Here is a 54,258-nt window from a genome sequence, read left to right as displayed (position 1 = left end):
CAGACGGCCTTCTGAGTAAGGGCGATCATATGCCCCCGGAATCCTGACAGAATTTTCATCACACTGCCTCTCGCCGACCTGTTAGGCAAGATTCATGCCTCTGATCCTTGCCGCCGCTGCGATCGCCTGTGTTGCTTCCGTCCACGACGGAGACACCGTTCGCCTCTGCGACGGTGAGCGGGTGCGCCTGGTCAACATCGATGCGCCGGAGGTGGTGGGATCGTCGCGCTGCACGGCCCAGAGCCGCGCAAAGCTGGCGGCGTCACGCAATCCGCCGTGGTGCGACTACGAGGCCGGGCTTGCCAGCCGCGACCAGCTCCGGGCATTTCTGTCCTCGGGCTCACCGCAGATCCAGCGCACTGGCACCGATCGCTATGGCCGGACCCTGGCGCGCCTTTCCGTCAACGGGCGGGATGCGGGCAACTATCTCATTTCGGCGGGTCTGGCACGGCCGTGGCAATGAATTGGCGCATCAAGATCGTGCTCTGGGTTCTGCTCGGCTTTGCCCTCGGTGTCGCCCAGACACTTTGGGAGCGCAGAACTGAGACGGGCGCCTCGCGGCCAATCCATTACATCCCGCCAGGCGCAACGCTTGTCTGAGAAGCCCGATTAACGCGATTGCCGTTCAGAGCCATTCGACAGCAATATCCTTTTTATAGAGTAGAATGCAGGATGGGAAAGCTTGCTCTTCGACCTTCCATAGGGCCGTAGTCCGCCAAATCATGATGTGAACATATAGCGAACATGCTAGGGCGGGTCATTCGATTCGTGAGAGGGCCACTCCATGGCAAACGACCAATTGACGCTTCCCCTGACCGATGAGGACCTGCTCAGGCTGGCCCGGCACCGCTACGTGCAGGCCGACAGGGAAGGGGCGACGATTGACGATTACGTCCAGCTCGTGGACATTTTCCCCGCCGTGCTGCGGCGGCTCGACGAGAAGATCGAGGTAACCCGCGACCTGGTCTGCGTCGAAGAGATCGACTTGAACGATCCGGCCACCTTGTGGCGTTTGGCCGCCGAGTCGGCCGAGTAGGAGGGGCCGCTATGAGCGAAGCACAACGGAGCAGCACCGACGATCTAATGCGGGAGATCACGCGCATTCTCGGCGAAGATGGCGCGTTGAGCGACTTCGGCCGCGTCACCGCGTACGGAGCTTTCATGTCCACAGCGCTGGAGAGCCGGCCGCGCCCAGCGGGCCAGACGGCTACACCTGCCGAACGCGGGCCTTTCGGGCGCTGGCTCCTCATGCAGGTCGAGCGCGGCGGGCTTGTCGGCGATCTGGCGAAAGGCGCACTGGTCGATCGTGGCTTTCCGCGCGATGGCGATCCCGAGGCGGTACGCAAGCGCCTGAGCATGCTTCAGGCGGATGGCGATATGTTCGAGGCCCTGGATGAAGCGGAACTCGACTGGGCGAGCTATTGAGGGTGCAAGGCATGACATACGGCGAACTGATCGAACACGCCGGTCGGCTCCACGCGTTGGCAAGTTCGCGTACAGGCACGCGGGCGGATCTGGTCCAGCTCCGCGATCTGGTGCCGCAGCTTATCGACGCGGTGAGGGCGCTCGCCCGAGATGACGTGGAGATGGTGCCACTCCCTGGCATCGATTTGACGCAGTGCGAGCTGGTCGAGGAGCGCAGGACGGGATCTGTGCTGCCTTCGGCCGGCGGCGCCTGAAGCATTTGCTTGAGCTGAAAAGCCGAAGAGGCCGCCCCTGTAAGCCGGGCGACATCTAATCGGTACCGTCGGGGGTGGATCTGTCACCGCGTGCCGCAGCGTGGGCAGCGCCGGTTACCTAACGTGAAAGAAGCAGTTCTTCCGGCCGGCTCTGCCGATGACTCTTCTTTGCGGTTGCACCGAGAGGGCGACGAAGTGGGTTTGGCCCAGCCAATTTAGCCCCACGGCTGCAGTTCCTGTAGGTTCTGGGATGCGATGTTGCAGGCGCCGACCGCGGCGCATTGTACGCCGCGGTCGGTCAGTTTGCTGAGATTCGCTGTCAGTGAAGCGGTTTGAAAGGGCCTGTCGGGATTTCCAAGGCTCTCGCGACTCCGGCTTGATGAGCGATTTCAACAATCTCGCACTCCCACTTGAGGAACCACGCCGCTTTCTCCTCCTCCAGCTCGTATCCATCGTAGATACGCTCGAGGCCCACCTTGAGATGGTTCAGCATGGCCTCCGCAGTCTCATAGTCGACCTTGAGTCGCTTGGTGTTGCTCCTCGCCGTCCGGCGAAAATCATGCGGTACGAAATGATCGACCTCACGGCCGGCAAACTGCGACATCGCTGCAAGGACACGCTTCTTGGCCGGATACCAGCCGTTGGTTCGCGGCCCGGCAATCCTCGGTGACGGGAAGACCCAATCCGCGTTTGAAACCATGAGATGGCGGCCCCATGGACCGAGCTGAATGGTGTGGGCGTGATTGTTCTTCGAGCGGGCTGAGGGGATCGTCCAGATACCGTTCTCGATCTCGGCGGAGTTCGCGCGAATCACTTCCGCGAATCGGGCGGCGGTCAGAAGCCAGAGCAACATGCCGCGTCGCAAATCTCGCTCCTCCTCGAGGGCAACGGCCTTAAGGAACCACCCGATTTCCTCGAGGCTGAGCTTGCGGCTACGCGGCGCCTCCGGAAAGCGGAGATCGGCAAGCCTGCGCGAGGGATCGACCTCGAGGCCGACGATGAGGCCTCTCAGGCTGGCGGCCCACCCGAAGAAAACCTTCAATTCTGCCGCCAGGCGATTCGCGCGTACTCTCGCGGTTCGCCCCTTCGCTGCCACAAGGTTGATGAGGTCCTTCTCGGTGACATCGTAAATGGACTTCCGCGCCAGTTTGGGAGCGATGTCCCGCTTGTAGATCTCCAGCTTGTCCTTGATCGTGCGAGGCTTGTTTATCCGCTTGGCGCGCGATCCGCGGCCCTCGCGCGCGGCTTCCATGTAGTGCTCGTGGGCCCGGGCAACTGTCATCGATGACCGCGCATCCGCTATTCGCCGTGCCTCACGCGGATCGACGCCGACCTCGACATCGTCGTTGAGGGATTTTGCCCAGCACCGGGCATCGGCGATCGAATGGGCGGGATAGTAGCCCAGCCGCATGCGCACCAGCTGACCGTCGCCGGACAGGCGGCGGGCGTATTTCCAGACCTTCTTTCCGCTGGGGAGAACTTCCAGCCCTAAACCGGGATACAAAGGGTCCCGGATTGAACCTGTGTTCAGTGCGTCCAGGGATGCAGGTGAAAAGGCGATTTTCCGTGGCATTTACCGACTCCTTGGCCGGCCCCGAATCGCAGAAAATCATGATACAAATCGTGATACAAACGCCGTCCAAACGGGGCTAACCGTGGCTAGCCGGGTCCAGGTGGTGGGCCGAAGCCCTATCTCGATTTTTGAAGGATTTTCAGTGATATCTGGCCGAATCTCGAGGGTTCGGCTGGCTGGGGCGGCAGGATTCGAACCTGCGAATGCCGGTACCAAAAACCGGTGCCTTACCACTTGGCGACGCCCCAGCAGGGAGTGCGCGCTTAGCGGCTAATGCCGGTGCTGAAAAGCCCTTATCGAAGAGTTTTCCAGAACCGGCATTCATATGGTCTCTCAGACCTTGAGCACGACGTCGATATCCGCAGCGGTATGGCGTTCCTGGACGAATCCTTCACCGTTGCGGTTGACGATACGTCCACGCTGGACAGGTTCGCGGGCGCCCAGTTCCTCGCCCCAGCGCATCAGGTTTCCGTAGCTCTGCACATCGAGGAACGTCGCGGCGTCGCCATAGGCATCGCCGCGCACAAAGCCGCCGAACCAGCCATAGGCAGCAATGTCGGCGATCGTGTATTCCTCGCCCGCGACATAGCGGGTCTCGCCAAGGCGCCTGTCGGCCACGTCGAGAATGCGCTTGGTTTCCATCGCATAGCGATTGATCGGGTATTCGTACTTTTCCGGCGCATAGGCATAGAAATGTCCGAAGCCGCCGCCAATCAGAGGCGCGGTGGACATCTGCCACATGAGCCAGGACAGGCATTCTGCGCGTTCGGGGTAATCGGCCGGAACGAACTTTCCGAATTTATCCGCAAGATAGAGCAGGATCGCGCCCGATTCGAAGATGCGAACGGGCTTGTCTCCGGAATAGTCGAGCAATGCCGGAATCTTGGAGTTCGGATTGACCGAGACGAAGCCCGAGCCGAACTGGTCGCCTTCGCCGATGTTGATCAGCCAGGCGTCATATTCGGCTTCCTTCACGCCGGCTGCCAGGAGTTCCTCCAGCATGATGGTGACCTTCTGCCCATTGGGCGTACCCAGCGAGTAGAGTTGCAGGGGATGTACGCCCCGCGGCAGTTCCTTGTCCTGTCTGGCACCGGCGGTGGGACGGTTGATGCTGGCCCATTCGCCGCCGTTACCCTTGTCCCAGGTCCAGACTTTCGGCGGTGTGTAAGTGGGATCGGCCATGAGCAACTCCTTGATGTGTCGGAGGCAAATCTAGGGAGCTGGGCAGGGAGCGACAAGGCCGGGGGACCGTCTTCGCCGCTTGCTAATGGGCCGTAGGCGACATAATCCGCTCCTTGCCCTCGACTTTTTATGAATCTCATTTTAAATCAATCGTCTAGCGGATTCTTGCGACCTGATCCGGCCGCGCCGCACAGACAGGCAGTAGTCCAATGACAAAGACGATCGACGCGCCGATAGCGCCAGCGGGCCGCAGGCAACCCTCGCGTCGCCGTAACAAGGGGTTCCAGGAAACCCATGCCCTGCTGATCGATACCGCGGTGCGGCTCATGTCGGAGAAGGGCACGGAAGCGCTGTCGCTTTCCGAAGTCGCGCGGGAGGCCGGGGTCAATCGCACCACGGTCTACTATCATTTCGACAGCCGTGAGGCCTTGCTGGCAGCGGTGCGGGAATGGTCTGCCAATCAGTTCGCAGCCGCCTTCGCACCTTCGGATACGCCGGAAAACCGCACGCGCTTCATCACCCACTTCGTGATCGAGAAGCCCGAGGTGGTCGCGTTGTGGACGGAGGAATTCCTGACTCCCGGTCGCGTGGCCGAGCGTTACCCGCATTGGGATACGCTTGTCGAAGGCCTGCGGTCGCAATTCGCTGAAGGCGTCGAAACGGCGGATATCGATGCCGAAGCTTTCGCCGCGCTACTGTTGACCTGGGCGATGATCGGTCCTCGCGTCTATCGCAACAGCGTGCGTCCGGATTTGTCGCTGGAGGAAACCGTGGACCGTCTGGCGCGCTCGCAGACTGCAATGCTGCGCCTGATCGGCGTGACGCCGGGGCGGTAATTCGCAGCAAGGCGTAGCAAGGGCGCAAAGGGGTCCTGGGAGATGCTCCCCCAGGACCCTGCTTTTTCTTACGAGACCTTGCGGATCCAGCCGTGGGTATCTGCCGCTTCGCCGCGCTGGATCGAGACCAGGCGGTTCTTGAGCTTGGCGGTGAGCTGGCCGGGGCCGCCCGAGCCGATCACGAACTCACCGTCGCGGCCGGAGACCTTGCCCACCGAGGTGACGACCGCGGCGGTGCCGCAGGCGAAGGTTTCGATGAGCTTGCCCGAGGTCGCATCCTCGCGCCACTGGTCCAGGCTGTACTTGCCTTCCTCGACCTTGAGGCCTTCCTCGCGCGCGAGCTGGAGCAGGCTGTCGCGGGTGATGCCGGGCAGGATCGTGCCCGTGAGGGCGGGGGTCAGCAGGGTGCCGTCCTCGAACACGAAGTAGAGGTTCATGCCGCCCAGTTCCTCGATCCACTTGTGCTCGGCAGCATCGAGGAAGACGACCTGGTCATGGCCGCGCGCGATCGCCTCGGCCTGGGGCACGAGGCTGGCAGCGTAGTTGCCGCCGCACTTGGCCGCGCCGGTGCCGCCGGGAGCGGCACGGGTATAGTCGGAAACCCAGATCGAGACCGCCGGTGCGCCCGACTTGAAGTAGTTGCCCGCCGGGCTGGCGATGACGATGAACTTGTACTGCTTGGCCGGACGCACGCCGAGGAAGGCCTCGGTCGCGATCATGAAGGGGCGCAAGTAGAGCGAGGCGCCTTCAGCAGCCGGGATCCATTCCCGGTCGATCTTGACGAGGCGCTCGATCGCCTCGACGAAAAGCGATTCGGGCAGTTCGGGCATGGCCAGGCGCTGGGCGGACTGGTTGAAGCGCGCGGCGTTCGCTTCGGGGCGGAACAGCGAGATCGAGCCGTCGGCCTGCTTGTAGGCCTTGAGGCCTTCGAAGATTTCCTGCGCGTAATGCAGCACCGAGGCGGCGGGATCGAGCGCGATCGGCTGGCGCGGGCCGACGACGGCATCGTGCCAGCCCTGGCCCTCGGTCCACTCGATCGTCACCATGTGATCGGAGAAGTTCGTGCCGAAGCCGGGGTTGGCAAGTACGGCCTCACGCTGCTCCGTGCTGGCGGGCGAGGGGTGGGGCTGGGTGGTGAAAGTCAGGCCGGCATCGGCGAGAGTCGCCATCGAACTAGTCCTCTTGTGTGCGTTTCCGGCGGGCGTTGAATGAAAATTACATTCTTGGCAACCGAAAAGTAATTTTGATACGCGTTTTTATAGCATAACCACGCTGCAAGGGGGAGGCAAACACGAATGCCTGGCTCCCGGCAGGAAGCGATCCTGTGCACGGTCGCCTTTGCGTTGGGAAGTGGTGGAGAGCCAGTGCGAATTTCGCCTTTTGCCATGCGCCAGACGATGTTTTGGGGACGATGCTTTGGGGAAGAAATCCCGGCTCTGAAATGAGGGCGGCCAAATGAGAAGGGCCGCCCCGGTTGCCCGGTGCGGCCCTTCGCATGGTCAGCGGCCGGGAAGTGCCGCCAGCGAAAGCCTTTATCGCTTCATCAGGATTTAGCGATAATGCCTCGCGACGGAAATTGCCGACCTCTCTGCTGAACCATGAGACATCGGATCACCTCCTTTCGCGCTGTTTAGCCAAGGTTGCCGCCCTGGATGTTGCACCGGAGCGGCTGGACTTCGGAATGTCTTGGGCGCGTTTCCCGAGACCCGTCGTCCTGTGAAATTTGTGTCCGATTCCGCAGCGCACAACAAGCCTTGCAATCATCTTTTTTGCGGTCATTATCGAGGCTTCGGGCTAGTTTTCCCCAGCCTGCAAACCCTGCCTGAGGGTGGTTTCTGGGGGGTAGAAGCTGCGGCCTGAAACCCCCTGGAATTGCCGGATTTTAGCTGCGAATCGTGCCGTGGTTGGCCGATCTGGACCGGACGAGTCCCGTTCACTTCTGGCCATAGCGTTGGAAAGGCGGAGACTCAGGCTCGGGAAGGCCTGCTCCATACTCTTTCGAAAATGGAGCAGGGATGTCCGCGCGACTTTAGCGGCAATCTTCGATCACGCGCGAGATTTCCGCCCAGCTCGGAACATAGAGCGTCGGCATGCCCTGAGCCTGCACGGCGAAACGGCCCCGGCTGAAGGCCATCGAATCGAGCAGGCGATCGCGGGCGGGCAGATCGACCTGCACGCCGCCGCTGACCGGATTCGCAGCGAGGGCGCGAGTCGTGTCGGAGGTCGTGATCGACAGCGAGACCGGCCCGGTGCTCTGGCCGCTGCGGAACAGCGAAACCGTGGAGGCGGCGCGGTTGCAGCGGATGCCGAACGCGCCGTTCGCGAAGCTGGCGATGCCGGGGCTGGTGATCCGCCAGTCGCCCGGCGTCTGCGGCGCATCGCGCCAATCGGTGGGCGGCGGCGGAGCGGGCTGCGGTGGCGGGGTCGGAGTCGTCGGAACGGGACGCGGCGCCTGGACCGGCGGCTTGGCCGCCGGGACGCAGGCGGCAACGAGAGCCAATGCGGTCAGGGGAGCGGTCGCCAGCAGCTTGCGGGACAACGAATGGGCGTCGGTGCGCCGGCGCGGATTTGCCTTCATCCCCTTGGTATGGAATGAGGCGCCGCTCATCTCAAGTATGCAAAGCCATGACTGACCCGATCGAACCCCGTCCCGTCGAAAAGAAATCAGGCCCCGAGCCCAAGGCCGCGAAGACGCGCGTCGATCAGGCGCTGGTCGATCGCGGTCTTGTCGAAAGCCGTACCCGCGCGCAGGCGATGGTGCTGGCGGGGCTGGTCTTTTCGGGCGAGACCAAGATCGCCAAGCCCGGCCAGAGCATCAAGGCCGATGCCCCGCTGGACGTGCGCGGGCGCGATCATCCCTGGGTGTCGCGCGGGGGAATCAAGCTGGCCCATGCCATCGAGCATTTCGAACTCGATCCCACCGGCGCCGTCGCGATGGACATCGGCAGTTCGACCGGCGGCTTCACCGACGTTCTGCTGACGAACGGCGCCGAGCGCGTCTTCGCGGTGGATTCGGGCACGAACCAGCTCGCGTGGAAACTCCGGCAGGACCCGCGCGTCACCGTGCTGGAGCAGACCAGCGCCCGCATTCTGACGGCCCAGCAGATCGATGCGCCGTGCAACTGGGTCGTCTGCGACGCCAGCTTCATCGGCCTGGCCAAAGTTCTGGAAGTGCCGCTGGGCCTTGCCGCGCCGGAATGCCGGTTGGTGGCGCTCATCAAGCCGCAATTCGAAGTCGGCCGCAATGAGGTGGGCAAGGGCGGGGTCGTGCGCGATCCGGTGTTGCACGAGCGGGTCTGCAACGAAGTGCGCGACTGGCTGGAAGCGGACGGCTGGGTCATTCAGGGCATCGTCGAGAGTCCGATCAAGGGGCCGGAAGGCAACATCGAGTTCCTCGTTTCGGCGCGGCGCGGGTGATTTTCCCGGCCTGTTGCGATTGCGCGCAAGGCAGGCTCGTTACACAACCCGCGTATCAACGCCGTTTTTCCCTGATTCGGGAGTTGCCAAGGGAATGAACCTGATCGCCTCGTCCGGCCAATTGCGCGCCAGTCTGCTGCGCTGGGCCCTCGTGCTCGTTCCCCTTGTGGTGCTCCTCGGCTTCGTATCCGGCCGCATGGCGCAGAGCGGGCCGGGCAACCCCTGGTTCGATGCCTTGGTGAAGCCCGGCATCTATCCGCCGCCGGTGACTTTCGGGATCGTCTGGACCGTTCTCTACGTGCTGATGGGCGTAGCGCTGGCGATGGTCTGCGCGGCGCGCGGTGCGCCGGGGCGTGTCTTGGCGGTCATCGCCTTCGCCGTGCAGTTCGCGCTGAATCTCGCCTGGAGCCCTGTATTCTTCGGCGCCCACCGGATCACCGGCGGCCTGATCGTGATCGGCCTGCTGGACGTGGCGGTGCTGGTGACGATCGCGCTGTTCGCGCGCGTCCGTCCGGTTGCGGCGCTGCTGCTGGTGCCCTATCTCGCGTGGGTCTGCTTCGCGACGTACCTCAATTACGCCTTCCTCCAGGCCAATCCCGCGCTGGACGGCGTGGAAGGTCCGCGCGCCGTGGAGCGTTTCGAGATCTGAGGGGCCTTTGCAGGAGATTCGCGCAAAGGCCTCTTGCGCGGTTTCGCGCAAGATACCAAATAGGCCCCATGCAAAGCGAAAACCCCTTCGTCGCCGATTTCGTCAAGATGATGAACAGTGCTGCCGGCACGCTCGCCGGCGTGGGCCGTGAAGCGCGCGACAATGCGCGCGAGCGCTTCAAGGAACTTCTGGGCGACATGGACTATGTCACCCGCGAGGAGTTCGAGGCCGTGAAGGAACTCGCCGCCACCGCCCGCGGCGAGGTCGAGGCGCTGAAGGCACGCATCGACGCGCTCGAAGGCAAGTCGGGCCAGTAAGGCCGCTCTTCGCTCCGACATTCGGAATCACAAAGGCGCGGGGGAATTTCCTCCGCGTTTTGCGTTTCCGGTGCTGGAACCTTGTCTTGCCGATGCCCGAGCGTCATTAACCGCACCACATGCAGCTTCGCGCGCCCGCCATAGTCTGTGCCGCCCGCCCGCACGGCGAGGCGGCGGTGATCGCCCGGCTGCTCACGGCCGAGACGGGGGTGGTCGCCGCCTATGTGGCCGGGGGCAGGGGACGCGAACTGCGCCCGGTGCTGATTCCGGGCAATGCCGTGGAGGCAGAGGTTCGCTCCAAGAGCGATAGTCAGCTTCCTTTCGCGCGGATCGAACTCGTCACCAGCCGAGGCCCCTGGCTGACCGAGCCGCTGCCCGCCGCCGCGATTTCCTGGGTCACGGCGCTCACCGCCATCGCCTTGCCGGAACGCCAGCCGTTCCCCGCGCTCTACGATGCGCTCTGCGCGCTGCTGGACGCGATCTGCGTCGCGCCCTCGGCGCGTGGCTGGGCCTTGCCGCTGCTTTCCTACGAAGTCCTGCTGCTACGCGAACTGGGCTACGGGGTGCCGGTTGGCCGTCCCGAGGACGATGATTGGGGCGCGATACTCACCACTTTCGACCGGCTCGGCCGAGAGCTTGCGCGCTATCCGCTTGCCGATCGGCGTGGAGACGCTATGGGGTCGCGCGTCCTGCTGCGTGAGCGGCTGGCACGGATTCATGGCTGAGAAGCAAGCGGAGAACGACATGCGTATCGCGGTTTTTGCAGGAGACGGGATCGGTCCCGAGGTCACCGAGCAGGCGGTGCGCGTCCTCGAAAAGCTTGAGCTTCCGGGGCTTGAGCTGGTCGAAGGCGATGTCGGCGGCGCGGCCTACTACAAGCACGGCCACCCGCTTCCCGCCGAAACCCTGGACATTGCGCGCTCGGCGCAGGCGATCCTGTTCGGTGCCGTGGGCGATTTCTCCTGCGACCACCTGGAGCGCCATCTGCGCCCGGAACAGGCGATTCTCGGCCTTCGCAAGGAACTCGGCCTCTTCGCGAACCTGCGCCCGGCGCAAGTCTTCGCGGGTCTTGAGGACCTGACCACGCTGCGCCCCGAAGTCGCCAGCAAGATCGACCTGCTGATCGTGCGCGAGCTGAACGGCGACGTCTACTTCGGTGAAAAGGGCATGCGCACGTTGGAAGACGGCCGCCGTCAGGGCTGGGACATGATGTCCTATGCCGAGGACGAAGTGCGCCGCATTGCGCATGTCGGCTTCAAGGCGGCGATGGGTCGCGGCAAGAAGCTCTGCTCGGTCGACAAGGCCAATGTGCTCGAAACCTCGCAGCTCTGGCGCGACGTGGTGATCGAGGTTGCCAAGGAATATCCCGAGGTCGAACTCACCCACATGTACGTCGACAATGCGGCGATGCAGCTGGTGAAGAACCCCGGCCAGTTCGACGTGATCGTCACCGGCAATCTCTTCGGCGACATTCTTTCGGACCAGGCCTCGATGTGCGTGGGCTCGATCGGCCTGCTCGCTTCGGCCAGCCTTGCCGAGGGCACTTACGGTCTCTATGAGCCGATCCACGGTTCGGCGCCGGACATCGCGGGCAAGGGCCTTGCCAATCCGATGGCGACGGTCCTTTCGGCGGCCATGCTGCTGCGCCATTCGCTCGGTCTCGAAGCCGAGGCGGCGCGGATCGAGGCAGCGGTTGCCAGGACATTGGCCGACGGGATCAAGGGCGGCGATCTCGGCGGCACCGCGGGCACGCGGGAAATCGGTGACGCGGTCCTCGAACGCCTGTAAGGCGTTCGCGGGCCTTCACTGGCGGCAAGATTTATTCAGATTTACCACCTACCACGGGGCGCATGAACATACCTGGTTCGGATATTGCTGGGACGATCGAAGCTGCGGCAAGGCCGCTGGAGCTGGCGATCGTCCTGCCCACCTATAACGAGCGCAAGAACATCGCGACGATGATCGAGCGTCTCGACGCCGCGCTGCAAGGCGTGGCGTGGGAAGCCGTCTTCGTCGACGACAACAGCCCGGACGGCACCTCGGATGAGGCCCGCCGTCTGTCGCTCGTCGATCCGCGCGTGCGCTGCATCCAGCGTATCGGGCGGCGCGGCCTTGCTAGTGCGGCGATCGAGGGCATGTGCTCCACCGCCGCACCGGTCGTGGCGGTGATGGACGCCGACCACCAGCATGATCCGGCCCTGCTGCCGCAGATGCTCAAGGCGGTGACCTCGGGCGAATATGATCTCGCCTATGCCTCGCGCTTCGCCGAAGGCGCCAGCACCGAGGCCTGGGGCCGTCCCGACCGCGTCAAGGCTTCGGGCCTCGCCAACCGGATCGCCAACAAGGTGACCGGCGTGGAACTGACCGACCCGATGAGCGGGTTCTTCATGCTCCGCGCCGAAACCCTGCGTGCCGATGCCCACCGTCTTTCGGGTGTGGGCTTCAAGATTCTTCTCGATATCCTCGCAACCGTCGACCGTCCGCTTCGCGTCAAGGAGTTCCCGCTCCATTTCGCGGCACGTGCGGAAGGCGAAAGCAAATTGGACCAGACCGTCGTGTTCGAATTCCTTGTGGGTCTTTACGACAAGTGGCTGGGGCGGATCATTCCGACCCGTTTCGCGCTGTTCGGCACCGTTGGTGCGCTGGGCGTGGTGGTGCAGCTGAGCGTGCTGTGGGTGATGCTTCACCTCGTGTTCGCCGAGCGCTTCGTCTACGGAAACTGGTCCGAGAGCGCGACGTTCAACATCTCGAACACCATTGCGGCCGTCGTCGCGATGACTTTCAATTTCGTGCTGAACAACGAACTGACCTATTCGGACAAGCGCCTGCGCGGTTTCGGCCCGTTGATGCGCGGTTGGGCGCAGTTCGCGCTGACCTGCTCGCTGGGCCTGCTCACCAATATCGGTTCGGCTGCGGTGCTCAAGACGATCGGCATCCATGACGTGCTGGCGGTGATCACCGGCGTGCTCCTGGCCTCGGTGTTCAACTTCGCGCTGTCGTCGAAGTTCGTCTGGGGCAAGTACTGAGTACCATGACGACGCGGCACCGCGTGCCGCGCGGTCAGATCCTGTTGCTCGTGGTGACGGGCATGGCGGCGTTGTTCAGCTTGCTGGACACGCCGTTTCCGCGGCTGGCGCCGATGCAGAACCTGCCGACCCTGGCGATCCTTGCCGGTATCGGCGCCTCGCTGCGACGCTGGCCCATGCCGACGAGCGCAGTGGCCTGCGTCTGCCTGTTCCTGGTGCTCCACACCATCGGCGGCCGCTACATCTATTCCTTCGTTCCCTACGAGGATTGGGCGCGGGCGCTGGGGCTGCCATCTCCCGCCGCGACGCTGGGGTTGGAGCGCAACTCCTGGGATCGACTCGTCCATTTCGGCTTCGGCGCGCTCTGGGTTCATCCGATCTCGTGCTGGCTGGCCCGGCACAAGGCGCTGTCGCCGGCGCTCGCGACTTACATCGCGGTCGAATTCGTATTGGCCGGCAGCGCGCTCTACGAGATCTTCGAATGGCTGCTCACCGTGTTCATGGCGGGGCCGGACGCGCTGGCCTACAATGGACAGCAGGGCGATCCCTGGGACCCGCAGAAGGACATGGCGATGGCAGGGCTGGGCGCGGTGCTTGCGGCGGTCTTCCTGCGGACCAAAGCGCGCTTCTCCTGAAAATACCTTCGACGGTGCCGGTAAGGCATTCGCCGGATTCCCATTGTGCGGTAAGCTGCGATCCTGTCTTCGCGGAAAACCGACGGGGGATAGGGCAAACCATGATACTGCGCGTTTCCATGAAGGTTCGCGATCCACGTCATGTCGCGGCCGTGCTTGCCGAAATCGTCGATCGCCCGGCGGTCCCTGCCGGGGCGGGCTGGGTCATCGCCTCGACGCAGGGACCCGATCTCGCAATCCTGGAGCGGCCGGAAGGGGCTCCTTCATCGAGCGACAGTGGTATTTCGCTTGCCACGCCGCTGACCATCGCCGAAGTTTTTGCCATCGCCGGTCGAGAGGGATGGCCGGCGCGCCATCGCAGGCCGCCGGGAACGTCAGGTGTAATCGAACTGCTTCTGGAAGGCGATAGCCGGATCGATGTGCTGACGGCCGAGATGCAGGGCGCCTGAAGGCTCAGCGCCAGTTCGGGAACCACATCCAGAAATTGTAGAATTCCTTGGTCGGCAACGGCGCGCCCGAGATGATCGGGTAGAACAGCACGAACAGACCGACCGAGCCGACGAACGTGCCCGTGGCGAGGTGACGCCAGCGGTCCTTCCGCTGCCACAGCACATCCAGCGCGAAGGCCAGCACGGCCATCAGGAAGGCGCCGGGCAGGAGGTAGTGGTAGTAGAACTGGATCGGCTTGCCGTTGACGATCCAGATGCCGAGCGTGCTCGCGTAGAGCAGGATCACCGTCAGCACGTCGCGCCGCGCCCGCAGCAGCGCGGCCCAGATACCCCAACCCAGCGCGAAGAGACCCGCGATCATCGAGACGGGGTTGCCCAGCATGACGATGCCGTGCTGGTGGCCGTCGATATTCTCGAATTGATACCAGATCGGCCGCCAGTCGACCATCCACTGGTACCAGTAGCTGCGGTAGGGATGCGGCTTCTTCACGCTGTCCTGAAGCGCGATCATGTGGCGGTGCTGCTCGATGAAGCCCCAGGGCGAAGTCGGCCGGATGCTGTAGAACATCGCGGGCGCGTAAGTCGCCCAATAGACAAGGAGCGGCAGCAGTCCGAGCCAGAACGCCGCTTCCACCAGCGAGATTCCGGGGATCGGACCGGCTCCCCGGCGGCCGACGAGCCTCCAGCCGTTCTCGCGGATGCGCAGCGCCAGGAACCACAGGCCGGGTATCATGAGCGCCGGGGCGCTGCTCCATTTCGCGCCGAGCGAAAGCCCGAGGGCAATGCCTGCCGCTGCCAGATGGCCGCGGGCAATGCATCTCGTCCGCGCGCGGAGCGCAGCGGCGAATTGCCACAGACCGACCATGCAGAGCGAGGCCTCGATCATGTCGAGCATCGAGATGCGGCTCTGGACGAACCACATGAAGTTCGTCGCGAGCAGCACCGTTGCCGTGATCGTCGCGCGGCGGCGGCCCGACAAGTGCCAGATGAAGCGCGCGAAGGCGAACAGGCCGAAGGCGCCGAACAGCAGCGGGCCGATGCGCCAGGCCACCGGGCGGTCGCCGATCAGGGCGATGAAACCGGCGATCACTTCCTTGGCGAACATCGGGTGCTCGCGGTTGGCCGGGATCAGTTCCAGCAGCTTCAGCGCCGCCGGAACGTAGTGGACCTCGTCGAAGTAATAGCGGCCCGGCTCCGCGAGTCGGAACAGGGCGAGGGCCAGGAACAGGCCCGCCACGATCAGGCTCCAGCCGATCGGATCTCGGTCATTGCGCGAAGCGTTCGGCATCGGAGCGGCGGAATAAGGGCGAAGCGGGGGGACTGCAAGACTGGCGGAAACTTGCTCCACCGAAGCGATACGGGAGGGAAGGTTGCAGAGGCGCTTGCACTGGCGCTGTCGCGATCCTAGAGGCTTGGGCCATGAAACGCACCACCGGACAGGACCGCTCGAAGACCCGCAACTGGCGCACCGCCACCCGCGCGATCCGCGGGGGAACCTGGCGCTCGGAAATGGGGGAAACCAGCGAAGCGCTGTTCCTCACCTCCGGCTACAGCTACGACGATGCCGCCACCGTCACTGCCCGCTTCATGGGCGAGGACGACGGCATGACCTATTCGCGCCTCCAGAACCCCACCGTGCAGATGCTGGAAGAGCGCATCGCCTTGCTCGAAGGCGCGGAAGCCTGCCGCACCCAGGCCTCGGGCATGGCGGCGATGACCACGGCGCTGCTCTGCCAGCTTTCGGCCGGCGACCACATGGTCTCGGCGCGTGCCGCCTTCGGGTCGTGCCGCTGGCTGGGCGACAACCTGCTGCCGCGCTTCGGCATCGAGGTGACGGTGGTCGACGCCACCGACACCGCCGCCTGGGAAGCGGCGATCCGTCCCAACACCAAGGTGTTCTTCTTCGAGTCCCCGGCCAATCCGACCATGGATATCGCCGACATCGAAGGCATCTGCGCCATCGCCAAGGCACATGGCATCACCACCGTGGTCGACAACGCCTTCTGCTCGCCGGTGCTGCAACGCCCGATGGAGTTCGGGGTGGACGTCGTCGCCTATTCCGCGACCAAGCTGATGGACGGGCAGGGCCGCGTGCTCGCCGGTGCCGTCTGCGGCACCGAGGAATTCATCAACGACAAGCTGCTGCCGTTCCAGCGCAACACCGGGCCGAACCTCTCGCCCTTCAATGCCTGGGTCGTGCTCAAGGGCCTGGAAACGCTCGATCTGCGCGCCAAGAAGCAGAGCGAGAACGCGCTCAAGGTCGGTGAGTTCGTCGCCGGGCGCGTGCCGAAGATCCTGCATCCCTGGCTCGACAGCCATCCGCAGAAGGCGCTCGCGCAGAAGCAGATGGATGCCTGCGGGCCGATCTTCAGCTTCGAGCTCGATGGCGGCCGTGCTCAGGCTCATGCCCTGCTCGACGCTCTCGAACTGATCGACATCTCGAACAACATCGGCGATTCGCGTTCGCTGATGTGCCATCCGGCCTCGACCACCCACCATGGTGTCGGTCCGGAAGGGCGTGAGGCCATGGGCGTCACCGAGGGCATGCTGCGCATCAACGTCGGCCTGGAAGATGCCGACGACCTGATCGAGGACCTCGACCAGGCTTTGAGCAAGGCAGGTCTCTGAATGATCGAGCTGGACGGCTTCGTCGTGCCGGCTCGATCCTTTCGACGGACATTTGTCGCTTTGATGCGCCAGCCGTACGGCGAGCTGGTTGAAATCGGGACGCCGTCGCAGTCTTGCGCGGTTGTCGCGGCGTCAATTCGTCGTTAGTCTGGCAGGCGTTATGAAGGAATTCTTCCAACATACCGCGATGACGGACGGCGTGACCGTAAGGGTCGCCGTCAACTTCCTGCCCGAGCAATCGCGCATCGAGGCGGGCAAGTGGTTTTGGGTCTACCACATCCGCATCGAGAACGATTCGGACGAGACCCTGCAACTCATGACCCGGCACTGGCGCATCACCGACGGCAACGGCGATGTCAGCATGGTCGACGGTGAGGGCGTCGTCGGCGAACAGCCCGTCATCGCGCCGGGCCATAGCCATGACTACGTCTCGGGATGTCCGCTGCCGACACCGCAGGGCTCCATGGAAGGCCACTACACCTTCCTGCGTGACGACGGCAGCGAGGTCGAGGCGCTGATCCCGTTCTTCCCGCTAGCCGCGCCTGCAACGGCGCGTTGAAGCGCGTATAGGTCAGTTCGCCATTGCCCGTGCGCAAGCCAGCGCATAGGGAACTCCCATGAAGCGCACGCACCTGCCCCTCAATGCCCTGCGCGTGTTCGATGCAGCGGCACGCCATCTCTCGTTCACCCGTGCAGCCGACGAACTGGCGGTGACGCCGGCGGCCGTCGGCCAGCAGATACGCGCGCTGGAAGACCTGCTGGGCGTCGTCCTGTTCCGCCGCACCAGCAAGGGGCTGGAACTGACCGACGAAGCGGGCGCGGGCCTTGCCGCCCTGCGGACCGGGTTCCTCCATTTCGAGGATGCGGTGCAAGCGATGCAGGCGGGCCAGTCCAGCCACGTCTACACGATCGCGGCGCCTCGCGAGTTCTTCGCCGCCTGGCTGGCACCGCGATTGGCCACGTTCCGTGCGGAAAATCCGCAAGTGCGCTACGTCATCGTCGATGGTGAACTGACTGATTTCACCGAAGCCAACCTCGACCTCGCCGTGCGCTGGACCGATGGTCCCGGCGAGCTGGAAGGCGCGGCGCTGGGTGCGGCGGAATGGGTCGAAGTGGGCGAGGGCGACTGGATCGGCTGGCCGGGCGACCCTACTCCGGGTGCAGAGGCCGATGAAAGCGACGAGGAAGCCAAGCCGGCCATCGCGGTGAGCGATGCCGGGCAGGCCATCGCCGCCGCGCGGTCCGGCCTTGGGCGCGCCCGCGTGCCCGGCCTCCTCGCGAAGGGCCTGATCGCGCCCGGCGACGACAGCGTGATGCAGACGGTCACGCCAAGCCGCCGCGGCTACTGGCTGGTGGCGCCGCTGCCGCAGTGGCGGCAGAAGAAGGTCAAGGCGCTGGTGTCGGCGCTGACGGACCATTCGCCTGCGGACTGATCCCGATCGTCCGCCGCGATTTTCGTGAAAGATCGCGGCGGATGTTTTGAAGTCAGAAGCCGAGTTCCTCGATCTGCCCGTCGAAATTGCCGCCGAGCTTGTGGATAGCCGTGCTGAGTTTTTCTTGCGGCACGCCCTTGAGATAGCCGTCGATGATCCGCTGGTAGTTGCTGATCATGCCTTCCACGTCCTTGGACAGGCGCATGAATTCGAAACCGCTGGCGTGCAGGCCCTTCTGCTGAAGCGGGATGTTTGCGTAGTCCTGCCGGGGGATCGGTGGGAAATCGGGGCTGTTGTACGGGAGGACGGTGGCTTCCATGACGGGTTCCGGCTCTTCCCCTTCCGCGCAATACGTCAGCGACCAGATCTCGAAGAAGCAGCTTTCCGGTCCGGTCGGGCGGATGCGATAGGCCGACATCGAGGTGAAGTAGGGCAGCAGGAAATAGTGCGGGAAGAGGAACTCCACGGCTTTCACCGGATGCGTCTGCGACACCGTGCAGAGATCGGGAACCGGCTCGCCACGCGCTTTCAGCTGCTCGGTGATCTGGTGCATGACGATGCCGAGCCAGTGGAACATCGCCATGTTCTGGTCTTCCGGCAGCCCTTCCTCGACGCCGATGAGGCCCCGGGCGATCTCCACTTCCTTTTCGTGGACCATGCCCGCCATGCCCTCGCTCAGCAGGGCCATCGACTTGACCTGTAGCTCCTGGTTCTCACGATAGGACAAGTGCGGTTCGGCCATGATCGGCACCGGGCCGCGCGGGGACTTGTACATCGAATCGTACATCATCGGCGCGGCGTGCTGGAGCTGCGGATGCGTCTGCATCACATGGTAGCCTTCCATGAAGGCCTCCATCGCGATCTTCCAGTTGGCGGGAAGCTCGGCGCCGAAGCACCATTCCGCGCGCATCCTGTCCAGCCCGCGCGCTTCCAGATTGCCGGCCACCGGGCCGAGAGATTCACGGACCGAGGGCGCCTCGTCGTCATGGTTGATCCAGACGCAGCCGATGAAGGTCTCGGCGCGGCAGGGGATCAGGTGGATGTCGTCTTCCTGGAGCTGGCGCTCGGAGAACATGTGCCTGCCGTAGACCTGGGTGGATTCGCCGTCCATGTTCCAGCGCCAGCCGTGGAACGGGCAGACGAAGCCGGATTTCCTGCAGTTGCCGTGGGCGTCGCCGGTGCCGCCCGCGAAAGGGACGCCGCGATGGCGGCAGGCGTTGTGAAAGGCCTTCACGCCGCTGGCGGTGCGTACCACGATGACGGACTTTCCGACGTTCTCGTACTCGATCCAGTCGCCGATCTCGGGAATCTGCTCTTCCCGGCAGGCCATCTGCCAGACGTGCGGCCAGAGGTGGTCCAGTTCGGCCTGGTAGAAATCGGCATCGTAGTAGCGCTTGACCGGGATCCGCTCGGGATCGTCGATCGGATAGGGGACGGACCGCAGCCCGCTGTCGACAGATTTCAGCACTCCGACACCTCTCGGCTTGTTCTTCATTCGTATTGAACGAATGTACAACCGGGAGCGGGGCAGGCAATGCGCGCCCTATCGTGGGCGCGCTATTTGGAGCTTACCGACGCGTCGGATCGAGGGCGGAAGCCGATCGGCGCGGCGCGGACGTGCCCTCCATGGCCATCAGCGCCGCGATCCGCTTTTCGGTCGCCGGGTGCGTGGAGAACAGGTCCGAAACCGCGGTCGGCACGATGTAGAGCTGCGCCGCTGCCGGGTTCCGCTCCGAAGCCGCGCTCGGCACCGTCTGCGCGGGTCCTGCGATCTTGGCGAGAGCCGAGGCGAGCGCGCGGGGATTGCCGCTGATTTCGGCACCGGCCTTGTCCGCGCCGAATTCGCGGGTGCGGCTGATCGCCATCTGCACGATCATCGCGGCGAAAGGCGCCATGAACACGGCGGCCATGGCGGCGATCGGGTTCGGGCGGTTCTCTCCGTTGCCGCCGCCGATATGACCGAAGAACAGACCGAAATTGGCGATCATCGAGATGGCCCCGGCGATCGTCGCCACCATCGTCATGATGAGGGTATCGCGGTTCTTCACATGGCCCAGTTCGTGCGCCATGACTGCCGCCACTTCCTCGCGGTTCAGCCTGTCGAGCAGGCCGGTGGTCGCAGCGACGGCGGCGTTCTCGGGATTGCGGCCGGTGGCGAAGGCGTTCGGGTTCGCGCTTTCGACCAGATAGACGCGCGGCATCGGAAGCTGGGCACGGCGGGCGAGATCGGCGACGAGGTTGTAGAATTCCGGCGCGGTGCGTTCGTCCACTTCGCGGGCGTTGTGCATCCTCAGGACGATGCTGTCGGCGTTCCAGAAGGTGAACAGGTTCATCCCCGCCGCAACGATGAGCGCAATCATCGCGCCGCCGCTGCCGCCGAAGATATAGCCCAGCCCCATGAACAACGCCGTCAGCGCCGCCAGCAGCATGGCCGTCTTGAAACCGTTCACTTTTCTCAAACTCCTTGAAATCGTTGATGTCGCATCTGGGTATCACGCGCGGGCTTTCAATATCCGGAACGGGTTTCCTATCGCCCGCGCGAATTGAAGGCCGGGGGTGTCCCCAAGCGCTCCGATCCCGCCTAGGACTGCCGCAAACAGGCTTTTGGAGAGTTGCAGGCCATGGCGTTCAAGACCCGCGTCACCGAGATGCTCGGTATCGAACATCCGATCGTGCAGGGCGGCATGCAGGGCGTGGGCCTGGCCGAACTGGCCAGCGCCGTGTCCAACGCGGGCGGTCTGGGCACTCTGACCGCGCTTACCCAGCCCAGTCCGCAGGCGCTGCGCGAGGAGATCGAGCGCTGCCGGTCGATGACCGACAAGCCCTTCGCCGTGAACATCACCGTGTTCCCGACGCTGCTTCCGCCCGACTACAAGGCCTATGCCCAAGCCGCGATCGACGGCGGCGTGAAGATCGTCGAGACCGCCGGCACCCAGCAGGTGCGCGAGATCTGGGAGATGGTGAAGCCGCACGGGATTACCGTGATCCACAAGTGCACGGCCGTTCGCCATGCACTTTCGGCCGAGCGGCACGGCTGCGACATCATCTCGATCGACGGCTTCGAGTGCGCGGGCCATCCGGGCGAGGACGATATTCCGGGCCTGATCCTGATCCCTTCGGCGGCGGACAAGGTCTCGATCCCGATGCTGGCGAGCGGTGGTTTCGGCGATGGGCGCGGCCTTGTCGCAGCGCTGGCGCTGGGGGCGGAGGGCATCAACATGGGCACTCGCTTCTGCGCCACGCAGGAGGCGCCGATCCACGACAACGTCAAGGCCAGGTATATCGAGAACGACGAGCGCGGCACCAACCTGATCTTCCGCAAGTTCAAGAACACCGCGCGCGTCGGCAAGAACGGGGTCTCCGACGAAGTGGTCGAGATTTCCGCCCGTCCCGAATCGACTTTCGACGACATCAGGCACCTTGTTGCCGGAGCGGTCGGTCGCGAACTGCTTCAGAGCGGCGATCTGACCAAGGGCATCTTTTGGGCGGGCATGGTGCAGGGGCTGATCCACGACCTTCCGACCTGCAAGCAACTGATAGACAGGATCGTTGCCGAAGCGGAGGAAATCGTGAATGCCCGTCTGGGAAGGATGCTGGCCTGAGCCGGCACGCTGATCGACGGAGTGATGCCTGAAATGACCTACGAAAAGATCCTCTACACCCTTGAGGCAGGTGTCGCGCGGATATCGATGAACGATCCGGCCACGCGCAACGCCGGTTCGGCGCAGATGGGCGAGGAACTGTTCGACGCCATGAACCGCGCGTCATTCGAAGCGCGCGCGGTGGTGCTGACGGGGGAGGGCAAGGCGTTCTGCTCGGGCGCGAACCTAGGCGATGCAGGCGATATGCTCGCCGATCCGCGGCGCGACGTGGGCACGTTGCTGGACCGCCACTTCAACCCGGTCATCATCGCCATGCGCGACATGGAGCAGCCGGTCGTCACTGCCGTGCGCGGCGCAGCGGCGGGCGTGGGCGCGGGGCTTGCCATGGCGGGCGACCTGATCCTCTGCGGGGAGAGCGGGTTTTTCCTCCAGGCCTTCCGCCATGTGGGCCTGGTGCCGGACGGTGGCTCCTCGTGGCTGCTGACCCGCGCCGTAGGCCGGGTACGCGCGATGGAGATGATGCTGCTGGGCGAGCGCCTGCCCGCCGCCAAGGCGCTGGAATGGGGCCTTGTCAACCGCGTGGTGCCCGATGAAGACCTCGATTCCGCCGCACTTGCTCTGGCAGGCGAACTGGCGCGGGGGCCTTGGTCGCTGCGCCGGATCAAGCAGGTGGCCTGGGCGGCGACCGACAGCACGCTGGAGCAGGCACTGACCAACGAGCGCCTCGGCCAGCGTGATGCCTCGCGAACCGAGGATTTCGTCGAGGGCGTCACGGCCTTTGCCGAAAAGCGGGAGCCCGCGTTCAAGGGCCGCTGAGCGCCGAAGAGCGGCCAGGTTGACACGGTTGACACGGTCCGGGGCGAAAAGCGCTATGCCCTGTACCGCGCATCCCCGACCGGACCGCGCTTCGGATGGATGGCTGCTAGGAATGGCATCGCGCGGAACATAGCTCGTGCGATGCCCTGTAGGAAAACGCTGCCTCTATTCGTAGCTGGGATCGCTCAGAGCCGTCATCCATTCGGGGCATTCGTTTTCGGCATCGCCCCGGAACGAGGCGCTGTTGAACGACATGAAATCGAGCGCCGCGTCGCGGGCGGTCATCGCTGCGGGAATGCGATAGCTGGCCGCGACGGCATCGCCGCAGGTGGCCGTCCAGCCGACGATGTCTCGCTCCCGCTGCATCCAGAGCTGGACCAGCCAGAGGAAGTCGTATCGCTTGTCCTGCATCGTAGCCATCGCCGATCCTTCAAGGAGTTGAAGGCCTTAGTCGCATGACGGTGCCATCGCCGCAACCATTGGAGGCAAGGGAGATGGGACCGAACGGCGGCCGTTTCAGACCGCGCCCAGGCTCCGCAGTTCCGCCAGCCGTGCCTCGTCGATGCCGATCTCGGCGAGGACTTCGGCGGTATGTTCGCCCAGCATCGGCGGGGCCATGCGGATCGTGGCGGGGCTCGCCGACATTTGCGCGAGCGGGCTGGCGATGAGGTCCACCGTGCCGCTCTCCGCCCAGGCGTGGGGTGTGGTGGCGCGCAAATTCCGGTGCCTGACCTGCTCATCCTCCCACACGTCCGCCAGTTCGTTGTAGCGCGCGGCGGGAATGCCGACGCCGTCCAGCATCTCCTGCATCCGGGTGACGGTGAAGCCGCTGCTCCACTGGTTGATGATGTCCATCAGTTCGGCCCGGTTGGTCTTGCCGCGTTTGAGATTGCTGTCGAAGCGCGGGTCGGTGAAGAGTTCGGGCTGCTCCATCAGCACGGTCAGGCGGCGATAGTGCTCGTCGGTGCCGGCGGTGAGGTAGACGATGCCGTCCGCGCAGCGCATCAGGTCTGCTGGGCCGCCGCCGTTGCCGCCGTTGCCGAGGCGGGGAGGGGCCTGTCCGCTGATCAGGTAGTCCTGCATGATGTGGCTGACCATGGCCACCGAACTGTCGAGCAGGGCGATGTCGATGAACTGCCCTTCGCCGGTGCGACCCCGGTATTGCAGCGCGCCCAGAATGGCGAGTGCGGTGTTGTGGCCGGTCACGAAGTCGACGAGGCTGGGGCCGGTCTTCAGCGGACCGCCTCCCGGCTGGCCCTCGGGAATGCCGGTTACGGCCATCATGCCGCCGGTCGCCTGGAACAGCCCGTCATAGCCGGGCCGTGCGGCCATCGGCCCGGTCTGGCCGAAGCCGGTGACGGAGCAGTAGATCAGGCGCGGGTTGATGGCGCTGAGGCTCTCGTAATCGAGGCCGAAGCGCGCCAGATCGCCCACTTTGTAGTTCTCGATCAGCACGTCCGCCGTCTTCACCAGTTCCTTGAGGATCGCCTGTCCTTCGGGCCTGGAATGGTTGAGCGTGATCGAGCGCTTGTTGCGGTTGGATACGGTGAAAAAGCTGGAATGACGGGTCTCGATCCCGTCCTTGCCGGGCACCCACGAGAAGCCGTAGCCGCGCCCGTCGTCGCCCACGCCGGGACGCTCGATCTTGATGACGTCGGCGCCAAGGTCGCCGAGGATCTGCGCGCCAACGGGGGCGGCGAAGACGCGGCTCATGTCGATGACGCGGATGCCGGCTAATGCGGCCTTATCGTTCGGGTTCGTGCTCATGATGCGCCTGACGCTAGACCCGCCTCGGGGAGCGGCCAAGGCGAGCGGCAGCGCTTATCGCAGCGACGATCAAGCATCGCTGCTGGCGTGGTCAGGCTTATCCGAAGCGGCGAAAACGCCTAGCCGGAAGCGAAGATATATACGGGAGTATGCGATGAAGACGGCGATCATCACCGGCGCGGGCAGCGGCATCGGGCTGGAGACCGCGAAGATCCTCCATGCCGAGGGCTTTGTCATCGTCGGCGTCGGCCGCAGCAAGGACAAGCTGGCCACGCTGGAGGCCGCGATCGGCAATCCCGACCATGTGCTGGCGATCAGTGCCGACCTTACCGATCCCGCGGCGCCGGGCGCGATCGTCAAGGCCGCGCTGGAGCGCTTCGGCCGGATCGACGCGCTGGTGAACAATGCCGGCGTCGGCAGCCCCAAGCCGCTCGACGAGACCGACGACGAGACGCTGGACGATTTTCTCGACATCATGCTGGTCGCGCCGTTCCGCCTCTGCCGCGACGTGATCCCGCACCTTTCGCAAGGTGCGAGCGTGGTCAACGTGACCAGTACTTTCGCGCATATCGGCGGGCGGCGCGGCGGCGCCTATTCGGCGGCGAAGGGCGGGCTCAAGTCCCTGACCGAGCACATGGCCTGCGAATATGGCCCGCGCGGCATCCGTTCGAACTGCGTGGCGCCGGGCGTTACGATGACCGACATGGTGCGCCACCGCTTCGAGGACGAGGGCTTCAAGCGCGCCAATGTGGAGACGACGCCCTATCCGCGCCTCGCCTTGCCGGAAGATATCGCTTCGGTGATCGCGTTCCTCTGCCTGCCGGGCAGCGAGATGATCAACGGGCAGTCGATCGTCGTCGATGGGGGCTGGACGGGGACCAAATACCTCAGCCCGCGCGTGACCCGCACGACCTGGACAGAGCCGAAAGACGTCTGAGCCGTCCTCAGCGGGACACGGTTTCGGCGGTGCAGAGGCGATTGCCGCCATGTCGCTTGGCGGCATAGAGTGCGGCATCGGCCTCGTGGAACAGCGCTTCGGGATCCACCTTTCCATCGGGGCCGGGAAAGGCGATGCCCGCGCTGGCGCCGAGCGGCAGTTGCTGGTTCTGCCAGACGACCGGCAGAACCAGCGCGTTGATACGGTGGCGCACCGTCATTTCCAGCGCGGCGGACGAACTGCCCCGATCCAGGATCATCGCGAATTCGTCGCCGCCGATCCGGGCAATCAGGCGGGCTTCGGGGAAAGTGATGCTCAGGCGCCGGGCAAAGCCTGCGAGACAGGCATCGCCCGCCGCATGGCCCCACATGTCGTTCACGGCCTTGAAGCCGTTCATGTCGAACAGCACGAGCGCGCCGATGCCGGTCAATGCGGGGTCATCCGTGGGACGATCGAGGAAGTCGGACTGGAAGCGCGCGCGGTTGGCGAGGCCGGTCAGGGCGTCGTTTTCGGCCAGTTCGCGCAGGCGTTCCCAGCGCAGGCGCTCTTCGGTAACGTCCTGCTTCATGCCGTAGAGCGCGCTCGCGCGGCCCTGTTCCATGCGCACGGCGGCATTGATGCGCATCCAGCGCCGCTGGCCGTCGGCGCGCACGATCTGCGCCTCCATCGAGAAGCCCGAACCCTCCGCGATGGCGCGGGAACGGAGCTGTTCGAGCAGCGCGCGCGATTCCTCGGTGTAGAATTCCAGGGTCTCCCGGCGGTCCATCTGGCGGTGGAGCGAAGCGCCGAAGATATGGAACACGCCCTCCGTCCAGGACAGGGCCTGGGTGGCGAGGTCGCAGGACCATGCCCCCATCGCCGTCAGCGCCGCTGCCTGCGCGTAGAGCTGCGCCGGATTGTCGGCAGCCAGGGGCGGGACCGATCCGGACGCGGCCGACAGAGACGGAATTATCGCGTGCTTCAAGGGAGCCGGATCCTCGGGAGAAGAGAGGCGCATGCCCGGAGCGGGCCTGTTAGATCCGTATAAGTGCCTAGGGTAAAAGTATTGCTAACCATTACAGATTTGCAAGGCCACGCAGACACGCGATCGAACATGCTTTTCCCGGTTCGGACAGGCAGGTTTCGGCGGCAGAAGGCAGGCTGGGGAGAGGGGTGCATGAGACCGGCTGCGACGACCTGTTACAACCCCGTCATTGCAGAAAAGCCGCGAAATCCCTAAGTGGGCCGTGCTTCCGCAACTGGCGGACCCGACCACCCCACCGGAGAATGATGAAGCCCGCCCCGTCGCAACGCCACTATGGAATGGATTGGCTGCGCATCGGCGCGTTCGTTCTGCTGATCTTTTACCACGTCGGCTTTTCGTTCACGCCGTGGGGTTATCAGACTCCCTCGCGCGGCGTGGTCGGCTGGGCGGAGATTCCGCTGCTCGGCCTCAGCGCCTGGCGCCTCGCGCTGCTTTTCGCGATTTCCGGCTATGCCAGCGCGGCGCTGCTGAAGAAGGACGGCGACAACCGGGCCTTCCTGAAGAGCCGCATCCTGCGCCTTGGAATCCCTCTGCTTTTCGGCCTGACCGTGGTCGTGCCGCCGCAGCCTTACATGGGTCTGGTCAACAGCGGCTACGAGCATGGATATGGTTACTTCCTGCTATACGATGCCTTCCGCTTCCATAAGGTAGGATACGAGGTGCTTCCGGCCACGATGCACATGTGGTTCGTGATCTACCTGCTGGCCTATACCCTGGTGCTCTGCGCGGCGCTGATGATCCTGCCAGAGACCTGGCGCTCGGCCCTTCGTCGCGGTTGCGAGCGGCTGCTTTCGGGACCGGCGCTGCTGCCGCTGGGTATCGGGGTCATCTTCCTGATCCGCATGTTGCCCTACGGCTGGACGGACATGCACAACTTCCTCCAGGATCGCGGCGCGCACCTCCACTATTTCGGGATGTTCCTCTTCGGCTTCCTGCTGCGCGGCTCGGAGCCGATGCGGCAGGCGATCGCGCGCCAGTGGAAGCCGGCTTTGGTGCTCGGTCTTCTCGGCTATGCATGGGTCATCGGCGATACGCTGTTCTATCCCGGCAATATCCCGACTCCCGCCGCCTGGGAGCAGCCGCTGTCCTTCGCCAAGTCCATGCAGTGCTGGGGCACCGTGATCGCGCTGTTCGGCATCGCCGACCGCTTCTGGAACTTCGACCACCGCTGGCGCACGACGCTGGTGGAGGCGGTGTTCCCGATCTACATCGCCCACCAGACGGTGATGGTCTTCGTCAGCTACGGCATCCGCGACATGGGCCTCGGCGCGCTGGCGGAGTTCCTCACCCTTTGCACTGCCGTGGCGGGCGGGTCCTGGCTGTTCTACCTGATCGGGCGCGAGATCGGGCCGCTGCGGCCTTTGATCGGACTCAAGCGTCATCGCGGGCAACGCAAGGTGGCCGGTAAGGTGGCGGTTGCCTGAAGACGTGAAGGATTGACCGGGGGAGCCTGCTCCCTTGCTTGAATCGCTGTTCGTCAATCCCGAGCCAGGAGCAGCGCCGCCGCCATCGGGCCGCCGCCCGAAGTCGCGACCGCCACTTTCGGATTGCCTGAAATCTGCCGTCCGGTGGCCGTGCCGCGAAGCTGGTTCACCGCCTCATGCGCGAAACCGAAGCCGTGGAGGCGGCCTGCGCCAAGCTGACCGCCGAAGGTGTTCAGCGGCAGTTCGCCGTCCAGCGCGATGCGCGTGCCGCCATCGATGAACCTGCCGCCTTCGCCTTTTTCGCAGAAGCCGAGGCCTTCCAGCCAGGTGATCGGCAGGAACGCGAAACCGTCGTAGAACTGCACGGTGTCGACATCCTGCACGGTGTAGTCGGTGCGCGTCCAGAGATCCGCGCCGGTTTCGTAGGCGGCGAACCATTCCACCTGATCCCACGAGTAACGATCGACCGAGCCCGACATCGCGGCGATGCGCACGGGCGTGGTCTTCACTTCGTCCAGCGCGTCTCCGGCGGAAACGATCACCACGGTGGCCGCGTCGGTGAAGCGGTCGCAGTCGTAGAGGCAGAGCGGCGTGGAGATCATCCGCGCCGACATGTACTTGTCCAGCGTCAGCTCTTCCTTGGTGATCGCCCGCGCGCGCGGGTTGCGCATGGCGTTCTTCGATCCGTTGATGGCGATCTGAGCAAGCTGCTCGCGCGTCATGCCGTAACGGTGCATGTGCCGCGCCGCGTATTGCGCGGTCCAGCAGGCGGCGGAGGTGGCCCAGAACGGGCTGGTCCATTGCGACGAGCCGGAGACCGTGTCCTGCTTCATGCCCGACATATACGTGGACGGATCGGCCATGCCGCCCGCTTCGTAGACGGTGCGGAAACAGATCGCGTGGCGGACGAGTCCCTGCTTCACCGCCATCGCGGCGGCGGCGATGGCGGAAAGCTGCGCGGGCTGCTCCATCGCGCCCAGATGCCACTTGGACCTGATGCCCAGCACTTCGATCAGGTCGTCGCTGCTGACCGGGGAGAACGCGCTGTATCCGGCCATCTTGCCGGGGTAGGTGAACACGCCGTCGATCTGCGAGAGCGTCAGCCCCGCATCGGCCACCGCCTCCCGCACGGCATCGACCGTCAGCAGCAGCGGGTGGCGCGGCAGGCGCACGCCGACTTCGGACTGGCCGAGGCCGGTGATATAGGCTTCCTTGCTGGCCATCGGATCAGTCCGCCTTCTCGAAGAGGGGGTAGAAAATGCCGTCCTGCTCTTCGAACACGACACGAACCTTGTCCTCGAAATCGACCGCGTCGACGGGGCAGTTCACGATATTGGTGGTTAGGTAGACCCCCGGCGCGCCGTCCAGCTTCACCCGGGCGATCACATAGGGCACTTCCAGATCCTTGGCCCAGGGCTGATGGTTCACCGTGAAGCTGTCGATCGTGCCGGTGCCGGGCACCGCGTGGGGCGCGATGTTTTCCGACTGGCAATGGCGGCAGAGCAGGCGCGGCGGATGCGTGAACGCACCGCAGTCGCCGCACTTCACGATATTCAGCTTGCCCTCGCCGCCGCCTGTCCAGAACGCGGTATTCTCCTGGTCCAGCTTCGGCCGTGGCCGCGGTGGATTCATCGGTCCTCTCCCATTCGTCGATGAGAGAAGTCCGGCGCAGGGCCTCCCGCGTCAAGGCGGGCGGCGGATTGATCGCGTCGGCGCTTCACGCGGGAGCGCAGGCCTATCCGAGAAACGCGGCGATTTCGCTGCCGATCTGTTCCGGTGCTTCCAGGTTGAGCAAATGGCCTGCGGCCTGGTGATCGATGCGGGTCACATGCTTGCTCGCGCCGACGATCTGTTCGGCAATGAGCCGGAAGTCCGCTGTGTCGCGGCTGCCCGTCAGGAGCAGGGTGGGCACGGCGAGCGCCGCCAGCCTGCCTGCTTCCGGCAGTTCCGGGCGCTGGTCGTCCTGGACCCATTGGCGGCCGTGGAAACTGTCGATCCCGGCGCGGAGGCGGCCTGCTTCCGGTCCCGCACGCGTGGTGTCGAACAGGGGGTGCTGCCACCAGAGGTCGCGAGCACCCGCCATATCGCCGTCTCGTGCGGCCCGGCCGATGGCCTTCCAGCGCGCGATCCAGTCCTCGCTCCACGACCAGCCGACGATCAGTGGGCTGACCAGCACCAGTCGTCGCACCCGCTGCGGGTGGTTCAGGGCAAAGTTGAGCACGGTTCCCCCACCGAGCGAGAGGCCGCACAAGTCGGCCTGCGCGATCCCGAGACTATCCAGCAAGGCCAGCAGGTCTTCGGCATGGGAGAAGGCTTCGCCGGAAGCCGTATCGGAGTCGCCGAAGCCGCGCTGGTCGTAAGCGATCAGAGGGAGATCGGCGGGCAGGGCGGCCACGACCGGCTCCCAGTCGTGCCGGGAGCCGCCGAAGCCATGGACGAGTATCAGAGGTGTGCCGTCGCCTTCGCGGTGCCATCCGGCCAGCGTTGCGTGTTCGATGTCGATCCGGAAATCCTGCGTCATGGAAGCAGGCTAGCGCGACCATTCCCATGACGCACCTGACAAATCAGGCCGAGCCCATGTAGCGCCCGCCGTTGGTGCTGATCGTCTGCCCGGTCATGTAGCTGGCTTCTTCCGACGCGAGGAACGCGGCAGCGGCGGCAATGTCGGCAACCTGGCCGAGCCGCTTGACCGGCAGGGTCTTGCCATAGGCTTCGGCATCGATGGGAGCCTGGCGCAGCATCGGCGTGTCGATCGAGCCCGGCGGAATCATGTTGGCGGTAATGCCGGTGCCGCCCAGTTCCATGGCCAGCGCCTTCGTCATGCCCAGCAGGCCGCCCTTCGACGAGACGTAGTGGCTCTGTGCGAAGGAGCCGGACTGGGTCGAGGAGGAGGTGATGTTGATGATCCGCCCCCATTCGGCGGCCAGCATGTCCGGCACGATCTCCTTGGTGACCAGCCACGGTCCCTTGAGGTTGATGCGGATCACCTTGTCGAACTCGTCCTCGCCGATGTCGAGGAAGGGCGTGAAGGGCGCGATGCCGGCGTTGTTGACGAGGATGGTGATGGGGCCGAATTTCGCGCGGGTCTCTTCGGCGGCGGCCTTGATCGCGGCCTTGTCCGCGCAGTCGGCGGTCAGGGCGATGGCGGTGCCGCCTTCCGCCTCGATCATGCGGACCGTTTCCGCCGCGCCTTCGGGGTTGAGGTCCCAAACGGCGATCGCAGCCCTGTCCTCCGCCAGCCGTACCGCGATGCCGCGGCCGATACCCGAGCCGCCGCCGGTGACGACGGCGACTTTGCCTTCAAGCGAACGTGTCATGCAATTCTCTCCCGCGAAGCGCCTGTTTGTGCTGAACGGGTGGACAGCGCAGGGTGCGGGAGTCAAGCGGCGAGGTTACATGCGCTCGGCAAAACCGCCGTAGCGGCCTTTGTGGAACAGCATGGGATCGTCCTCGCGAACGGTTTCCATGCGCAGCACCTCGCCCAGCACGAACCAGTGGTCGCCCGCTTCGGTCACCGAATAGAGGCGGCATTCGATGGCTGCGATCGAATCCCTGATGATCGGCAGGTTGTGGTCGGAGACGACATAGTCGACGCCGACGAACTTCTGGTCGCCCTTGGCCGTGACGGCGCGGCAGACCTCGGTCTGGTCGCTGGCCATGACGTTGACGCAGAAATGCCCGGACTTCTCGATCAGCGGCCAGGACGTGCTCTTGCGGTCGGGGAAGAAGCCCACGAGCGGCGGATCGAGCGAGACCGAGGTAAACGAGCCGACCACCATGCCCGCGGGCCGGTCATCGTCGTCGAGCGCGGTAATCACGCAGACGCCGGTCGGGTAGCTACCCAGCACCTTGCGGAATTCGGACGGGTCGATGGTCGTTGTGGTCACTGGGGTGTTCATCCTGTCGGTAGGTCCTGCTGCATGTCAGGGCTTGAGTATTCCCTCCATGCGCGCGGCGGTTTCGTCAAGCCATTGGCGGAAGGCGGTTACGCGGGGGAGCTTGCGGATATCCTGGTGCGTGACGAACCAGAAGCTGCGGACGATGCGCTTCTCGGGGAGCACGGCAACGAGGCGCGGGTCGGTTTCGGCCATGAAGCAGGGCAATACGCCCAGTCCGCCGCCGCCTGCGATCATACTGTGTTGTGCGGTGATGCTGGGGGAGCGGATCGCCGCTTTCAGCCCCGGCTGGATTTCGTCGAGATAGCGCAGTTCGGGAGAGTAGATGAGGTCGGGGATGTAGCCGACGAGGGCGTGGCCTTCGAGCAGGTCGGCCGGGCGCGACGGAGTGCCGTGGGCATCGAGATAGTCGCGCGTGCCGTAGAGCCTCAGGGTGTAGTCCGAGAGCTTGTGGGCCACCAGCGGCCCGGTGCGCGGGCGCGAGAGCATGATGGCGACATCCGCCTCTCGCCGGGTCGGGCTGAGGAAGCCGCTGCTGGCGACGAGGTCGATGGCGAGGCGCGGATGCGCCGCCTGGAAGCGGGGGAGGTGGCGCGCGAGGAACCAGCAGCCGAACCCTTCCGAAGTGCTGATCCTGAGAGTGCCGTAAAGCCCGTCGTTGCCATCGGCCTGTTCGGTGATCCGCCCTGCGGCACTGGCCATGGCTTCGACCGAGGCAAGCAGGGTCTCTCCGGCCTCGGTCAGTTCCTGTCCGCTGCGGGTCTGCTCGAAGAGCGCGGTTCCGAGCGAGGCTTCCAAACGGCGCAGCCGCCTGCCCACGGTCGTCGGGTCGACGCCGAGCGCGCGCGCGGCGCCCGCCAGTTGTCCCGCCCGGGCGATGGCGAGGAAGGCCTGGTAGTCGCTCCAGTCGATCGAAGGTATCGTCAAGGTATCGTCACTGCGGCAAATGATCCTTGGGGCTGCATATGTGCAGTTATCGATGGCGTATTTTCAGCTTGCCTGCAAATCGGACCGGGATCACCTACCGTGGAAAGCGCACCGTGCGTGCCTGCCGAAAATATTGTGAAAGGATGAGGAATGCGCCTGATTGATCATCTCGTAGTCGGCGGCCCCGGCGGCCCGGCCGCGCGTCTCGGCGACGTTTTCAATCCCAGCACCGGCGCGGTGCAGGCTCAGGTGCCGCTGGGCGATGCAGCGCTGCTCGACCGTGCGGTCGCTACCGCGCAGGCCGTGCAACCCAAATGGGCGGCGATGAACCCGCAGCGTCGCGCCCGCGTGCTGTTCAAGTTCAAGGAACTGATCGAGAAGAACATGCAGAGCCTCGCCGAACTGCTGGCGAGCGAGCATGGCAAGGTCGTGGACGACGCCAAGGGCGACATCCAGCGCGGGCTTGAAGTCGTCGAATTCTGCTGCGCCATCCCGCACATGCTGAAGGGCGAGTACACGCAGGGCGCCGGGCCGGGCATCGACGTCTATTCGCTGCGCGCGCCGCTCGGCGTGGGCGCGGGCATCACCCCGTTCAACTTCCCGGCGATGATCCCGATGTGGATGTTCGCCCCGGCTGTCGCGGTGGGCAATACCTTCATCCTCAAGCCGTCAGAGCGCGATCCCTCGGTGCCGAACCGCCTTGCCGAACTGTTCCTGGAAGCCGGCGCACCTGAAGGCGTGTTGCAGGTCGTCCACGGCGACAAGGTGATGGTGGACGCGATCCTCGACCATCCGGGCATCGCCGCCGTCAGCTTCGTCGGCTCGTCCGACATCGCGCACTATGTCTATTCGCGCGGCGTCGCTGCCGGCAAGCGCGTGCAGGCGATGGGCGGCGCGAAGAACCACGCCATCGTCATGCCCGATGCGGACATGGACCAAGCCGTCAACGACATCATGGGCGCGGCCTATGGTTCGGCGGGCGAGCGTTGCATGGCGCTGCCGGTCGCCGTTCCCGTGGGTGACGAAACCGCCGATATCCTGCGCGAAAAGCTGATCGCCGCGATCGACAAGCTGAAGGTCGGCGTTTCCAACGATCCCGAGGCGCAGTACGGCCCGGTCGTCACCGCCGTGCACAAGCAGAAGATCGAGAACTGGATCCAGACCGGCGTCGACGAAGGCGCAGAGCTGGTTGTCGACGGTCGCGGCTTCTCGCTTCAGGGGTACGAGGAAGGCTTCTTCGTCGGCCCGTCGCTGTTCGACCATGTGACGCCCGAGATGAGCGCCTACAAGGAAGAGATCTTCGGCCCGGTCCTCCAGATCGTTCGTGCCAAGACTTTCGAGGAAGCGGTGGAGCTTCCGACCAGGCACCAGTACGGCAACGGCGTCGCTATCTTCACCCGCAACGGCCATGCCGCGCGCGAGTTCGTGCAGCGGGTACAGGTCGGCATGGTCGGTGTGAACGTGCCGATCCCGGTGCCGGTCGCCTACCACAGCTTCGGCGGCTGGAAGCGCTCGGCTTTCGGCGACCACAACCAGTACGGCATGGAAGGCGTGCGCTTCTGGACCAAGGTGAAGACCGTGACCCAGCGCTGGCCGGACGGCGGGGCGGGCGACAGCGCCTTCATCATTCCGACCATGGGCTGACGGAAAGTCGTCACTCTGCAGATGGGGACAGGGGCGGCGGAACAGGCTACGGATGGCAGGTGTTCTTTCGGGATGCCTGCTGAAAGGAAGGTCGTTTGATGATGAAGATCAGCAACGTACTCGCCCCGGCCGTGACCGTTTTGCTGCTCGCTCTGGGGTTGGCCGCCTGCTCGAAGGAGCCTGCCAAGCCCAGTGCCGAGGAAACCGCCAGCCCGCTGCCGGAGGCGAGCGCCACGGCCTCTGTTGCCGCTTCGGAACCGGGGGGAATACCCACGTCCATTCCCGCCGCGCTTCGCGGCCGGTGGGGGCTGGTCGATGCGGATTGCACCAGCACGCGCGGCGATGCCAAGGGCCTGCTGACGATCGATGCCGATACCCTGAAATTCTACGAATCGGTCGCGAAACTGGGCGTCATCAAGTCCGGCTCCGCGACCGCTATCGAGGGTGATTTCGCCTTCAGCGGGGAAGGGCAGAGCTGGAACCTTGACGTATCGCTGCGCTCGCCGGACGGCGGCAAGACCCTTGTCCGCAAGGACACCGGACCGGACGCGATGCCCGGTACGCTCACATATGCAAAGTGCCCCTAGAAGCACATAACCGCACCTGCCAGGAACAGAACAGAGATGACCGAACAGTTTGGGCTGACCGAGGACCAGCTTGCGATCCAGGAGACCGCGCGCAAGTTCACCGCCGACCGCATCACGCCTTATGCGGCCGAATGGGACGAGAAGCATCACTATCCGGTCGATGTCTGGAAGGCCGCCGGCGAACTCGGCTTCGGCGCGATCTACGTGTCCGAGGAAAGCGGCGGCATCGGCCTGGGCCGTCTCGACGCGGCGCTCATCATGGAGGCCATGTCCTACGGTTGCCCGGCGACCAGCGCCTACATCTCGATCCACAACATGGTCGCCTGGATGATCGACAGGTTCGGTGACCAGCAGCTCAAGGATCGCTATCTTCCCGACCTCTGCTCGATGGAGAAGATCGGCTCCTATTGCCTGACCGAGCCGGGTTCCGGCTCGGACGCCGCCGCGCTCAAGACTTCGGCGCGGCTGGACGGCGATCACTACGTGCTGAACGGCACCAAGCAGTTCATCTCGGGCGGCGGCTACAACGACGTCTACGTCGTCATGGCTCGTACCGGCGAGCACAAGTCGCGGGGAATCTCCTGCTTCGTGGTGGACAAGGACACGCCCGGCGTCTCCTTCGGCGCGCCCGAGAAGAAGCTCGGCTGGAACGCTTCCCCGACCGCGCAGGTGATCTTCGAGGATGCCCGCATTCCGGTGGAGAACCGCGTCGGAGCCGAGGGTGACGGCTTCAAGTTCGCGATGGCCGGGCTCGACGGCGGCCGCCTCAATATCGGCGCCTGCTCGCTGGGCGGGGCGCAGCGCTGTCTCGACGAGGCGGTCCAGTACGTGAAGGATCGCAAGCAGTTCGACCAGCCGATCGCGGAGTTCCAGAACACCCAGTTCCGTCTCGCCGAAATGGCGGCCGAGCTGGAGGCGGCCCGCGCGCTGCTCTATCTCGCCGCCGCCAAGGTCACTGCCGGATCGCCCGACAAGACCCGCTTCGCCGCCATGGCCAAGATGATGGCCAGCGACACCGGATCGTCGGTGGTCGACCGTGCGCTGCAATTGTTCGGTGGATACGGTTATCTTCGCGACTATCCCATCGAGCGCTTCTGGCGCGACCTTCGCGTCCATCGTATCCTCGAAGGCACCAACGAGGTCATGCGGATGATCATCGGCCGCGACCTCCTCAAGTAAGGGGCACGAGCATATGACCACCGAGACCCTGACCGCAGAAATCCTCGATCGCCGCGAAGGCGTGGCCGGGATCATCTCGCTCAACCGCCCCAAGGCCATCCATGCGCTGACGCTCGGCATGTGCGAGGCGATGAGCGCGTTGCTCGCCGGATGGGCCGACGACGACACGATGAAGGCGGTGATGATCGAGCACAGCGAGGGACGCGGCTTCTGCTCGGGCGGAGACATCAACCTGCTGCGCCGCTCCGCGCTGGAGGACCTCGGGCGGGAAGGGCGCAGGTTCTTCCTGGCCGAGTACCGGCTCAACCATCAGCTCTTCACTTACGGCAAGCCCGTGGTCGCCTTCATGGACGGGATCACGATGGGCGGCGGCGTCGGTATCTCGCAGCCCGCGCAGTACCGCGTGGCGACCGAGCATACCCGCTTCGCGATGCCCGAAACCGGCATCGGCCTGTTCCCGGACGTCGGCGGCGGCTGGTATCTCTCGCGGCTCGACGGACGGCTGGGCCAGTTCCTTGCGCTCACCGGGGCGCGGCTGGATGGGGCGGAATGCCTCTGGGCGGGCCTTGCCACCCACTACCTGCCCAGCGAGGCGCTGCCCGAGGCCAAGCGCCGGATCGCTGCCGGGCACGAGATCGGCGGCGTGCTGGGCGCGCTCTCGGTCAAGCCGCCCGAAGCGAAGATCGCCGCCCATGAGGCCCAGATCCGCAAGCATTTCGCTTTCGATACGCTGGAGCAGGTGCTCGCCTCGCTGGAGAGCGATGACAGCGAGTGGGCCGCGCGCGAACTCGCCACCTTGCGCATCAAGAGCCCGCAGGCCTGCAAGGTCTCGCTTCGCCAGCTCGCCACCTCGCTGACGCTGGAGACTTTCGCGCAGAACATGGCGATGGAATATCGCTTGGCCAGCCGTGTGCTGGTGCTGCCGGACTTCGCGGAAGGCGTGCGCGCGGTCATCGTCGACAAGGACAACGCGCCCCGATGGAATCCCCCGACGCCTGAAGGCGTCACCGATGCGATGCTGGATGCGATCTTTGCGCCGCTCGCCCCAGAAGAGGAATGGAAGCCCCTATGAGCTACGAGACGATCCTGGTCGAGAAGAAGGGCAGCGTCACGCTTATCACGCTGAACCGCCCGCAGGCGCTCAATGCGCTGAATTCGCGGGTGCTGGAGGACCTGATCGAGGCTTTCGCGGCTTTCGAGGCAGACCCCTCGCAGGGCTGTGCTGTGCTTACGGGTTCGGGCGAAAAGGCGTTCGCCGCCGGCGCCGACATCAAGGAAATGGCCGACAAGCCCAGCGCGGAGTTCTATTCCGAGGACTTCTTCGCCGGGTGGACCTCCCGCATCGTCAAGACCACCCGCAAGCCCTGGATCGCGGCGGTGAACGGCTTCGCGCTCGGCGGCGGCTGCGAAGTGGCGATGATGGCGGATTTCATCATCGCCTCGGAGAACGCGAAGTTCGGCCAGCCGGAGATCAAGCTCGGCGTCGCGCCGGGCATGGGCGGCTCGCAGCGCCTCACCCGCGCGGTCGGCAAGTCGAAGGCGATGGACATGTGCCTTACCGGCCGGATGATGGATGCGGCAGAGGCGGAGCGTTCGGGCCTCGTCAGCCGTGTCGTGCCGTTGGACCAGTTGCTGGACGAAGCGCTCAAGGCTGCCGAAGCGATTGCCGGAATGCCGCCTCTGGCCGCGACGATGAACAAGGAAATGGTCAATCTCGCCTTCGAGACGACGCTCGATACGGCGCTCGTCCTGGAGCGCCGCATGTTCCAGGTGCTGACGGCTACCGAGGACAAGGTCGAAGGCATGAAGGCCTTCGTCGAGAAGCGGCCGGGGGTCTGGAAGGGCAAGTAAGCGCGTTATCCCGGCGCCAGCCGGGACCGTTGTGAGTCGGGCGCGGGCTTGGCGCTTAGCCCGGCCATATATGCAAAGTAGCGTCACGCTATAGCGGTCCCAGCTTCCGCTGGGATGACGGGTTGTGGCTGCACGAAACGTGGGAGAGAATGTCATGAAAATCGCCTTCATCGGTCTTGGCAACATGGGCGGCGGTATGGCTGCCAATCTCGTGAAGGCGGGCCACGCGGTTCGCGCTTTCGATCTGTCCGCCGAAGCCGTCGCCAAGGCGGCGGAGCAGGGCTGCACGACGTTCGCCACCGTTTCCGAAGCGGTCGAGGGCGTCGATGCGGTCGTCACCATGTTGCCGAACGGGGCGATCGTGCGCTCCGTCTATACCGCCGAAGTCTTCGGCCATGCGCCCGAGGGCGCGCTGTTCCTCGACTGCTCGACCATCGACCTTGAAACCGCGCGCGAAGTCGTCGTGCTGGCGCAGGCCGCGGGTTACGAGATGGCCGATGCGCCGGTCTCGGGCGGGATCGCAGCGGCCAACGGCGGTACGCTGACATTCATGGTCGGCGGGAGCGATGCGGTGTTCGAACGGGCGAAGGCGGTGCTCGAACCCATGGCCAAGGCGGTGATCCACGCGGGCGAGACCGGCGCGGGTCAGGTCGCCAAGATGTGCAACAACATGCTGCTGGCGATCCACATGATCGGCACCTGCGAGGCTTTGGCGCTGGCGCAGAAGGCAGGACTCGATCCGCAGACTTTCTACGAGATCAGTTCGAAGGCCACCGGCTATTGCTGGTCGCTCAACGACTATACACCGATGCCGGGTGTCGGCGCGAGTAGCCCGGCGGACAACGGCTATGCGGGCGGCTTTGCCTCGGCGCTGATGCTGAAGGATCTGCGACTGGCGATGGCGGGCGCGGACACCTCGGGCGCTACCGTGCCGATGGGCGAACATGCGACGAAGATCTACGAGGCTTTCGTAGAGGCCGGAAACGGCGGCAAGGATTTCGGAGCGATCTTCACGACGCTTTGAGAGGAGATATTATCCTCTGCAATCTGCGATAGCAGCGATGACGACGAGGTCCCTTTCTACTGCTTAGCGGCGCAGCCAATACGCCTAACGACGTAACCATGGGCGCGCGTCGCGGTTGGTCCGCATGACCTAGACAGTAACGGGGGTGCAGGGGGGCTATGCTCCCCTGCCGTCCTCTTCCTTCTTCCGTTCAAGAACGAACTGCGGAACCCGCATCCCCTTGGTCCGCCCGGTCAGATGAAACTGCCGACAAAGCGCGCAGCGATAGGGCCGCAGCACGACTGCCGCTTTCGCCGCCACTTCCAGGGCTTCCGCCTCGCTCGCAAAGCGCCGCTTGCGTTGGCAGACGCCGAAGCGCGTGCGCATGTCAGCCGAGCAACCGCGCGCCGAGCAGGGTGAGCAGCTTCACGTCCATCGCATAGCCTTGCGCGCGCCATCCGGCGATCGCCTGCTCGATCCCGGCGAGAGGGACGCGGTGGACGACGATGTCCTCGCTGTCCACGCCGCCGCCTTCGCCCACTTTCACGAGGTCGTGGGCGCGGAACAGGGTGAAGCTTTCGCTGACCATGCCGGGCGAGGAGAAGAACTCGCCGAGGTTTTCCATGCGGCCGGCGTGGTAGCCGGTTTCCTCTTCCAGTTCGCGGGCGGCGGCGATGCTGGCGTCTTCGTCGGCGCTGTCGTCATGGTCGCCGACGAGACCGGCGGGCAGTTCGATGCAGCGTTTGCCGAGCGGCACGCGGTACTGGTCGACGAGGATGACATGCTCGTCCGCATCGACGGCAAGGATCACCGCAGCGCGGATGCCGCGCGCGCGGCTGACGTATTCCCAGCGGCCGCGCTTGCGGGTGGTGATGAACTTGCCCTGCCAGACCACTTCGTCAGGAGCGTCGGCATCGGGCGGAAGAATGGTGGTTTCGGTCATATTTCGATCAGCCTGTCGGGAAGTTCGTTCACGTCGTCATCGGCGCGGGGGAAATGCGGGGCGAGGATCGCACCGACCTTACCCACGGCCACGACCATGCCGTCGCAGGTCCGGCCCTCGCGGACATGGGCGAGCATGGCGGACATGGCCTGGCCCCAGACTTCGGGGTCGACCTTGGCGGCGATGGCGCGGTCGGCGACGATTTCGGCGCGGTGTTCGCGCATGGAGAGGTAGATGAGCACGCCGGTGCGCCCCGTGGTGCGCTGCTCGGCACCGATGCGGAAGGCGCGGACGGCGTGGGCGTGGACGCGCATGGTCTTGATCTGCGGCGGGACCAGCCAGAACTTGAGCGGCGGGATGAGCTGGAGCAGCAGCATCGCGCCGAACTTGATCGCGGCGATCCCGGCGGCGAGGCCGACGATCATGCGCGGGGTCCATTCATGGCCCCAGTCGGCCAAGAGGCTCTCGTAGAGGCCCATGTAGAATTCGGGCGCGATCACCAGCGCGCCCAGCGCCAGGAAGGCGACGATCGCGGCCCAGGCGAGGGCCACGTCGGTATAGCCGTCCGAGCGGTCCGCCAGCACGGTGACGATCTCGCCGGCGCTGTGCATTTCCGCCTCGCCCACGGCCGCGCTGATGCGGTCGTGGTCCTCGGCGGAGAGATAAACGGGTTTCGGCATCGTTTCTGTCCCCCTTACCAGCTGCCGCTCGCGCCGCCGCCGCCGAAGCTGCCGCCGCCGCCCGAGAAGCCGCCTCCACCACCACCGAAACCGCCGCCGCCACCCCAGCCGCCGCCGAAGTGATCGTCGTCATCGTCGCCGCCGAAGCTGCCGGGCATCCAGATGATCGGGCCGCCGAAACCGCCGCGTCGCCGTCCGCCGCCGCGCGCCTCGTTGATCATCGGCATGACCACGAAGAACACGATGATGAGGATGAAGACGATCGTACCGATCGGGAATCCGCCGCCGGAACTTTGCTTGCGCGCGGCATCGGCGTCCGCCGCCACCTTGCGGGCCTGGTCGGGCGGCAGGGTGAGCTGCTTGACGAGCGCATCCGTGCCCGCCGCAATGCCGCCGGGATAGTCGTCGGCTTTGAAGCGGGGGAGGATCTGGTTGTTGATGATGAGGAAGGAGAGGCCGTCGGTGATGATCGGTTCGAGGCCGTAGCCGACCTCTATCCGCACCTTGCGCTCGTTCGGCGCGACGATCAGCAGCGCGCCGCTGTTCTTGTCCTTCTCGCCGATTCCCCAGGCCCGGCCGAGCTGGTAGCCGTAGTCGGAAATCTCGTAGCCCTGGAGGCTGGGCAGGGTGACGACCACCAACTGGCGGCCGGAGTTCTTCTCCAGCGCGTCCAGCTTCTGTGTAAGCTCGGCTGCCTGTTGCGGGTTCAGCAGCTTGGCATCGTCGACGACGCGGCCGGTAAGCTTCGGAAAGCTGGGCGCGGCGGCTGCATGCTGGGCAAGCAGCGCGCCGAACGCCAACAGGACGGCCGCGAAGACGGCCTTCAAGCGGATCACGGTATCAGATCTTGCCTTCGAGGCTCGGCGCGTTTTCTGCGCCCGGCGTCGTCGCCTGATAGGGGACCAGCGGGTCCGCGCCGCGCAGCTTGGCGCCGATCATCGTCGGGAAGGTGCGGACTTCGGTGTTGTAGTCCTGAACCGAGGCATTGTAGTCGCGCACCGAAATGCGGATGCGGTTTTCCTGCCCTTCAAGCTGGGTCTGGAGCATCTGGTAGTTCACGATCGACTTGAGATCGGGATACCGCTCGACGCTGACCAGCAGGCGCGAGAGGCTCTGGCCGAACTGGGCCTGTGCGGCCTGGAACTGCTGCATCTTGGCGGGATCGTTCAGGTCCGTGGCGTTGACCTGGACGCTGGTTGCCTTGGCGCGCGCCTCGACCACGCCGGTGAGGATTTCCTTTTCCTGCGTCGCGGCGCCCTTGGCCACGGCGGCGAGGTTGGGCACGAGGTTGGCGCGTTCCTGGAAGGCGGCCTGGACATCGGCCCACTTGGCCTTGGCGGCTTCCTGCTTGGTGGGAACCGAGTTGAAACCGCAGGCAGCCAGCGACAGCGCCGCCGCGAGGGCCAGCACGGTGCGGCTCTTGCGGGCCAGGGCGGAAAGGGACATGCGTGATCCTCCTGATCGGCACGGCCGAGGGGCCATGCCTGTTGCTGGAATAGATAGCAGCCACCCGGCCCGGTTCAAGGACGGTCGCACCCGTGAAACGACGCGCGCAACCGTTTGTTACTCGGGCGATTGTTACATAACGACCGATGTGGCAGGTTCACCGCCGGCCATGGACCGCACAGGATCGAGGGGAAACCGACCCATGCTTCAGGAATTCAAGACTTTCATCGCGCGCGGCAACGTGCTCGACCTCGCCGTCGGCGTGATCATCGGCGCGGCGTTCGGCAAGATCGTCGCCTCGCTGACCGACGACGTCATCATGCCGTTCATCGGCCTCATCACCGGGGGCATCGATTTCAGCAACAAGTTCGTGGTGCTCGGCACGATCCCGGCGGGCTATACCGGGCCGATGACGTATGCCGGGCTGAAGGCGGCAGGCGTGGCGATGTTCGGCTACGGCGCCTTCCTCACCGCAATCATCAACTTCCTGATTCTTGCCTTCGTCATCTTCCTGATCGTGCGCCAGGCCAATCGCCTGCTGCCCAAGAAGGAAGAACCCGCAGCGCCCACCGGCCCGACGGAAGTGGAACTGCTGGCGGAAATCCGCGATGCGCTGAAGAAGGACTGAGCCGACAGATCGGCTATCGATTACAGAAAAGCGGGGGAATTGCAGAAGGGCGGGGTCATTCCCGCCCTTTTCTTTTCCGGCGGGCACCCTATATGAGGTTCCGCCAGCTTGCTGGCTATGATGATAAACTGCGCCGTACAATAGGCACAGCGGACCCGGGGGCGGTACCCGGCGGCTCCACCATCACCCGTCCAGCCATCCGGCCGGACAACCCTGTTGTCGCAGGGGTGATGACGGGGCCGAACTAGGATCGACGTGTGTTGAAAAGCGGTGTTTTCATTCGGGCTGAGTAACCCGTTCAAGGCTCAAAACTCACAAGTGCCAACGACAACGAAGCACTCGCTCTCGCCGCGTAATTCTAGGGGCTAACGCCCTGACGTTACAAAGCTAAAGCGCGGTTGGACCCACCGGGCAACAGAAGGGATTCCAAGGGGCCCGGGGTGAGCCTTGCAACAGAATCACCCCACCTTTCAGACAGATATGTACCTGTTGGTTCCGCGCTTCCGTCAGGCGGCATTCGCCCGGTCGGAAACCGCCTCGGCCACTTCGGGCGCATTTTCCGCCTCTTCCGCCAGCTTCCGGGCCTGTTCGAACTTCAGGCAATCGAGGATCTTCGCGCCTGCCATGAAAACGGCACCGGTGCAGGCCAGGAACAGCAGCTTTCCGCCCCATCCGGGAAAGCGCGTGAGGTAGACGCTGCCGCGCTCCACCGCGCCCAGGGCGAGGGCGTAGATGATCATGAAAGCTTCCCAGCGCGTCTTGATGACGAAAAGCCGGCTGATCTTGCGGAGCATTCCGATCCTTCCAGTACCGCATATCCCTTTGGGCAACCGTGAGGGCAGGTCGAGGTTCCCGTGGCGCATGGGAATGTCGGCTGTAAGTCGTTCCGATGCAAGGTATAAGCTGGCTCGACGCGGTGCCACTTTGGGACCGCTTCGGCGCGGATGGCCAGTTCCCATTTGCCAATCGGATCGGGATGAGGCATAGCTTTGGCAATCCTCCCCAGGACAATCTTGAACAGATGTCACGGTCGCCGCACGCACTGCCTTGTGCCTGCGTGCCTGGAATGCGAGGAAAAATGACGGACAGAATCGAACGATCGGGCCTTTTGGTCGATGCTGCCTTGGCGCGCTTCGTCGAGGACGAGGTCTTGCCGCCGATCGGGCAGGATGTCGCCCGGTTCTGGGCGGGGTTCGCGGCGCTGGTGGCCGAACTCGCGCCGCGCAACCGGGCGCTGCTGGAGCGGCGCGACGCGCTGCAATCGGCGATCGATGCCTGGCATCTTGAACGCCCCGGCAAGCCCATCGATCAGGCGGAGTATCAGGCTTTCCTCCGCGAGATCGGCTATCTCGTGCCCGAGCCCGGCGATTTCTCCATCGGCACTACGGGCGTCGATCCCGAGATCGCGGCGATGGCTGGGCCGCAACTCGTCGTTCCCGTGCTCAATGCCCGTTTCCTGCTGAACGCCGCCAATGCGCGCTGGGGCAGCCTCTATGACGCCCTCTACGGCACCGATGCACTCGATGCGGCGCCTGCGCAGGGGCGGGGCTACGATCCGGCCCGCGGCGCGGCGGTGATCGCGGAAGGGCGCCGGTTCCTCGACAAGGCGCTGCCGCTGGTATCCGGGAGCTGGGCCGATGTCGAAAGCCTCGACGTGGCGCTGGCCGATCCGGAGCAGTATCTGGGCACGACGCAGGCCGGGCGGTTCTATCGCTCGAACGGTCTGGGGATCGAGATCGTCGTCGATGCGGGCAGCGAAGTCGGCCGGTCCGACCGCGCGGGCATTGCCGATATCGTGCTGGAGGCCGCGCTCACCACGATCGTCGATCTGGAGGATTCCGTCGCCGCGGTCGATGCCGAGGACAAGCTGGCGGGCTATGCCAACTGGCTCGGCGTGATCCGGGGCGACCTCACCGAGAGTTTCGAGAAGGGCGGTCGCACCCATACCCGCGCGCTGGTGCCCGACAAGGCGGTTGAGACGCCTGACGGCGAAGTGCTCGAACTGCCGGGGCGCAGCCTGCTGTTCGTCCGCAATGTCGGCCATCTCATGACCAATCCGGCGATCCTGCTCGCCGACGGTTCGGAAATTCCCGAGGGCATTCTCGACGCCGTGCTGACGAGCGCAATTTCGGCGCAGGACGTGAAGGGCCTGACCCGCTTCGGCAACAGCCGCGAAGGCGCGATCTACATCGTCAAGCCGAAGATGCACGGGCCGGAGGAATGCGCCTTCACCAACGACCTGTTCGATGCCGTCGAGGACCTGCTGGGCCTGCCGCGCCATACCATCAAGGTCGGAGTCATGGACGAGGAGCGGCGCACTTCGGCGAATCTCGCGGCCTGCATCCAGGCGGTGAAGGACCGGATCGTCTTCATCAATACCGGCTTCCTCGACCGGACGGGTGACGAGATCCACACTTCGATGCGCGCCGGGCCGATGATCCGCAAGAACGCGATCAAGGGTTCGGGCTGGATCGCGGCCTATGAGAAGCGCAATGTCGCGATCGGGCTGCGGCTCGGGCTTTCGGGCTTGGCGCAGATCGGCAAGGGCATGTGGGCCGCGCCGGACCGGATGCGCGACATGCTCGAACAGAAGATCGCCCATCCGCGGACCGGGGCGAACACCGCATGGGTGCCGTCGCCCACGGCCGCGACGCTTCATGCCATGCACTATCACGAGGTCGACGTTTTCGGCCTGCGCTGCGACATGCAAGGCGCGGAAATTCCGGGTCTCGATCTGCTGCTGCAAGTCCCTCTGGCCGAGGGCACCAACTGGTCCGAGGCCGAAGTGCGTGAGGAACTGGACAACAATGCCCAGGGCCTGCTCGGCTATGTCGTGCGCTGGATCGACCAGGGCGTCGGTTGCTCGAAGGTTCCGGACATCGACGATGTCGGCCTGATGGAGGACCGCGCGACCCTGCGTATCTCCAGCCAGCACATGGCGAACTGGCTGCTCCACGGGGTTTGCTCGCGGGAACAGGTGCTGGATTCGCTGCATCGCATGGCGGCCAAGGTCGATGCGCAGAACGCCGGCGATCCGCTCTACGAGCCGATGGCGGGCAACTGGGAGACCTCGTTCGCCTTCCGCGCGGCCTGCGATCTCGTCTTCAAGGGCGTGGAACAGCCGAGCGGTTATACCGAGCCATTGCTCCATGCCTGGCGCCGCCGGAAAAAGGCTGAGACTGCCGTGCCTTCGCTGGCGGAGGCCTGACCGCAAAGCCTCACCCGCGCGTTAACTTTGATTTGATCTATCGCGTGCAAGGCACTATTCAACGTGGTGTTCGCTAGGGGGGCCCGGCGTTGAAGAAGTCCAGTGCTGATCGTGCCGATGGGCACGCCATTCCCGGTACGCCGTCTGTCGGCGTTCCGGCCGACGGTATCAATTCGGAAGAAGGCGCGCGGGTCGTGCGTCTCGACTCGGTTCGCGCCGAGCGGGATCGTGCGAATCTGCCGGGTGCTAGCGGCGGCGAAGTGCTGCCGGTCGCTTTGGCGGCGGAAGCGCTGCGTTTTCCGAAGGAACGCGGTGTCGCCGGTTTCCTGGCGTCCGATGGGCCGCTGGTGGGGCGACTCGCCCAGTTCGCGCTGATGGGGCTTGGCCTTGCGGTGGCGGTCTGGGTGGCCGCGCAATTGACGAAGCCTGATCTGGGCGCCGTCAAGCAGCCCATTCCCGCCGAAGCGGCGCAATAAGATCCGCTCGGTCCGGTCAGGACCGGGTCAGTACCTTCGCCACACTGACGAATTCCGCGACCGACAGCGTTTCCGCGCGGCGCTGGGAATCGATGCCCAAGCTCTCCAAGGCATCCAGCGCGCCGGGCACGCCCTTGAGGCTCTGGCGCAGCATCTTGCGGCGCTGGCCGAAGGCGGCTTCCGTCACGCGCTCCAGCACCCGCATCGACACGCCTTCAGGCGCCTCGCCCGGCTCGACGTGGATGATCGCCGACATGACCTTGGGCGGCGGCGTGAAAGCGCTGCGGTGGACTTTCATCGCCAGCTTCGCCTTCGAGCGCCACTGTGCCAGCACGGCCAGGCGGCCGTAGGCGGAGGTATCCGGCTCGGCGACGATGCGGCGGGCCACTTCCTCCTGGAACATCAGCGTCAGCGACGACCACTGCGGCGGCCATGCCTCGCCCGAAAGCCAGCCGGTGAACAGCGCGGTGCCGACATTGTAGGGCAGGTTGGCGACGACGGCGTAAGGGCCGTCGAACAAGTCGGCGGGCGCGATCTTCATCGCATCGCCTTCGATGACCTTGAGCTTGCCGGGGAAAGCCGCCTCGACTTCCGCCAGCGCCGGAAGGCAGCGGCGGTCCATTTCGATCGCAGTGACGGTGGCGCCCGCACGCAGCAGGGCGCGGGTGAGGCCGCCGGGGCCGGGGCCGACTTCCAGCACCTGCCGTCCTTCGAGACCGCCCGGAATGGCGGCGATGCGGTCGAGCAACTGCTCGTCAAACAGGAAGTTCTGGCCGAGCGCCTTCGAGGCCGAGAGGCCGTGGCGGGCGATCACTTCGCGCAGCGGCGGAAGGGTAGTCATGCAAAGGTCTCCGGCGAAAGCCTGCGCGCGGCGCACTGGCCGGCCATGCGGATGGCGGCGATCGTCGCGCCCGCGCTTGCCACGTTCTTTCCGGCGATGCCGAAGGCGGTACCGTGGTCGGGTGAGGTCCGCACGATCGGCAGGCCGAGCGTGACGTTGACGCCGGCGTCGAAATCGAGCGTCTTGATCGGGACAAGCGCCTGATCGTGGTACATGCAGAGCGCGACGTCGAACCTGTCGCGCTCATGTGCCGCAAACAGCGCGTCGGCCGGGTGCGGGCCAGTCACGGCCAGACCCTCGGCAGCGAGGGCGGCGATGGCGGGGGCGATGGTCTCGATTTCCTCGCGGCCCATGCGTCCGTCTTCCCCGGCATGGGGATTGAGCCCGGTAATGGCGATACGCGCCGGGGAGAGGCCGAAGTCGCGGGCGAGCGCGCGCGCGACGATCCGCGCCTTGCCTTCGATCAGGTCACGAGTGACGAGGGCCGGGACTTGCGAGAGCGCGACATGGACGGTCAGCGGCACCGTGCGCAAGTTGGGTCCAGCCAGCATCATCACGGCATCGCCGTGGGCGACGCCGCAGGCATCGGCGAGGAACTCGGTCTGGCCCGGCTGGATGAAGCCCACTTCCGCGAGCTTCGACTTGGCGATCGGGCCGGTGACGACGCCGCTCGCTTCCCCGGAGAGCGCGAGCTGCGTGGCGCGCGTCAGCGAATGGAGAGCGAGGGTGGCACCGCTGAGGTCGGGCTGGCCGAACTGGGCGTCGGCATCCTCGTCGCCCAGCACCGGCAAGGCCTTGGCGAAGACTTCGGCGGCTTCGTGGGGAGCGGAGATGCGGACGATCGGGAGATCGATACCCCGGCTGCGGGCAGCGGCCTTGAGCACTTCTGCCCCGCCGACGGTGAAGAAGGGCGCAAGCCCCTCTTCATGTCGCACGGCCCAGGCCTGCGCGAAAAGCTCCGGGCCTACACCCGCCGGATCGCCCAGCGAGACGGCCAAAGGTGCAGTTGGGAGGGGCGAAACCGCTGGGGGCGGCGCGCCGTCGGTATTGGCCGCCATTTGCGCTGCCCCCGTTATCGTCAGTTGTACTCGATCACCGCGTCGCGGCGAAGGTCGCGCAGGTACATCTGCGCGCGCTTGTTGATGCGGTCGTCCTCAAGCTGGGACATGACCTGCTCGAAGTTCGGACCGGAATCGACTTGCGGGTCGTCGCGGCCGCAGAGCATCAGGATGCGCACGCCTTCGGTCAGCGAACCGAAGGGCGGCAGGGTCTCGCCGGGCGACAGGTTGAGGATCGAGGACTGGATCTGCGCGGGCAGGTCGCGGGCCTTGACCTGGTCGTTGGCGACGACCTGGGCGCCGATGGTCGCAGCGATCTTGTCGACGTCGCCGCAGCCCTTGGCGGTCTTGATCGTCTTGGCGAAGTTCTCGGCCTTGGCGTTGGCCTGGGCTTCGCTGGCGCCCTTGGGGAACTCGATCGAGATCTGCTTGAGTGCCAGCACGGCATCGCGCGGATCGGCGGTCAGGACCTGGCGCTTGTCGATCAGGTAGACGATGTCGTAGCCGCCGGGGATGGCAATCGGGCCGGCAAGCTGGCCGGGCTGCATGTCGCGCACGGCTTCGCCGACTTCGCCGGGAAGCTGGCCAAGGCGCACCCAGCCGAGATCGCCGCCGACCGGCGCGGTCGAGGCCTGCGAATACTGGCGGGCATAGGCGACGAAGCTGCCGCCCTGGCGGAGCTGCTGCATGATCTGGTTGGCGTTCGCCTCGACCTGCTGCTGGGATTCGGCGGTGGCGGCAAGATAGATCTCGCCCAGACGGTATTCCTCGGTGCCCTTCGAGGCCTTGAGGCGTTCGATATACTCGTTCACTTCATCGTCGGAGACGTTGATGAAGGGCTGGACGTTGCGCTGGAGCAGGCGCTGCCACGAGAGTTCGCCGCGAATCTGGCGCTTGAGCGAGTCCGGCGAGGAGCCGACGCGCTTCAGGTAGGCGTCCATCGCCTGGGTGTTCTGGTTGAAGTTCTGCGAGGCGACGCGGGCGTAGGACTGATCGACCTCGGCATTGTCCACGGAAACGTCGGCGGCCTTGGCTTCCTGGATCTGGAGCGTTTCGTCGATCAGGTTGCGCAGCACCTGGAGGCGCAGGCGCTTCTGTTCGTCTTCGCTGATCTTGCCCTGGTTGGCGGCGAGGATCAGGGCGAGGCGCTGGTCGACGTCGGTGCCGGTGATGACCGAGCCGTTCACCACGGCAGTGGCGCGGCGCAAGTTGGGGTTGTCGTTGCCGAAGATCTTCACGTCATCGGGAATGACGATCTCGCCCTGCTGTGACTGGGCGAGGGCAGTACCGGACGAGAGCGCTGCGGCCAGCGTGCCGCAAGTGGCGACGGCAGTGCAGACAAAGGCCGCGCGCTTGAAGAACGTGTTGCGTTGGATAGCTTTCACCTTGACCTATATCCCGTATTCGACCCGCACGGCCGCTGCCGCTCGATGGAGAATTTCGCCGAGGGACGCATTACCGGCCCTATGTCGGCTCGCGGCTTAACCGAAACTGAGCACGTCCGATAGCCGCTTTGGCAAGTCGTGCCCGATCACCATGCCCCGATGTTCTTGAGCGCGAAGCCCAGCTGGAACGAGTTGCCCTTGCGGGCATCGCCGAAGGTCACGTAGTCCCGCCGCCAGGTGAAGGAGACCTGGAGGCAGTCGTCCTCGTAAGCCATGCCGACGCGCGAGCGCAGGGGCTGGAAGCCGTCCGAGCCATAAGTCGGGTCTTCCTTGCGATCGGTCAGGTTGACGACGGCCGAACCGAACAGCGACCAGTAGTTGGCGAAGGCGACGCGGCCGGCGGCGCGCACTTCCTCGCGGTCCTTCAAGTCCTCGATATCCATCGAGATGTCGCGGTTGAGCTTGGTATAGCCGAGTTCGAGATAGGTCTGGTTGTTGCCCAGCGAGATGTCGAACTCGTTGCGACGCACCGCCAGCGTGTCCTTGTCGACGCGGAAGCGGTGGATGATGTTGAAGAAGTTGCGGTAGCGCAGTTCGGTGCGGCCGACGATGTCCGAGGTCTTGCTCGCAAGACCGGTGCCGTCGGGCAGGATCGAGGGCTTGTTGCTGAGGCGGATCGATTGCCCGACGGTCGACTTGATGCGCCAGCGCGAGCGTTCGAACATCCAGTCCACGCCGTAGGTGAAGCGCACGCCGTCCTCGAACCGGTCGTAGCCGGGGAAGCGGTTGAGCGCGAAGAGGTTGGAATCCTCCAGTTCGATCGCGCGCGAATCCTCGTTGGGGATCGCGAGATTCTTGACCTTCGGCGTGGCGACGAACTGGACGCGCGGGGTCAGGATCTGGCTGCCGCCGAAAACCTGGCCGACCAGCGGCCACTTCACGTCCACGGCGGCCAGTGCGATGCCGCGGGTCTGCCAGCCCGGCTGTCCGCGATAGAGCGCGGTCGTGGTCAGGTCGTTCTCGTCGGAGTGATAGACGTCTCCGCGCACGAGGCCGGTCAGCGTCACTTCCTGGCCCATGCCGGTCAGCTTGCGCAGCGACCACTGGGTGCTGGCGAAGGCGCGCTGGGTGTCCTGTCCATCGACGCGGGTGACGCCCATGGTGTTGACCTGCGTCTCGATCTTGCCGCCCAGCAGCGATTCGTTGAAGCGGTGACGATAGTCGAGCACCGGGAAGGCGACAGGGATCTGGCCCTGGTCGCGGCTCGATTGCAGGGTCTGCGTGGCATAGCCCGCGAAGGAGAAATAGCTGTCCTGGTCGATCCGCTCGACTTCGACAGACGAACGCAGGCGATCGTCGCGCGAGATGTCGTAGCGGCGGACGAACGTGCGGTCGGTGGCGCGGCGGATCGAGGCGGTCACGCTCCAGTTCTCGTCGAGCTGGAACTTGCCGTTGGCGAAGACGTAGCCGCGGAACGCGCGCTGGCGGTTCGGGTCCGGATTGCTGCTGTTGATCGGAATGCGGTTGCTTGACGTCGCATAGCCGGTGATCTGGTAGGCGCCGATATCGGTCAGCGCGCGGTACTGGAACGAGGCCATCGGTGCCGCCTTGGTATAGGCGTGGAGCGAGCCGGTGAGATCGCGGTTGTCGGCAATGCGCCAGTAATAGGACTGCGCAACCTCGATGCCGTTGGACGGGCTCGATCGCAGGTCCGGCACCAGGAAGCCGGAAACCGCGCCGCCGTTGGTGCTGACCGAAAGACCGAACAGCGGCAGCTGGACGACGCCGAAGAGTTCGAGCCGCGCGTCGCTGAAGCGTACGCGATTCTGCTCCTCGCTATAGACCACCGTCTTGGCGACGACCCGCCAGGTCGGCTTCTTCGGGCAGCCTTCGTCGTTTTCCACGGCGCAGCCGGTATAGGCGGCGCGCTGGAGCACGACGTCGCCATTGGCGATTCGCTCGCCCTTGGTGGCGGCAAGACGACCGCCCTGGCGCATGACCAGCAGCAGGTTTTCCATCATGCCGGTCTTCAGCTCGTCGGTCAGCTCGACGCTTTCGGTATAGAGCTGGTTGCCGTCCTGATCGACCATGCGGACATTGCCGCTGCCCAGGATCTGCCCGGTCTTGCGGTTCCACGTCACCTTGTCGGCGCGGACGGACTGCTTGTCCTTGCGCAGCACGACATTGCCGGTGGCGGTCACGAATTCGTCGTTCTGGTCGTATTCGACGGTGTCCGCCTCGAAGGCGATCGGCACGTTGTCTTCGGTGGAAGCGGGCGGAGCTGGGGGCGCACCCTCGATCGGGCCGGTATCGACGGGACGCGACACGTCCTGCGCAAACGCATGCGAAGGCAGGCCGAATGCGGCGATTCCAAGGGCCAGCACGCTCAGCGATACGGGTCGCAAGCGGCGAAGGGGGGCTTGCAGCAGGGTCGGCGCGGCAGGGAGCATCCCTTGCCTATCGCACCGCCTGTGCCTAACTGCAATCCGCTGTTGCGGCGAAGCGCACAAGATCGGCGCTCGCCCCCGTGATTCAGGAGATCCCATGAATATCCAGTTCCTTGACGCTGCTGTCGCCGCCCCGGCGCGTCTCGTCGCCCGCTTCGTGAACCAGGATTCGATTCCCGCCGATATCGAGCAGGTTCTGGTCGAAGGCGCCAAGGCCTCGCGCTTCACCGGCAAGGCCGGGCAGGTCTTCGAGGGCTTCGTCGAGCGTGACGGCAAGGCCGTGCGCGTGGCGCTGGCCGGGATCGGCGCGGCCGACGCCAAGGACCGCAAGGGCGCTGTCGAGCGCGCGGGTGCGGCCGTCGTCGCCAAGTACCTGACCTCGGGCGAGACCGCGGTGACGCTGGACCTGACCGGCGCGGACCTCTCGGCCGACGAAGCCGCGGGCGCTCTGCTCGGCGCAGTGCTGCGCGCCTGGCGTCTCGATACCTATCGCACCAAGCTGGCCGAGGACGCCAAGCCGAGCCTCGTGGATATCGCCGTGGTCGGCGCGCCGGAAGGCACCGAAGCGGTCTGGGAGGTCGAGCAGGCGATCGTCGCCGGCGTGTCGTTCACCCGCGAACTCGTGACCGAACCGGCCAACGTGATCTATCCGGAATCCTTCGTCGCCCGCGTCGAGGCGAAAGTGGCGGGCAGCGGCCTCAAGGTCCGCGTGCTCGACGACAAGGAAATGGCCGCACTCGGCATGGGCTCGCTGCTTGGCGTGGCGCAGGGTTCGGTTCGTCCGGCCCGCCTGCTGGTCATGGAATGGCTGGGCGGCACGGCGGGCGAAGCGCCAGTCGCCTTCGTCGGCAAGGGCGTGACCTTCGACACCGGCGGCATCTCGATCAAGCCTGCCGCGGGCATGGAAGACATGAAGTGGGACATGGGCGGCGCCGGTGCGGTGGCCGGTACCATGCTCGCGCTCGCACTGCGCAAGGCGAAGGCCAACGTGATCGGCGTCTGCGGACTTGTGGAAAACATGCCCGACGGCAATGCCCAGCGTCCGGGTGACGTGGTGACCTCGATGTCGGGTCAGACCATCGAAGTCATCAACACCGACGCCGAAGGCCGCCTGGTGCTCTGCGACGCACTCACCTGGGTGCAGCGCGAGTACAAGCCCGCCAAGGTCGTCGACCTTGCCACGCTGACCGGCGCGATCATCCTGTCGCTGGCGCATGAATACGCAGGCCTGTTCTCGAACAATGACGACCTTGCCGCGCAGCTTTCGGCCGCTGGCGATGCCTCGGGCGACCGCCTGTGGCGCATGCCGATGGGCCCGAACTACGACAAGATGATCGACAGCCCGATCGCCGACATCAAGAACGTCGGCCCGCGCTTCGGCGGCTCGATCACCGCGGCGCAGTTCCTGCTGCGCTTCATCGAGAACGACACCCCCTGGGCGCATCTCGACATTGCCGGCACCGTCTGGACCGACAAGCCGGGCGCGACCTGGGACAAGGGCGCTTCGGGCTTCGGCGTGCGCCTGCTCGACCGCTTCGTGCGCGACACGCTCGAAGCCTGAGTGAAAGAGGGCAGGGCCGCGACATGCGCGTCGATTTCTATCAGCTCAGTCGCGATCCTGCCGAAAGTGCCCTGGCGCTGATCGCCGGAAAGGTCGCGGGGAACGGCGGGCGTCTGCTCGTCGTCTCCGGCGATCTCGGCCAGCGCCAGCGCATCTGCCAGGCCCTGTGGTCCGTGGGACCGGAGAGCTTCCTGGCCAACGGCTTTGCGGGCGATGGAAACGAGGATCGCCAGCCGATCCTGCTTTCCGAGGCGCCCGCGCCGACCAACGGCGCAAAGTTCATGGCGATCGCCGACGGGCAGTGGCGCGAGGGCGAGACGCCGTTCGAGCGCACCTTCTTCCTGTTCGACGAGGCCACGCTCCAGCACGCCCGCGACACTTGGCGCATGCTGCGCGGCCGGGAGGGCGTGGAGCATTATTACTGGAAGCAGGAAGGCGGCCGCTGGATACAGGCGGCCTAGGCCGGCTCTCCGCGCCGGCCCCTGCTACTCGAAGTTAATCCGCGCCCGCCTTGCGATCCGGCCCGTTCCCCGCTACTGGCGCGCGCAAGATTCCAACCCTTTTTTAAGGAACCTACCATGGCGGTTACCCGCACCTTCTCGATCATCAAGCCCGACGCGACCCGCCGCAACCTGACCGGCGGCGTCACCAAGCTGCTCGAAGAAGCCGGCCTGCGCGTCGTCGCTTCGAAGCGCATCCAGCTCTCGCAGGAACAGGCTGAAGGCTTCTACGCCGTCCACAAGGAGCGTCCCTTCTTCAACGACCTCGTTTCCTTCATGATCTCCGGCCCGGTGGTCGTGCAGGTTCTCGAAGGCGAAGACGCCGTGAAGACCAACCGCGACGTGATGGGCGCCACCAACCCGGCCGACGCCGCTGAAGGCACCATCCGCAAGACCTTCGCCGAATCGATCGAAGCCAACTCGGTCCACGGTTCGGACTCGGAAGAGAACGCGGCGATCGAAATCGCCTACTTCTTCAAGCCCGAAGAAATCGTCGGCTGAGGCAAACGTTTGTTTGACGAATGCGCGAAAGCGCATTCGTTGAGCGGCACCGGCCCTCTCCCCCACCCGACCTCCCACGAGTGTATCCTGATGGGAGGTCGGG

Annotated in this window: 60 protein-coding genes, 1 tRNA gene and 1 other RNA gene (1 of these 62 only partly in view); 35 read left to right on the top strand and 27 right to left on the bottom strand. The window is 65.1% G+C overall.

The features are described from left to right. From V7066_RS23645 to V7066_RS23625, 5 genes are all read left to right on the top strand, one after another. Window positions 1-15, top strand: the end of a protein-coding gene (locus V7066_RS23645) for a hypothetical protein (RefSeq protein ID WP_334185416.1). Its footprint begins 237 nt before the window's first position; the window shows 15 of its 252 coding nt (coding positions 238-252); its start codon lies off the left edge, out of view; the stop codon is at window positions 13-15. A gap of 79 nt (window positions 16-94) precedes the next feature. Beyond that, entirely contained in the window at window positions 95-463 is a 369-nt protein-coding gene (locus V7066_RS23640) for a thermonuclease family protein (protein WP_334185415.1), read from the top strand. Window positions 464-784: 321 nt separating this feature from the next. After that, a complete protein-coding gene (locus V7066_RS23635) occupies window positions 785-1,036 on the top strand; it encodes a hypothetical protein (protein WP_334185414.1) in 252 nt (83 codons plus the stop codon). Between the two features lie 11 nt (window positions 1,037-1,047). Next, a complete protein-coding gene (locus tag V7066_RS23630; RefSeq protein WP_334185413.1) occupies window positions 1,048-1,425 on the top strand; it encodes a hypothetical protein in 378 nt (125 codons plus the stop codon). 11 nt (window positions 1,426-1,436) lie between these two features. Continuing rightward, the gene (locus V7066_RS23625; protein ID WP_334185412.1) at window positions 1,437-1,679 is read left to right on the top strand and encodes a hypothetical protein; all 243 of its coding nucleotides are present in this window, start codon (window positions 1,437-1,439) and stop codon (window positions 1,677-1,679) included. 319 nt (window positions 1,680-1,998) lie between these two features. On the opposite strand, the gene V7066_RS23620 is transcribed toward V7066_RS23625, so the two are convergent. From V7066_RS23620 to yghU, 3 genes are all read right to left on the bottom strand, one after another. After that, window positions 1,999-3,252 (bottom strand): tyrosine-type recombinase/integrase, encoded by a 1,254-nt coding sequence (locus tag V7066_RS23620; RefSeq protein WP_334185411.1) that lies wholly within the window; start codon window positions 3,250-3,252, stop codon window positions 1,999-2,001. Window positions 3,253-3,425: 173 nt separating this feature from the next. Continuing rightward, a tRNA-Gln gene (locus V7066_RS23615) sits at window positions 3,426-3,500 on the bottom strand. 85 nt (window positions 3,501-3,585) lie between these two features. Next, complete coding sequence (gene yghU, locus V7066_RS23610) at window positions 3,586-4,434, bottom strand: glutathione-dependent disulfide-bond oxidoreductase (RefSeq protein WP_334185410.1); 849 nt, start codon at window positions 4,432-4,434, stop codon at window positions 3,586-3,588. 209 nt (window positions 4,435-4,643) lie between these two features. Between yghU and V7066_RS23605 the strand changes: the two genes are divergently transcribed. Continuing rightward, complete coding sequence (locus tag V7066_RS23605; RefSeq protein ID WP_334185409.1) at window positions 4,644-5,270, top strand: TetR/AcrR family transcriptional regulator; 627 nt, start codon at window positions 4,644-4,646, stop codon at window positions 5,268-5,270. Window positions 5,271-5,338: 68 nt separating this feature from the next. Here V7066_RS23605 and V7066_RS23600 read toward each other — a convergent pair whose 3' ends face one another. Together V7066_RS23600 and V7066_RS23595 are read right to left on the bottom strand one after the other, a co-directional pair. Further along, complete coding sequence (locus V7066_RS23600; protein WP_334185408.1) at window positions 5,339-6,439, bottom strand: branched-chain amino acid aminotransferase; 1,101 nt, start codon at window positions 6,437-6,439, stop codon at window positions 5,339-5,341. A gap of 860 nt (window positions 6,440-7,299) precedes the next feature. After that, on the bottom strand, window positions 7,300-7,848 hold the full coding sequence (locus V7066_RS23595; RefSeq protein ID WP_334185407.1) for a hypothetical protein: 549 nt from the start codon (window positions 7,846-7,848) through the stop codon (window positions 7,300-7,302). Between the two features lie 47 nt (window positions 7,849-7,895). Between V7066_RS23595 and V7066_RS23590 the strand changes: the two genes are divergently transcribed. The 8 genes from V7066_RS23590 to V7066_RS23555 all read left to right on the top strand — a co-directional run bounded on the left by V7066_RS23590 (window position 7,896) and on the right by V7066_RS23555 (window position 13,763). After that, window positions 7,896-8,687, top strand: a complete 792-nt coding sequence (locus tag V7066_RS23590; RefSeq protein WP_334185406.1) for a TlyA family RNA methyltransferase — start codon at window positions 7,896-7,898, stop codon at window positions 8,685-8,687. 94 nt (window positions 8,688-8,781) lie between these two features. Beyond that, window positions 8,782-9,336 carry a TspO/MBR family protein gene (locus tag V7066_RS23585; RefSeq protein ID WP_334185405.1) on the top strand — a complete coding sequence of 185 codons (555 nt, stop codon included), beginning with the start codon at window positions 8,782-8,784 and terminating at the stop codon, window positions 9,334-9,336. Window positions 9,337-9,404: 68 nt separating this feature from the next. Further along, window positions 9,405-9,653, top strand: a complete 249-nt coding sequence (locus V7066_RS23580; RefSeq protein WP_334185404.1) for an accessory factor UbiK family protein — start codon at window positions 9,405-9,407, stop codon at window positions 9,651-9,653. A gap of 119 nt (window positions 9,654-9,772) precedes the next feature. After that, entirely contained in the window at window positions 9,773-10,378 is a 606-nt protein-coding gene (recO, locus tag V7066_RS23575) for a DNA repair protein RecO (protein ID WP_334185403.1), read from the top strand. Window positions 10,379-10,397: 19 nt separating this feature from the next. Next, a complete protein-coding gene (leuB, locus tag V7066_RS23570; RefSeq protein WP_334185419.1) occupies window positions 10,398-11,441 on the top strand; it encodes a 3-isopropylmalate dehydrogenase in 1,044 nt (347 codons plus the stop codon). 62 nt (window positions 11,442-11,503) lie between these two features. Next, on the top strand, window positions 11,504-12,679 hold the full coding sequence (locus tag V7066_RS23565; protein ID WP_334185402.1) for a glycosyltransferase family 2 protein: 1,176 nt from the start codon (window positions 11,504-11,506) through the stop codon (window positions 12,677-12,679). Between the two features lie 5 nt (window positions 12,680-12,684). Beyond that, window positions 12,685-13,314 carry a DUF2238 domain-containing protein gene (locus V7066_RS23560; RefSeq protein ID WP_334185401.1) on the top strand — a complete coding sequence of 210 codons (630 nt, stop codon included), beginning with the start codon at window positions 12,685-12,687 and terminating at the stop codon, window positions 13,312-13,314. A 101-nt stretch (window positions 13,315-13,415) separates the two neighbouring features. Then, a complete protein-coding gene (locus tag V7066_RS23555; RefSeq protein WP_334185400.1) occupies window positions 13,416-13,763 on the top strand; it encodes a hypothetical protein in 348 nt (115 codons plus the stop codon). Window positions 13,764-13,767: 4 nt separating this feature from the next. Here V7066_RS23555 and V7066_RS23550 read toward each other — a convergent pair whose 3' ends face one another. Further along, window positions 13,768-15,051: a phospholipid carrier-dependent glycosyltransferase gene (locus tag V7066_RS23550; RefSeq protein WP_334185399.1), complete on the bottom strand. Its 1,284-nt coding sequence runs from the start codon at window positions 15,049-15,051 to the stop codon at window positions 13,768-13,770. A gap of 131 nt (window positions 15,052-15,182) precedes the next feature. On the opposite strand from V7066_RS23550, the gene V7066_RS23545 reads away from it, so the two are divergent. The 4 genes from V7066_RS23545 to V7066_RS23530 are packed head-to-tail and all read left to right on the top strand — an operon-like array spanning window position 15,183 to window position 17,824. Continuing rightward, complete coding sequence (locus V7066_RS23545) at window positions 15,183-16,391, top strand: trans-sulfuration enzyme family protein (RefSeq protein ID WP_334185398.1); 1,209 nt, start codon at window positions 15,183-15,185, stop codon at window positions 16,389-16,391. Further along, window positions 16,392-16,538 (top strand): hypothetical protein, encoded by a 147-nt coding sequence (locus tag V7066_RS23540; protein ID WP_334185397.1) that lies wholly within the window; start codon window positions 16,392-16,394, stop codon window positions 16,536-16,538. It abuts the gene before it with no gap. Between the two features lie 13 nt (window positions 16,539-16,551). Next, the gene (gene apaG, locus V7066_RS23535) at window positions 16,552-16,950 is read left to right on the top strand and encodes a Co2+/Mg2+ efflux protein ApaG (RefSeq protein WP_147215886.1); all 399 of its coding nucleotides are present in this window, start codon (window positions 16,552-16,554) and stop codon (window positions 16,948-16,950) included. 58 nt (window positions 16,951-17,008) lie between these two features. Next, a complete protein-coding gene (locus V7066_RS23530) occupies window positions 17,009-17,824 on the top strand; it encodes a LysR family transcriptional regulator (protein ID WP_334185396.1) in 816 nt (271 codons plus the stop codon). A 52-nt stretch (window positions 17,825-17,876) separates the two neighbouring features. Here the strand turns inward: V7066_RS23530 and V7066_RS23525 are convergent, their stop codons facing one another. Beyond that, a complete protein-coding gene (locus V7066_RS23525; protein WP_334185395.1) occupies window positions 17,877-19,292 on the bottom strand; it encodes an aromatic ring-hydroxylating oxygenase subunit alpha in 1,416 nt (471 codons plus the stop codon). 100 nt (window positions 19,293-19,392) lie between these two features. Next, window positions 19,393-20,274, bottom strand: coding sequence for a zinc metalloprotease HtpX (gene htpX / locus V7066_RS23520; protein ID WP_334185394.1), 882 nt, complete (start codon window positions 20,272-20,274; stop codon window positions 19,393-19,395). 171 nt (window positions 20,275-20,445) lie between these two features. Here htpX and V7066_RS23515 point away from each other — a divergent pair, with 171 nt between their 5' ends. Together V7066_RS23515 and V7066_RS23510 are read left to right on the top strand one after the other, a co-directional pair. Beyond that, on the top strand, window positions 20,446-21,426 hold the full coding sequence (locus V7066_RS23515; protein WP_334185393.1) for an NAD(P)H-dependent flavin oxidoreductase: 981 nt from the start codon (window positions 20,446-20,448) through the stop codon (window positions 21,424-21,426). 33 nt (window positions 21,427-21,459) lie between these two features. Further along, complete coding sequence (locus tag V7066_RS23510) at window positions 21,460-22,242, top strand: enoyl-CoA hydratase-related protein (protein ID WP_334185392.1); 783 nt, start codon at window positions 21,460-21,462, stop codon at window positions 22,240-22,242. 165 nt (window positions 22,243-22,407) lie between these two features. Here the strand turns inward: V7066_RS23510 and V7066_RS23505 are convergent, their stop codons facing one another. After that, the gene (locus V7066_RS23505; RefSeq protein ID WP_334185391.1) at window positions 22,408-22,662 is read right to left on the bottom strand and encodes a hypothetical protein; all 255 of its coding nucleotides are present in this window, start codon (window positions 22,660-22,662) and stop codon (window positions 22,408-22,410) included. 96 nt (window positions 22,663-22,758) lie between these two features. Continuing rightward, window positions 22,759-24,009, bottom strand: a complete 1,251-nt coding sequence (locus V7066_RS23500) for a CaiB/BaiF CoA transferase family protein (protein ID WP_334185390.1) — start codon at window positions 24,007-24,009, stop codon at window positions 22,759-22,761. A gap of 154 nt (window positions 24,010-24,163) precedes the next feature. On the opposite strand from V7066_RS23500, the gene V7066_RS23495 reads away from it, so the two are divergent. Further along, the gene (locus V7066_RS23495; protein WP_334185389.1) at window positions 24,164-24,946 is read left to right on the top strand and encodes an SDR family NAD(P)-dependent oxidoreductase; all 783 of its coding nucleotides are present in this window, start codon (window positions 24,164-24,166) and stop codon (window positions 24,944-24,946) included. Window positions 24,947-24,953: 7 nt separating this feature from the next. Here V7066_RS23495 and V7066_RS23490 read toward each other — a convergent pair whose 3' ends face one another. Then, a complete protein-coding gene (locus V7066_RS23490) occupies window positions 24,954-25,910 on the bottom strand; it encodes a GGDEF domain-containing protein (protein WP_334185388.1) in 957 nt (318 codons plus the stop codon). A gap of 302 nt (window positions 25,911-26,212) precedes the next feature. Here V7066_RS23490 and V7066_RS23485 point away from each other — a divergent pair, with 302 nt between their 5' ends. Further along, a complete protein-coding gene (locus V7066_RS23485; RefSeq protein WP_334185387.1) occupies window positions 26,213-27,394 on the top strand; it encodes an acyltransferase in 1,182 nt (393 codons plus the stop codon). 53 nt (window positions 27,395-27,447) lie between these two features. Here V7066_RS23485 and V7066_RS23480 read toward each other — a convergent pair whose 3' ends face one another. The 6 genes from V7066_RS23480 to V7066_RS23455 all read right to left on the bottom strand — a co-directional run bounded on the left by V7066_RS23480 (window position 27,448) and on the right by V7066_RS23455 (window position 32,217). Continuing rightward, the gene (locus tag V7066_RS23480; protein WP_334185386.1) at window positions 27,448-28,617 is read right to left on the bottom strand and encodes a thiolase family protein; all 1,170 of its coding nucleotides are present in this window, start codon (window positions 28,615-28,617) and stop codon (window positions 27,448-27,450) included. A gap of 4 nt (window positions 28,618-28,621) precedes the next feature. Continuing rightward, entirely contained in the window at window positions 28,622-29,026 is a 405-nt protein-coding gene (locus V7066_RS23475; protein ID WP_334185385.1) for a Zn-ribbon domain-containing OB-fold protein, read from the bottom strand. A 103-nt stretch (window positions 29,027-29,129) separates the two neighbouring features. Next, the gene (locus V7066_RS23470) at window positions 29,130-29,915 is read right to left on the bottom strand and encodes an alpha/beta fold hydrolase (RefSeq protein WP_334185384.1); all 786 of its coding nucleotides are present in this window, start codon (window positions 29,913-29,915) and stop codon (window positions 29,130-29,132) included. A gap of 43 nt (window positions 29,916-29,958) precedes the next feature. After that, entirely contained in the window at window positions 29,959-30,711 is a 753-nt protein-coding gene (locus V7066_RS23465; protein WP_334185383.1) for an SDR family NAD(P)-dependent oxidoreductase, read from the bottom strand. 75 nt (window positions 30,712-30,786) lie between these two features. Next, window positions 30,787-31,281, bottom strand: coding sequence for a flavin reductase family protein (locus tag V7066_RS23460; RefSeq protein ID WP_334185382.1), 495 nt, complete (start codon window positions 31,279-31,281; stop codon window positions 30,787-30,789). Between the two features lie 36 nt (window positions 31,282-31,317). Beyond that, window positions 31,318-32,217, bottom strand: coding sequence for a LysR family transcriptional regulator (locus V7066_RS23455; RefSeq protein ID WP_334185381.1), 900 nt, complete (start codon window positions 32,215-32,217; stop codon window positions 31,318-31,320). 150 nt (window positions 32,218-32,367) lie between these two features. Here V7066_RS23455 and V7066_RS23450 point away from each other — a divergent pair, with 150 nt between their 5' ends. The 6 genes from V7066_RS23450 to mmsB all read left to right on the top strand — a co-directional run bounded on the left by V7066_RS23450 (window position 32,368) and on the right by mmsB (window position 38,502). Beyond that, a complete protein-coding gene (locus V7066_RS23450; RefSeq protein ID WP_334185380.1) occupies window positions 32,368-33,861 on the top strand; it encodes a CoA-acylating methylmalonate-semialdehyde dehydrogenase in 1,494 nt (497 codons plus the stop codon). A gap of 98 nt (window positions 33,862-33,959) precedes the next feature. Next, window positions 33,960-34,448 (top strand): hypothetical protein, encoded by a 489-nt coding sequence (locus V7066_RS23445; RefSeq protein WP_334185379.1) that lies wholly within the window; start codon window positions 33,960-33,962, stop codon window positions 34,446-34,448. A gap of 36 nt (window positions 34,449-34,484) precedes the next feature. Further along, window positions 34,485-35,627: an acyl-CoA dehydrogenase family protein gene (locus V7066_RS23440; protein WP_334185378.1), complete on the top strand. Its 1,143-nt coding sequence runs from the start codon at window positions 34,485-34,487 to the stop codon at window positions 35,625-35,627. 13 nt (window positions 35,628-35,640) lie between these two features. Then, window positions 35,641-36,699, top strand: coding sequence for an enoyl-CoA hydratase/isomerase family protein (locus V7066_RS23435; protein ID WP_334185377.1), 1,059 nt, complete (start codon window positions 35,641-35,643; stop codon window positions 36,697-36,699). Then, window positions 36,696-37,478 carry an enoyl-CoA hydratase-related protein gene (locus tag V7066_RS23430; protein WP_334185376.1) on the top strand — a complete coding sequence of 261 codons (783 nt, stop codon included), beginning with the start codon at window positions 36,696-36,698 and terminating at the stop codon, window positions 37,476-37,478. The genes V7066_RS23435 and V7066_RS23430 overlap by 4 nt, the downstream gene beginning before the upstream one ends. A gap of 154 nt (window positions 37,479-37,632) precedes the next feature. After that, the gene (mmsB, locus tag V7066_RS23425; protein WP_334185375.1) at window positions 37,633-38,502 is read left to right on the top strand and encodes a 3-hydroxyisobutyrate dehydrogenase; all 870 of its coding nucleotides are present in this window, start codon (window positions 37,633-37,635) and stop codon (window positions 38,500-38,502) included. A 156-nt stretch (window positions 38,503-38,658) separates the two neighbouring features. Here mmsB and V7066_RS23420 read toward each other — a convergent pair whose 3' ends face one another. From V7066_RS23420 to V7066_RS23400, 5 genes are read right to left on the bottom strand one after another with little or no spacing between them, the layout of a single operon-like run. Further along, window positions 38,659-38,868: a hypothetical protein gene (locus V7066_RS23420; RefSeq protein WP_334185374.1), complete on the bottom strand. Its 210-nt coding sequence runs from the start codon at window positions 38,866-38,868 to the stop codon at window positions 38,659-38,661. Window position 38,869: 1 nt separating this feature from the next. Further along, window positions 38,870-39,424 carry an NUDIX hydrolase gene (locus tag V7066_RS23415; protein WP_334185373.1) on the bottom strand — a complete coding sequence of 185 codons (555 nt, stop codon included), beginning with the start codon at window positions 39,422-39,424 and terminating at the stop codon, window positions 38,870-38,872. Continuing rightward, complete coding sequence (locus V7066_RS23410; RefSeq protein ID WP_334185372.1) at window positions 39,421-40,104, bottom strand: TPM domain-containing protein; 684 nt, start codon at window positions 40,102-40,104, stop codon at window positions 39,421-39,423. Before V7066_RS23410 ends, V7066_RS23415 begins: the two co-directional genes overlap by 4 nt. A gap of 14 nt (window positions 40,105-40,118) precedes the next feature. Then, window positions 40,119-40,940 (bottom strand): TPM domain-containing protein, encoded by an 822-nt coding sequence (locus V7066_RS23405; protein ID WP_442947368.1) that lies wholly within the window; start codon window positions 40,938-40,940, stop codon window positions 40,119-40,121. A 4-nt stretch (window positions 40,941-40,944) separates the two neighbouring features. Continuing rightward, window positions 40,945-41,550 (bottom strand): LemA family protein, encoded by a 606-nt coding sequence (locus V7066_RS23400; RefSeq protein WP_334185371.1) that lies wholly within the window; start codon window positions 41,548-41,550, stop codon window positions 40,945-40,947. 202 nt (window positions 41,551-41,752) lie between these two features. Here V7066_RS23400 and mscL point away from each other — a divergent pair, with 202 nt between their 5' ends. Both mscL and ssrA read left to right on the top strand, forming a co-directional pair. Beyond that, the gene (mscL, locus tag V7066_RS23395; RefSeq protein ID WP_334185370.1) at window positions 41,753-42,178 is read left to right on the top strand and encodes a large conductance mechanosensitive channel protein MscL; all 426 of its coding nucleotides are present in this window, start codon (window positions 41,753-41,755) and stop codon (window positions 42,176-42,178) included. A gap of 63 nt (window positions 42,179-42,241) precedes the next feature. Further along, window positions 42,242-42,607, top strand: a transfer-messenger RNA (tmRNA) gene (gene ssrA / locus V7066_RS23390). Window positions 42,608-42,684: 77 nt separating this feature from the next. On the opposite strand, the gene V7066_RS23385 is transcribed toward ssrA, so the two are convergent. Then, window positions 42,685-42,972: a hypothetical protein gene (locus V7066_RS23385; RefSeq protein WP_334185369.1), complete on the bottom strand. Its 288-nt coding sequence runs from the start codon at window positions 42,970-42,972 to the stop codon at window positions 42,685-42,687. Between the two features lie 284 nt (window positions 42,973-43,256). Between V7066_RS23385 and V7066_RS23380 the strand changes: the two genes are divergently transcribed. Both V7066_RS23380 and V7066_RS23375 read left to right on the top strand, forming a co-directional pair. Next, window positions 43,257-45,386, top strand: a complete 2,130-nt coding sequence (locus V7066_RS23380; protein ID WP_334185368.1) for a malate synthase G — start codon at window positions 43,257-43,259, stop codon at window positions 45,384-45,386. An 89-nt stretch (window positions 45,387-45,475) separates the two neighbouring features. Further along, complete coding sequence (locus tag V7066_RS23375) at window positions 45,476-45,862, top strand: hypothetical protein (RefSeq protein WP_334185367.1); 387 nt, start codon at window positions 45,476-45,478, stop codon at window positions 45,860-45,862. A gap of 16 nt (window positions 45,863-45,878) precedes the next feature. Here the strand turns inward: V7066_RS23375 and rsmA are convergent, their stop codons facing one another. The 4 genes from rsmA to V7066_RS23355 all read right to left on the bottom strand — a co-directional run bounded on the left by rsmA (window position 45,879) and on the right by V7066_RS23355 (window position 51,596). Beyond that, on the bottom strand, window positions 45,879-46,703 hold the full coding sequence (gene rsmA, locus V7066_RS23370) for a 16S rRNA (adenine(1518)-N(6)/adenine(1519)-N(6))-dimethyltransferase RsmA (RefSeq protein WP_334185366.1): 825 nt from the start codon (window positions 46,701-46,703) through the stop codon (window positions 45,879-45,881). Continuing rightward, window positions 46,700-47,761 (bottom strand): 4-hydroxythreonine-4-phosphate dehydrogenase PdxA, encoded by a 1,062-nt coding sequence (pdxA, locus tag V7066_RS23365; RefSeq protein WP_334185365.1) that lies wholly within the window; start codon window positions 47,759-47,761, stop codon window positions 46,700-46,702. Before pdxA ends, rsmA begins: the two co-directional genes overlap by 4 nt. Window positions 47,762-47,781: 20 nt before the next feature. Then, the gene (locus V7066_RS23360) at window positions 47,782-49,146 is read right to left on the bottom strand and encodes a peptidylprolyl isomerase (RefSeq protein WP_334185364.1); all 1,365 of its coding nucleotides are present in this window, start codon (window positions 49,144-49,146) and stop codon (window positions 47,782-47,784) included. Between the two features lie 146 nt (window positions 49,147-49,292). Further along, window positions 49,293-51,596 (bottom strand): LPS-assembly protein LptD, encoded by a 2,304-nt coding sequence (locus V7066_RS23355; RefSeq protein WP_334185363.1) that lies wholly within the window; start codon window positions 51,594-51,596, stop codon window positions 49,293-49,295. 94 nt (window positions 51,597-51,690) lie between these two features. On the opposite strand from V7066_RS23355, the gene V7066_RS23350 reads away from it, so the two are divergent. From V7066_RS23350 to ndk, 3 genes are all read left to right on the top strand, one after another. Continuing rightward, the gene (locus V7066_RS23350; RefSeq protein WP_334185362.1) at window positions 51,691-53,154 is read left to right on the top strand and encodes a leucyl aminopeptidase; all 1,464 of its coding nucleotides are present in this window, start codon (window positions 51,691-51,693) and stop codon (window positions 53,152-53,154) included. Between the two features lie 23 nt (window positions 53,155-53,177). Beyond that, the gene (locus V7066_RS23345; RefSeq protein ID WP_334185361.1) at window positions 53,178-53,615 is read left to right on the top strand and encodes a DNA polymerase III subunit chi; all 438 of its coding nucleotides are present in this window, start codon (window positions 53,178-53,180) and stop codon (window positions 53,613-53,615) included. A gap of 117 nt (window positions 53,616-53,732) precedes the next feature. Further along, a complete protein-coding gene (gene ndk, locus V7066_RS23340) occupies window positions 53,733-54,155 on the top strand; it encodes a nucleoside-diphosphate kinase (RefSeq protein WP_147215227.1) in 423 nt (140 codons plus the stop codon). The last annotated feature ends 103 nt before the right edge of the window (window positions 54,156-54,258 follow it).

This window comes from Novosphingobium sp., from assembly GCF_036820275.1.
Lineage (GTDB): Bacteria > Pseudomonadota > Alphaproteobacteria > Sphingomonadales > Sphingomonadaceae > Novosphingobium.
Note: the sequence above shows the minus strand (reverse complement) of the source record. Positions and strands in the feature narration are given on the sequence as shown.

Excerpts from the sequence above, each read along its gene's own strand:
- V7066_RS23500 (WP_334185390.1), bottom strand. The coding sequence starts at position 24,009 with ATGAGCACGAACCCGAACGATAAGGCCGCATTAGCCGGCATCCGCGTC.
- V7066_RS23420 (WP_334185374.1), bottom strand. The coding sequence starts at position 38,868 with ATGCGCACGCGCTTCGGCGTCTGCCAACGCAAGCGGCGCTTTGCGAGC.
- V7066_RS23630 (WP_334185413.1), top strand. The coding sequence starts at position 1,048 with ATGAGCGAAGCACAACGGAGCAGCACCGACGATCTAATGCGGGAGATC.
- V7066_RS23565 (WP_334185402.1), top strand. The coding sequence starts at position 11,504 with ATGAACATACCTGGTTCGGATATTGCTGGGACGATCGAAGCTGCGGCA.
- V7066_RS23415 (WP_334185373.1), bottom strand. The coding sequence starts at position 39,424 with ATGACCGAAACCACCATTCTTCCGCCCGATGCCGACGCTCCTGACGAA.
- leuB (WP_334185419.1), top strand. The coding sequence starts at position 10,398 with ATGCGTATCGCGGTTTTTGCAGGAGACGGGATCGGTCCCGAGGTCACC.
- V7066_RS23545 (WP_334185398.1), top strand. The coding sequence starts at position 15,183 with ATGAAACGCACCACCGGACAGGACCGCTCGAAGACCCGCAACTGGCGC.
- V7066_RS23380 (WP_334185368.1), top strand. The coding sequence starts at position 43,257 with ATGACGGACAGAATCGAACGATCGGGCCTTTTGGTCGATGCTGCCTTG.
- ndk (WP_147215227.1), top strand. The coding sequence starts at position 53,733 with ATGGCGGTTACCCGCACCTTCTCGATCATCAAGCCCGACGCGACCCGC.
- V7066_RS23495 (WP_334185389.1), top strand. The coding sequence starts at position 24,164 with ATGAAGACGGCGATCATCACCGGCGCGGGCAGCGGCATCGGGCTGGAG.
- mmsB (WP_334185375.1), top strand. The coding sequence starts at position 37,633 with ATGAAAATCGCCTTCATCGGTCTTGGCAACATGGGCGGCGGTATGGCT.
- V7066_RS23470 (WP_334185384.1), bottom strand. The coding sequence starts at position 29,915 with ATGACGCAGGATTTCCGGATCGACATCGAACACGCAACGCTGGCCGGA.
- pdxA (WP_334185365.1), bottom strand. The coding sequence starts at position 47,761 with ATGGCGGCCAATACCGACGGCGCGCCGCCCCCAGCGGTTTCGCCCCTC.
- V7066_RS23485 (WP_334185387.1), top strand. The coding sequence starts at position 26,213 with ATGATGAAGCCCGCCCCGTCGCAACGCCACTATGGAATGGATTGGCTG.
- V7066_RS23465 (WP_334185383.1), bottom strand. The coding sequence starts at position 30,711 with ATGACACGTTCGCTTGAAGGCAAAGTCGCCGTCGTCACCGGCGGCGGC.
- V7066_RS23540 (WP_334185397.1), top strand. The coding sequence starts at position 16,392 with ATGATCGAGCTGGACGGCTTCGTCGTGCCGGCTCGATCCTTTCGACGG.
- V7066_RS23400 (WP_334185371.1), bottom strand. The coding sequence starts at position 41,550 with ATGTCCCTTTCCGCCCTGGCCCGCAAGAGCCGCACCGTGCTGGCCCTC.
- recO (WP_334185403.1), top strand. The coding sequence starts at position 9,773 with ATGCAGCTTCGCGCGCCCGCCATAGTCTGTGCCGCCCGCCCGCACGGC.
- V7066_RS23635 (WP_334185414.1), top strand. The coding sequence starts at position 785 with ATGGCAAACGACCAATTGACGCTTCCCCTGACCGATGAGGACCTGCTC.
- V7066_RS23560 (WP_334185401.1), top strand. The coding sequence starts at position 12,685 with ATGACGACGCGGCACCGCGTGCCGCGCGGTCAGATCCTGTTGCTCGTG.
- V7066_RS23510 (WP_334185392.1), top strand. The coding sequence starts at position 21,460 with ATGACCTACGAAAAGATCCTCTACACCCTTGAGGCAGGTGTCGCGCGG.
- V7066_RS23620 (WP_334185411.1), bottom strand. The coding sequence starts at position 3,252 with ATGCCACGGAAAATCGCCTTTTCACCTGCATCCCTGGACGCACTGAAC.
- yghU (WP_334185410.1), bottom strand. The coding sequence starts at position 4,434 with ATGGCCGATCCCACTTACACACCGCCGAAAGTCTGGACCTGGGACAAG.
- V7066_RS23445 (WP_334185379.1), top strand. The coding sequence starts at position 33,960 with ATGATGAAGATCAGCAACGTACTCGCCCCGGCCGTGACCGTTTTGCTG.
- V7066_RS23550 (WP_334185399.1), bottom strand. The coding sequence starts at position 15,051 with ATGCCGAACGCTTCGCGCAATGACCGAGATCCGATCGGCTGGAGCCTG.
- V7066_RS23590 (WP_334185406.1), top strand. The coding sequence starts at position 7,896 with ATGACTGACCCGATCGAACCCCGTCCCGTCGAAAAGAAATCAGGCCCC.
- V7066_RS23585 (WP_334185405.1), top strand. The coding sequence starts at position 8,782 with ATGAACCTGATCGCCTCGTCCGGCCAATTGCGCGCCAGTCTGCTGCGC.
- rsmA (WP_334185366.1), bottom strand. The coding sequence starts at position 46,703 with ATGACTACCCTTCCGCCGCTGCGCGAAGTGATCGCCCGCCACGGCCTC.
- V7066_RS23505 (WP_334185391.1), bottom strand. The coding sequence starts at position 22,662 with ATGGCTACGATGCAGGACAAGCGATACGACTTCCTCTGGCTGGTCCAG.
- V7066_RS23580 (WP_334185404.1), top strand. The coding sequence starts at position 9,405 with ATGCAAAGCGAAAACCCCTTCGTCGCCGATTTCGTCAAGATGATGAAC.
- V7066_RS23555 (WP_334185400.1), top strand. The coding sequence starts at position 13,416 with ATGATACTGCGCGTTTCCATGAAGGTTCGCGATCCACGTCATGTCGCG.
- V7066_RS23385 (WP_334185369.1), bottom strand. The coding sequence starts at position 42,972 with ATGCTCCGCAAGATCAGCCGGCTTTTCGTCATCAAGACGCGCTGGGAA.
- apaG (WP_147215886.1), top strand. The coding sequence starts at position 16,552 with ATGAAGGAATTCTTCCAACATACCGCGATGACGGACGGCGTGACCGTA.
- V7066_RS23600 (WP_334185408.1), bottom strand. The coding sequence starts at position 6,439 with ATGGCGACTCTCGCCGATGCCGGCCTGACTTTCACCACCCAGCCCCAC.
- V7066_RS23530 (WP_334185396.1), top strand. The coding sequence starts at position 17,009 with ATGAAGCGCACGCACCTGCCCCTCAATGCCCTGCGCGTGTTCGATGCA.
- V7066_RS23625 (WP_334185412.1), top strand. The coding sequence starts at position 1,437 with ATGACATACGGCGAACTGATCGAACACGCCGGTCGGCTCCACGCGTTG.
- V7066_RS23345 (WP_334185361.1), top strand. The coding sequence starts at position 53,178 with ATGCGCGTCGATTTCTATCAGCTCAGTCGCGATCCTGCCGAAAGTGCC.
- V7066_RS23430 (WP_334185376.1), top strand. The coding sequence starts at position 36,696 with ATGAGCTACGAGACGATCCTGGTCGAGAAGAAGGGCAGCGTCACGCTT.
- V7066_RS23350 (WP_334185362.1), top strand. The coding sequence starts at position 51,691 with ATGAATATCCAGTTCCTTGACGCTGCTGTCGCCGCCCCGGCGCGTCTC.
- V7066_RS23595 (WP_334185407.1), bottom strand. The coding sequence starts at position 7,848 with ATGAAGGCAAATCCGCGCCGGCGCACCGACGCCCATTCGTTGTCCCGC.
- V7066_RS23515 (WP_334185393.1), top strand. The coding sequence starts at position 20,446 with ATGGCGTTCAAGACCCGCGTCACCGAGATGCTCGGTATCGAACATCCG.
- V7066_RS23450 (WP_334185380.1), top strand. The coding sequence starts at position 32,368 with ATGCGCCTGATTGATCATCTCGTAGTCGGCGGCCCCGGCGGCCCGGCC.
- V7066_RS23605 (WP_334185409.1), top strand. The coding sequence starts at position 4,644 with ATGACAAAGACGATCGACGCGCCGATAGCGCCAGCGGGCCGCAGGCAA.
- V7066_RS23435 (WP_334185377.1), top strand. The coding sequence starts at position 35,641 with ATGACCACCGAGACCCTGACCGCAGAAATCCTCGATCGCCGCGAAGGC.
- V7066_RS23640 (WP_334185415.1), top strand. The coding sequence starts at position 95 with ATGCCTCTGATCCTTGCCGCCGCTGCGATCGCCTGTGTTGCTTCCGTC.
- V7066_RS23480 (WP_334185386.1), bottom strand. The coding sequence starts at position 28,617 with ATGGCCAGCAAGGAAGCCTATATCACCGGCCTCGGCCAGTCCGAAGTC.
- V7066_RS23440 (WP_334185378.1), top strand. The coding sequence starts at position 34,485 with ATGACCGAACAGTTTGGGCTGACCGAGGACCAGCTTGCGATCCAGGAG.
- mscL (WP_334185370.1), top strand. The coding sequence starts at position 41,753 with ATGCTTCAGGAATTCAAGACTTTCATCGCGCGCGGCAACGTGCTCGAC.
- V7066_RS23355 (WP_334185363.1), bottom strand. The coding sequence starts at position 51,596 with ATGCTCCCTGCCGCGCCGACCCTGCTGCAAGCCCCCCTTCGCCGCTTG.
- V7066_RS23410 (WP_334185372.1), bottom strand. The coding sequence starts at position 40,104 with ATGCCGAAACCCGTTTATCTCTCCGCCGAGGACCACGACCGCATCAGC.
- V7066_RS23475 (WP_334185385.1), bottom strand. The coding sequence starts at position 29,026 with ATGAATCCACCGCGGCCACGGCCGAAGCTGGACCAGGAGAATACCGCG.